Here is a 57,671-nt window from a genome sequence, read left to right on the forward strand (position 1 = left end):
CCGTAGAAGCTGAACCCGTAGAAGCTGAACCCGTAGAAGCTGAACCAGAAGAACCAGAATCAGAAGAACCAGAACCGGTAGAACCAGACTCCGCAGAACCTGAAGCCGAGGACAAGCCAGATGAAACTGTCTGAAGCCTGGGGGCAGCTGCCTCCCGTTCAGGTGCCGTTTCAGCCAGCGGCCAGTGGCCGTTTGGTGCGCATGGTTGGGCTGACGCTCGAAGCTGTGGGCATCAACGTACGCATTGGCGACCGCTGCCTGGTGCAACGCAACAGCGGACAGTCGGCCGATGACGACAGCATCGAAGCCGAAGTGGTGGGCTTTGATGGTCAGCGAGTGTTTCTGATGCCCATCGAACAGGTCGACGGCCTGCGCCCCGGTGCCCGGGTGATGCCATTGAACGGCGCTGCCGATGTGCCGGTCGGCTTTGGCTTGCTGGGCCGGGTGCTGGATGGCACTGGCAATCCACTGGATGGCAAAGGCCCGCTGGTACAGCCACAGCAAGGGCATCTGAATGGCCAGCCCATTAACCCGCTGAAACGCGACCCGATTCGGACGCCACTCGACGTTGGCATTCGGGCCATCAATACCATGCTGACGGTGGGCCGCGGCCAGCGTATCGGCTTGTTTGCCGGTTCGGGCGTGGGTAAATCCATGCTGCTTGGCATGATGACCCGCTTCACCACCGCCGACATTGTGGTGGTGGGGTTGATTGGAGAACGGGGCCGCGAGGTAAAGGAATTCATCGACGATATTCTGGGCGAAGAAGGCTTACAACGCTCGGTGGTGGTGGCTTCCCCAGCGGACGACTCGCCACTGATGCGGCTACGCGCAGCGCAGTACTGCACCTCGGTGGCGGAGTTCTACCGCGATCAGGGCTTGCAAGTGCTGCTGCTGATGGACTCACTCACCCGTTACGCTCAGGCGCAACGGGAAATTGCGCTGGCAGTGGGCGAACCGCCCGCCACCAAAGGCTATCCACCCTCGGTATTCAACAAACTGCCAAAGCTGGTGGAACGCACCGGTAACGGCGAACCCGGCGGTGGCTCCATTACCGCGTTTTACACGGTTCTGAGCGAAGGGGACGACATGCAAGACCCGATTGCCGACGCCAGTCGAGCGATTCTGGATGGCCATATCGTGCTGTCGCGCCGGTTGGCTGAAGAAGGCCATTACCCGGCCATCGACGTCGAAGCCTCGGTCAGCCGGGTTATGCCCCACATCGTGCCGCCGGACTGGCTGCAACGGGCGCAATTCGTCAAACAGCTGGTGGCGCACTACCGCCAGAATCAGGACCTGATCAGCGTGGGCGCTTACCAGAAAGGCAGCGACCCGATGCTGGAAGTGGCGATGGAACGCATGCCCAAAATCAAAGGCATGCTGCGCCAGCGGCTTGACGAAGGCGCTGACCTCAACGTCTGCGACGCTGCCCTGAAAGAGCTTATTCCGGCCTTGCCGCCGGGAAGATAGGCTCCGCCGTGATCAGCGGTGTTTCTGGGGACTTTCAATGCGCCTTGAAATGACTATTGAAAAGCGAATCGGAAGCGCGAAGCGGTGGGGGTGGTGGCCGCCGGGGAGAGAAGTTCTCCCCAAGAGGCCGTGAACTAAAATTCTGGTTTGTGGAAGGTACAATGGCCGATCTCAAGCAATACGCTCACCCCCGCGCCAAACGCCTGATCCCGGTGTGGCAGCAAAGCCAACAGGCCGAGCAAAAAGCCCTGGCCGAATGGGGCCGCCTGCAACAACAGCTGCAACAGGAAGTGAACCAAAGCCAGCAACTGCAACTGTACGCCGATGATTACCGTCAACAGCTGGCCAAGCCGGGCGGCAGCCAGCTTTCCGGAACCAACATCCAGAACCTGTTGCAGTTCCTCGGTCAGCTGGAGCAGGCCGGAAAATCGCAACAACTTCAAATCGACCAACTGCACGCAAGAATTGCGGCAGCCCACCAACAATACCTTGCCCTCAAGGCGAAAACCGATGGCCTGATGCACCTGATGGACAAGCTCGATCAGGAATTTCATCAACAACAGGCTCAAGTTGAACAGCGCCAGGCCGATGAATGGGCTAACCGTAAGGCGTTTATGTCATCCCGTGAGCCTGAATAACCCTGCATCGTTATTCCGCTTGCTCCTGCATTCTCGCTTTGTACTCGCACGCCTCCAAAACCGCTGTGGCCTCCGGCCTGTGCGGGTTGGCTGCAAAAAACATTCACAAGTTTCTAGCGCCTTGGCGAGAGCGGTCTACTCTTAAATTTAAGTTTGATCAGGAACAGGAAACGGTCATGAGCCAGTCCGTCAGTATCGATTGTGGTGCCCGACTCAGTATTGAGCGCGTTGAAGCCTTGCATCAGGAAATGGAGCAAGCCCTGCGTGATGCCCGGGATATCGAGCTTAAGGCCGACGAGGTTCAGTACTGCGACACCGCCGGTTTGCAATTGATTCTGGCGTTGTTCCGGGCCGTTGAAAGTGCAGGTCACTCGGTGTCCTGGTCGGGTGTTTCTGAAGTGGTGTCCGACACCGCTTCCATTCTTGGCATGAGTGATGCGCTGACACTGGCCCAGCCAGCAGCCTGATCTCGCAAGGTTTTAACTTCGCTCCCCTGCGGGAGCTAACAGGGTCACTCAGGCCCGAAAGCGTAAAAATGGGAGTCCAGATATGGCGAGTATCTTAGCGGTCGACGATTCTGCATCCATGCGTCAGATGGTGTCGTTCACTCTGAAAGGTGCAGGCTTTGATGTTAAGGAAGCATGTGACGGGGTGGAGGCGTTGGCCGAAGCCAAACGGGGCAAATTCGACCTGGTGCTGTCCGACGTCAACATGCCAAACATGAATGGCATCGAATTCTGTAAAGAATTACGACAGCTGCCCGATTACAAGTTTACCCCTGTGCTGATGCTGACCACCGAATCGGCTGGCGACATGAAAATGCAGGGCAAGCAGGCTGGCGCAACCGGTTGGATCGTCAAGCCGTTTAACCCAGAACAACTGTTGAGCACCATCAAGCGCGTGTTGGGGTAAGACTATGAGTATCGATCTGTCCCAGTTCCATCAGGTTTTCTTCGAAGAGAGTTTCGAAGGTCTCGATGTTATGGAAAGCGAGTTGTTAGAACTGTCGCCAGACAGTGTCGATGACGAGACAGTCAATACCATCTTCCGCGCTGCTCACAGCATCAAGGGCGGTGCAGGAACCTTTGGTTTTATGCAGATTTCGGAGTTCACCCACGAGGTTGAAACCTTGCTGGATGAAATTCGTGCGGGCCAGCGGGCGCTGGAACAACTGCATGTTGACCTGTTCCTGCAATCCGTTGATTGCCTGCGGGCGATGATGACAGCGTTGAACGAAGGCTCCGAGCCCGAAACGGCCCGCGCCGACGAGCTCAAGTTGCAACTGAAGGCCATTTTGCACGGCGAAGCCGAGGCGGCCGAGGGTGACAGCAACGATGCCTCGGAAGCAACGACTGGCGGTAGCGAGCGAGCGGGGTGGAAAGTCCGCTTTATACCGGACGCCGACGTTTTGCGTACCGGTAACGAACCGTTCCGCATGTTCCGCGAGCTGGAAGGCGTAGCGCCGAACGGCATCAAGGTCATGGTGAACGAAAGCGAATTGCCTGAATTCGCCAATTTGAATCCTGAAGAGTGTCGCCTGAGCTGGACCATCACTGTGATGGGCGACATCGAGCAGTCCGATATCCAGACCGTATTTGAGTGGGTAGAAGACGACTGCGACATTGACTACATCGCTCTCGATGCCGACGGTCAGGCATTGGAATCTGGCGCTGAGGCCAAGGCTGACGCTGCAGAGGCCAGTGCTGAAGCTGCCGTCGCCCCTGAGCCTGTCGCAGCACCTGCGGCAGTAGCAGAACCTGCCAATTCCGAAGCTGCCCAGTCCGAATCTGTCAAAGTGGAGCCTGCCAAGCCCGCAGCGGCCAAAGCGGAACCTGCGAAGGCCAAGGCCAAGCCTAACCGTGGCGGTGATCAATCCTCCATTCGGGTATCCATCGATAAGGTCGACAGCCTCATTAATATGGTCGGCGAACTGGTGATTACCCAATCGATGCTGGGCCAGCTGGGCCAGGACTTCGACATCAGCCGGATGGGCCGCTTGTTGGAAGGTCTGTCGCAGCTGGAACAGAACACCCGCGAGCTGCAAGAAAGCGTGATGAAAATCCGCATGATGCCAATCAGCTTCGCCTTCAGCCGTTTCCCACGACTGGTGCGTGACCTTGGCAACCAGCTCGGTAAAAAGGTCAATCTGGTGATGCAGGGTGAAAACACCGAACTCGATAAAACCGTGATGGAAAAGATCGGCGACCCGTTGGTTCACCTGGTTCGTAACTCCCTCGACCACGGTCTGGAAACCACCGCAAAACGCATCGAAACCGGCAAGGATGAATCCGGCACCATCACCCTGAACGCCTTCCACCAGGGCGGCAACATCGTCATTGAAGTGAAGGACGACGGCGCTGGACTGAACGAAGAGCGGATTCTGAACAAGGCCATTGAGCGTGGTCTTGTCGCGGCTAACGCCAATTTGACGCCGGAAGAAATTCACCAGCTGATTTTCCTGCCAGGTTTCTCCACCGCCGATCAGGTCAGCGATATCTCCGGCCGCGGTGTGGGTATGGACGTGGTGCGCCGGAACATCAACGAGCTTAACGGCACCATCGAGGTGAAGTCGCAGAAAGGCACAGGGTCCACCTTTGTGATCCGGCTGCCACTGACGTTGGCGATTCTGGATGGCCAGCTGGTGGAAGTGTGCAACCAGACTTACATCTTCCCGCTGGTATCGATTGTTGAGTCGATTCAGCTGCAAAAGCAAACCCTCAACAATATTTCCGGCAGTCAGCCAGTGATGAAACTGCGTGATGAATACATTCCGATCATCCGTCTGGACCAGGTGTTCAACCTGCGGCCACTGGAAGAGGAAGTCGAGGAAGCCATGCTGGTGGTGGTGGAAGGCGACAACGAAAAAATCGGCATTGTGGTCGACGACCTGCTGGGACAACAGCAGGTGGTGATCAAGAGCCTTGAACAGAATTACCAACGGGTATCCGGTGTTTCCGGCGCCACCATTCTTGGCGATGGCACGGTGGCACTGATTATCGACATATCCGGAATTGGCAAAAAAGTTGACGGCCGGGCGGCAGCCATCCCCGGTTCAGAACAGGCAGCGTAGGTGAAGACATGACAGCAACTGATACAGCAGTGGCCGAAAACCTCGATCAGGACGAACAGCAGTACCTCACCTTCATTATGGCCGGCGAAGAATACGGGGTAGATATCCTGGCGGTGCAGGAAATCCGTGGCTGGGAACAGTCCACCGTGATTCCTAACGCGCCGGACTACATCAAGGGGGTGATCAATCTGCGCGGCACCATTGTGCCGATCATGGATTTGCGGCTGCGATTCGGTTTGCCAACCGTTGAATACAGCCCGATGACGGTGGTCATCATTCTCAAGGTAGAGCAGCCGAACGAACGTGTGATGGGCATCGTGGTGGATGCGGTATCCGATGTTTACACCATTGCACAGGGGGAAACCCGCAAAGCCCCCGAACTGACGGAAGACGACAACTCGGTGTTCATCGACGGCCTCGTTAACGTCAACGACAAAATGGTTATTTTATTGGACGTTGAGTCCTTACTGAGCGTGCCAGGTCACCTGGGCACCCATCTCTGAACCGATACCTGATCCGAGAAATTCTGGAAGGACGGAAGTTATGAGCTTTTTATCCAAAATGTTTGCCGCTGACGATGGTTCCAGCGACCCAAAGAAGATCCGTGAGCTGGAAGCCAAGGTCAACGCACTGAATAAAAGCCAGGCGGTGATCGAGTTCAACATGGACGGCACCATCATCACAGCCAACGACAACTTCCTGGCTGCGGTGGGCTACCGGCTTGATGAAATTCAGGGTCGTCACCACCGTATGTTCGCCAGTGAAGAGTTTGGTCGCAGCCAGGAATACGCTGACTTCTGGGCCAAGCTGAATCGTGGTGAGTTCGAGCAAGCGGAATACCAACGCTTTGGTAAGGGCGGCAAGGAAATCTGGATTCAGGCGTCTTACAACCCGGTGTTGGATGAGCACGGCAAGCCGTACAAGGTGATCAAGTACGCCTCGGACATTACTGCGCAAAAAATGCAGCAGTTTGCCTACGAAAAATCGACCCGCGAGATGACGTCCAAAATCGACGCCCTCGACAAGAGTCAGGCCACCATTGAGTTCAACATGGATGGCACCATCATCACCGCCAACGATAACTTCCTCGGCGCCATTGGTTACCGCCTGGACGAAATTCAGGGCCAGCATCACCGCATGTTTGTTGACCCTGAGTACGCTAGCTCCCGCGAGTACGCCGACTTCTGGGCCAAATTGAACCGTGGTGAGTTTGAAGCGGCGGAATACAAGCGCTTTGCTAAAGGTGGCCGGGAAATCTGGATTCAGGCTTCCTATAACCCGGTGTGTGATGCCGATGGTAAACCGTACAAAGTGGTGAAATACGCCACTGATATCACAGCGCAGAAAAAGGCTGCCGCACTGGCTGAGAAAAACGCCAACATCGCCAATGCACTGATGCTGTGTCAGGCCAACGTGATGCTGGCCGACAACGATATGAATATCGTTTACATGAACACCGCGTTGGAAGGCATGCTCACCCATCGTGAAAAAGAGCTGCAGCAGGCATTGTCCAACTTTAAGGTCGATGCCCTGATCGGTACCCAGGTGGACATTTTCCACAAGAACCCATCGCACCAGCGCAACATGATTGCAGGCCTTAAAGAGGCTTATAAAACCACATTGGCTGTTAACGGCCTGAGCATGAACCTGACGGCGTCGCCGTGGATGGACAGCAATGGCAACCGCTTGGGCACGGTGGTGGAGTGGGATGACCGTACCGACGAAGTACGTACTGAACAAGAAATCGACGCCATCGTGGATGCCGCTTCCAACGGCGATCTGTCGCGCCGGGTCGACGCCCGTGGCAAGCAAGGCTTCCAGCTGAAACTGGCCGAAGGTCTGAACCGCCTGCTGACCATTTCCGACTCTGTCGTCAGCGACACCATTCGCGTCTTTGATGCGCTGGCACACGGTAACCTGACCCGTACCATCGACGCCGACTACAACGGCTCATTCGATAAACTGAAACAGGATGCCAACAGCACGGTTGAGCGTCTGACCGACATCATTACCCGCATCCGTGAATCGGCTTCCACCGTATCCACCGGTGCCAACGAAATCGCTCAAGGCAACGCGGACCTCAGTCGCCGTACCGAGTCACAGGCCTCCAGTCTGGAAGAAACAGCGTCTAGTATGGAAGAGATGACCAGTGCGGTTAAACAAACCAGCGAGAACTCGGTGCATGCCAATGAATTGGCGGCCGCAGCCAAACACAAAGCCACGTCCGGTGGTGCTGTGGTCGGCAAAGCTGTGACGGCGATGGATGAAATCAACGCAGCCTCGAAGAAAATCGCCGACATCATCGGAGTGATTGATGAGATTGCCTTCCAGACCAACCTGCTGGCTCTGAACGCCGCCGTAGAGGCTGCCCGAGCCGGTGAACAAGGCCGCGGTTTTGCGGTGGTGGCAGGCGAAGTTCGTAATCTGGCACAGCGCTCTGCCGGTGCGGCAAAAGAAATTAAAGACCTGATCCGCGACAGCGTCGACAAGGTGGATGCTGGCACTTCGTTAGTGAATGAATCCGGTCGCACGCTGAACGAAATCATCGAGTCGGTGGACCGCGTGTCGGAAATGATCCGTGAAATCAGCACCGCTGCCCGCGAGCAGTCATCGGGTATCGAGCAGGTTAATGCGGCGGTGGCGCAGATGGATGAGATGACCCAGCAGAACGCGGCACTGGTAGAAGAAGCCTCCGCGGCGGGTGAAGCCATGGCAGAACAGTCGCGCTCAATGATGGAAATGATGGAGTTCTTCTCCACCGCCGAAAGTGCCAGCAAACCTGCCTCCAGCGGCTTTGCACCGGCTCCGGCAGCGGCCAGACCTGCGGCCCCGGCAGCAGCACCAGTGGCTTCCCAGGATGCCTTCTCGGTGAGTGACGACGACGACTGGGCGGAGTTCTGATGTATGGCCGGATCTGCACTGCAAACCTCAGGGGTTGGCGATACCCCTGAGTTCCACATGTCGGACAGCGAATTCCAGGCAATTGCGGATCTGGCCGGTGAGCACACCGGCATCGTGCTGGGACCTCACAAGCGCAATATGGTGTACGGCCGTATTGCCCGCCGGATTCGGGCCAACGGCCTGTCCAGTTTCAAGCAGTACATCGAATTTCTGAAAAGTAACCCGGCGGATGAAATGAGCAACTTCATCAACGCCATTACCACCAACCTGACCTCTTTTTTCCGCGAGCCACATCATTTTGAGTACTTGCAAAATGAGCTGCTGCCAGAGCTGCGAGAGCTGAACAGCAGCACGCGCAAACTACGCATCTGGTCGGCGGGCAGTTCGATTGGTCAAGAGGCTTACACCATTGCCATGACCATTGTGCGGGCTAATTTCCCCGCCGGTTGGGATATCAAGATTCTGGCGACGGATCTGGATTCCAATGTGCTGGATACTGGCCGCAAGGGCATTTATCCGGTCGAACACATCGATCAGCTGGAGCCGGCCATTGTGAAGCAGTTTTTTCGCAAGAGCCCGGATGGCAAGTCGGTCCAGGTCAGCGATGAGCTGCGCCGCATGGTGTCGTTCAAGCGCCTGAATCTGCTGGAGAAGTGGCCCATGAAGGGGCCGTTCGACCTGATTTTTTGCCGCAACGTGGTGATCTATTTCAACAAGGATACGCAGCGGGTGCTGTTTGACCGCTACGCCGATTATCTTCGCTCAGATGGACGTTTGTTTATCGGTCATTCGGAGAACCTGTCCGGAGTGTGCGACCGCTTTCAGTCATTGGGCCAGACGATTTACCGGAAAACGCGATGAGACATATTGCTGAGAGACCGATTCAACCCCCGGTGAGTGCGGGGTTCGAGCACGTGAATCGCTACTGGGACGATGTACACAAGGTCTGGGCAGCGAAAATTTTACCGGGTGAGTTCTACGTTTCGACGTCGGGCGAAATGGTCGTGACTATTTTGGGCTCCTGTATCTCGGCCTGTGTGCGCGACAAGGCGCGCGGTATTGGTGGCATGAACCACTTCATGCTGCCCGAGCAAAACGAATACAGCAGCGACCAGTGGGGCGGCAACCCGGATACCACGGCATCCCGTTATGGCAACTGGGCGATGGAGTTTCTGATCAACGAAATTCTCAAGCGCGGTGGCCGCAAGGAAAATCTCGAAGTGAAGCTGTTTGGCGGTGGCCAGATGATCGCTTCGATGACCGATATTGGTCAGCGCAACATCCTGTTTGCCTACAACTACCTGGCCAGCGAAGGGCTAAAAGTGCAGGCCGCCGATGTCGGCGATGTGTTCGCCCGCAAGGTGCTGTACTTCCCCGATACCGGATCGGTCAAAGTGCGTCGAATTCGTGAAACCAAAAATCAGACGCTTATGGATCGCGAAACCCGCTATGCCAAGGAAGTCCAGAGCAACAACACCGCCAGCGCCGCTGGCAGCGTCGACCTGTTCTGACTTATCTGCCTGCCGTCGATTGCCTGTGGCAATCAATGACGGCGGCTTTCTATTCTGGAGTACCCCATGGCGAATATTCGCGTATTGATTGTTGATGACTCCGCCCTGATCCGAAAAATGCTGACTCAGGTGCTGGGTAACGCCGCAGGTATCGAAGTGGTCGGTGTTGCCAGTGATCCGATCATTGCCCGTGACAAGATCAAACAACTGAACCCGGACGTATTGACGCTGGACGTTGAAATGCCGCGTATGAATGGCATTCAGTTTCTTGGCAATCTGATGCGGTTGCGGCCCATGCCGGTGGTGATGGTGTCAACGCTGACGGCGGCTGGCGCACCGGTGACGTTGGAAGCACTGGAAATTGGTGCACTGGATTACATTGCCAAGCCGCAAATGGATAACGAAAAGTCGTTCAATGCTTTCAGTAAGGCGTTGATCGAAAAAGTGCGCATGGCGGCGGGTGCCAAGGTACGGCCACTGAAGCACGTTCACGAAGTGCGCTTTACGCCACCGCCAGAAGGCGCCTGCAGCAAGTTCAGCCGCTGGGTGGTGTTGGGGGCTTCCACCGGGGGCACCGAAGCCATCAAAACGGTGCTGGGCCAGGTGCCTGCCAACTGTCCGCCGATTCTAATTACCCAGCATATTCCTGCGGTGTTCAGTGCATCGTTTGCCAAGCGGCTTGATTCTTCATGCGCGCCAGAGGTGCTGGAGGCTTCGGAAGGTTTGGAAGTGCGTCCCGGCCGGGTAATTGTGGCGCACGGAGATCACCATCTGACGTTTCGTGCCGAAGGCAATCAGGTGCACTGCTGTTTATCGCCAGCGGCTCCGGTAAACCGCCACAGGCCGTCTGTTGAAGTGATGTTTGATTCCATTACCGCGGTTAAACCGGCGCAAGAGCTGGTGGCGGTGATGCTGACGGGTATGGGCGCTGACGGTGCAGCAGCCATGAAACGCCTGCACCAGTCAGGCAGCCGCACCATTGCCCAGGACGAAGCCTCGTCGGTGGTTTATGGCATGCCCAAAGCCGTGGTCGATTTACAGGCGGCAGATAAGGTGATGGCACTGGAAAAAATTGCTCCGCTGATGATGAAAATGGCGGAGTAAATTGGTCGGGTAGTGCGAAATTGTCAGTTTGTGCTAAACATGTAGGTAGGTTGCACCAAAGCGTGCTTTGAATACCCGGTTGAAGAGCGTATGACTTTGGCGAAAACGCTCCAGCCGTTAACCCCATCGAATGAGGGAGTATCGAATGTCGGTAGAATCCATGGTTTCCGGAGACGGCCAAGAGCTGACAATCCAGGTTTCTGGTCGTTTTGATTTCAGTGCCCATCAGGCCTTTCGTGACGCCTACGAAACCCCGGCCAGCAGCGGCGTCCGCAAGTTTGTGGTCGACCTCAGCGGCACGTCGTACCTGGACAGCTCGGCGCTGGGCATGTTGTTGCTGCTGCGTGATCACGCCGGTGGTGATACCGCCGAGGTCAGCATTGTGAACTGCAATCAGGACGTCAAAAAGATTCTGGCCATTTCCAACTTTGAGCAGTTGTTCGCGATCCAGTAAAGAGCCCTTGTTATGGCAGCCATACGGATATTGATTGCGGACGACAATCAGGTCGACCGCAAGATTCTGGGTCGAATTCTGCAAAAGCAGGGTAACGAAGTCATTGAAGCCGTCAATGGCGAAGAAGCCGTTCGGCTGTTTCATGAATGCAAACCGGAAATCGTCCTGTTGGATGTGATGATGCCGGTGATGGACGGCAAGCAAGCCGCCCTGCAAATCAAGCAGGTCGCCGGGGAAGAAATGGTCCCGGTGATCTTCCTGACCTCTCTGACCGATGCCTACGGTCTGGCCGACTGCCTCGAAAGCGGCGGCGACGATTTCCTCAACAAACCCTACAATCCTGTGGTGCTGGAAGCCAAGGTGCACTCGTTTTATCGAATGCGCGAAATGCACCAGACCTTGCAGCGCCAGCGCGACGAAATCGCCATCCACAACGAACACCTGATGCACGAGCAGGAAGCGGCCAAGGCGGTATTCGACAACGTTGCCCACCAGGGCTGTCTGTCGGCCGACAATATCCGCTATCTGGTCTCGCCGCTGGCGGTGTTCAACGGCGATGTGTTGCTGGCGGCCCGCCAGCCCAGTGGTGCCATGAACCTGTTGCTGGGGGACTTTACCGGCCATGGTTTACCCGCGGCCATTGGCGCGATGCCGCTGGCGGAAATCTTCTATGGCATGACCGCCAAGGGCTTTGGCGTGCGTGACATTATTCGTGAGGTTAACAGCAAGCTGAAAACCATCCTGCCGGTGGGCTTCTTCTGCTGCGCGGTGATGGTCGAAATGAACTTCGAGCGCAAATCGGCCAGTGTCTGGATGGGCGGTGTGCCGGATTGCTATCTGTTTCGCAAAGGCTCTGGCGAGCTGGAAGTGATGACCTCGAACCACTTGCCGCTGGGCGTGCTGGGTGACGGCAAGTTTGTTGATTCGTTGCAGGAATTCAACCTCGAGATCGGCGACCGTTTCCTGCTTTGGTCCGATGGCATTCTGGAAGCCCGTAATCCCGCCGGGGACATGTTTGGCAACGAACGCCTGCACGATGTGATCACTCAGGCCGCCGACGCTGACCGAATTTTCCACGACATCAAACACGCTGTGGATGCCTTTCAGGGCCGGGCGGAACGGGACGACGACATCACACTGGCGGAAATCGCCATGGTGGAGCCACCGCAGGTTGAAGCGCTGGCCCGCAGTCAGATTCAGGCCGCCAAATCCGGCCCGATGGACTGGTCATTCAGCTACGAGTTGGGGCCGCAAAGCCTGGGCAATTTCAACCCGTTGCCATTGGTGATGCACTTGCTGATGGAAGTGCCAGGCCTGAAAAGCATGAGCGGTCAGTTGTACACCGTGTTGGCCGAAATGTTTTCCAACGCCTTTGAACATGGGGTGCTGGGACTGGATTCAAAGCTCAAGTCCACACCCGACGGTTTTATGGAGTATTACCAGCAACGTCAGCAGCGTATCGACGCCCTGGACGATGGTTTTGTTCGTATTCGCATGAACCATGAGGGCAATGGTCTCGAAGGCCGGCTGACGGTCCATTTTGAGGACAGCGGCGCTGGCTTTGATCACGTTGCCATGTTGAACAGACGCAAAGCTGAGTTGGCTGATGTTGGAGATCAACAATACAGTGGCCGCGGCATTCCTTTAATGAATCAGATATGCGAGTCTGTAGAGTACATGGGAAAAGGCAATCAGGTGCGGGCAGTGATTCACTGGCCGCAAGAGCAAGAATAGGGACACTGCGATGGAATTGAACGACCACTTTGATACTGAATCCCTGACCATGCTCAAGGAAGTGATGGAAGAAGAATTTGGCGAGCTGATTGATCTGTTTGTTGCCGATGGCGAAGATCGCTTGCCAAAAATGCGCACGGCGCTGGAAACCAAAGACGCTGCCAACCTGATGGGCATGGCGCATAGCTTCAAGGGGGCCAGCGGCAATGTGTGTGCGGCACCGTTATCGGCGCTGAACATGCAGGTGGAAGAGGGTATTCGCGGAGTCCCGGAAACATCGGTCGACTGGCCGCGGCTGGCGGACCTGTTGAAGCAGGTTGAAGACGAATTCTCTGCAGTGAAACAGGTTATCTCCCAACACCTGTAACGACACCTCCTGACATCGGCCCATCCGGGCCGTTTTGAATTTTCTTACTTATCTCTTCAAGGCTTTAAAGCCTGTTCTGTCCGACACCCGACACCCGACACCCGACACCCGACACCCGACACCCGACTCCCGACTCCCGACTCCCGACTCCCGACTCCCGACTCCCGACTCCCGACTCCCGACTCCCGACTCCCGACTCCCGACTCTTGCACTGACATTTTCTGACAACCCTGCCGGTGTTGGCCTGCCAATTGCAAAATCCCCTGTAACCGAAAAACAACCTGTCACAGCGGGGCTCTCCATGAACCTGTCTCAAACCGGATTTGATCTTCTTTCTTTGCTGCAACCCACGAATACTGCGGCTTCTGGGGCTACCACCAACGGTGACCAGGGCTTTGGTGAACTGTTTGGCCTGACTCAGGCCGGGCTACAAACTGCCGCTGCTGACGACACCGCATTGCCGCTGGCAACAGACCTTGCCGCTTTGACGGAAGATGCCTCTGCCTTGATGCCGCAGGCAACGGACGACCTTGATGTCGCCATGAGTGGCGACGAAATGCTCGGACAGATTCAGGCCAAAGGCGACCTTGCCCAGGCGCCGCAAGTCACCATCAAACCTTTGGCGTCGCAGGCGAACAGTAGCAGCCTTGCCGAGATGGATGCTTTGGCAGCGGTTGAGGCAGATACCACTGCGGGAGAAGCCCTTAGCGCTGCGGGAGCTGAAACTGGCGACGACACCGAACAGCCGTTGTTTGGCATGGCCAACGAGGCCTTTGCAGTAAGCGATGAGGCCGTTGATCAAGACGAGGGCGATGGACTGGACGAGTTTGGTCGCCAGGGTGTTACCCGTGCCAAACCGGATACTGATGAGGATTCGACGGATGCCAATGTGGCGGCTGTGCCCTTGGTTGCTACACCACAGAATCCTGTCGTTAACGAATCCAGCAACGAAGAGGCGGTAGACCTCAGTTTGTCTGCCAATACGGGTAACCAGGCGCAGGCGGCTAATCCAGCAGCTATGAAAAGCTCCATAAAAGATGAGGCCTTGAAAGATAACCCGGCCAAACTGGCGCAAGCGGGCGACGATATCGATGAGTCTGCTTTGGACGCCAGCGGTGAATCCGCCGATGCCAGAGTGGTGGATGGCGATACGCTGGAACAGCCTCTGAACACGTTGCAAAACAAACTTCCCCGTAACGACAGCCAGCTACAACAACCTGCCCAGAATACCGCCAGCGTAGCCGCTGATACCACCGAAGCGGCAGAGTCCGAAGACAGTTTTGCCACTGACCTGAGCGAATCGCTGGAAAATACCGAACTGCAAGACATGCTACTGAACGGTGAGCGCGGACTGGCGGATGGCAATCTGGAATTTGGCAGCGACCGGGGCCAATGGGGCGCTGCGTTGGGCAGCCGTATCATTACCATGGTCGCCAATGACATTCAGGAAGCTCGCATTCAACTGGATCCACCTGAGCTGGGTGCCATGGAAATCCAGATGGAAGTAACTGCGGATGATCAGGCCCGTGTTCAAATTCAGGTACAAAACCCTCAGGTTCGTGAAGTGCTGGAATCCCAGGCTCAGCGACTGCGGGAGGCCATGAGTGAACAGGGTTTGACGCTGGCCGGGTTCGACGTCTCTGAACAAGGCGCTGGACAACAGCAAATGGGCCAGTCTGGCAGCGGTGACGGAAATGCTGAAGGCAACGCCAACGGTCAGGGAGCCAACACAGCAGACAACCTGGCTGACGGAAATTTGACTGAAGACGGTGTTGAAGCACAGGTTACCTCGGCGTCCGACCGCCTGGTAAGTACCTATGCCTGATGACTGTCGGGGCAGAGGGCGTGTTTTGACGCCCGACGCCCGACGCCCGACGCCCGACGCCCGACGCCCGACGCCCGACGCCCAACGCCCGACACCCGACACCCGACCCCAGCACCCGACCCCAGACCCCATAAATCCAGCAAGACCCTCTCCCTTAACTACACTTGTTGTATCGCTTTGACTCGTTTGTGTAACCACCTGCGGGCTGGCGGATCGGGAGCGGTTCTGTGTCGGATATTTGACGAAAATGGCTGGCACAGCAATTGCTGAATACATAACAGCAAGCCGTACAGGCAGCCTTGGCTGGCGGATACGGACGCGGAGAGGGACATGGCAGCAGATCAGGATCTGAAGCTCGACGAAGGCGAAGAGGAAAAACCGAAAAGCAAACTCAAGCTCATCATCATTATTGTGGTGGCCTTGTTGGTTCTGGGGGGCGGCGGCGCAGCGGCCTACTTCCTGCTTTTCGCCGGAGAAGATACCGAAGCTGTAGAAGGCGAGGAAGTGGTTGAAGAAGAGGAGGAGGTTCCAGAAGAACCCCCGATTCCGGCGCAATACATCATCCTCAAACCGGAATTTGTGGTGAGTTATCAGGTTGGGCCACGCCAGCGTTTTATTCAGCTGAGCATCGAAATTATGACGCGCAAGCAAACGGTGGTGGATGGTTTGACCCTGCATGAGCCCATGATTCGCAATGAAATCTTGCGGGTCCTGAGCGAGCAGGATTTCAACAAGCTGAGAACCCACGAAGGCAAGATGGCGCTCAGGCAGGCCATCCATGATCGCATAGCCCAGGCACTTTCCCGGGAGGCTTATACCCAACCGGAAGACGTTGAAGCTGTGCTGTTTACCAACTTTGTGATGCAGTAGGACGGTGGCGTGCAGGATTTACTGTCGCAGGATGAAATTGATGCCTTGCTCCATGGGGTCGACGACGGTGCAGTAGAACCGGAAGACCCGGGTGATAGCGAAGGCGTCAAAAACTACGATCTCAGTAGCAACGACCGCATTGTGCGCGGTCGCATGCCGACGCTGGAGATGATCAACGAGCGTTTCGCCCGTTACACCCGCATCAGCATGTTCAATTTCCTGCGTCGCAGTGCCGACGTGTCGTCTGGTGGCGTGCAGATTATGAAGTTTGGTGAGTACGTACATACCCTGTACGTGCCCACCAGTCTGAATCTGGTAAAAATGCGCCCGCTGCGGGGAACCGCGCTGTTTATCATGGACGCCAAGCTGGTGTTCAAGTTGGTAGATAACTTTTTCGGGGGCGACGGCCGTCACGCCAAGATCGAAGGCCGTGAATTCACCCCGACCGAAATCCGGGTAGTGCAGTTGGTATTGGCCCAGGTATTCAACGACATGATGGAAGCCTGGTCGCCAGTGCTGAAGGTCGAATATGAATACGTTGGCTCGGAAGTGAATCCGGCCATGGCCAACATCGTCAGCCCCAGCGAAGTGGTGGTGGTCAGCACCTTCCACATCGAACTGGACGGCGGCGGTGGCGACCTGCACCTGACCATCCCTTACTCCATGATTGAACCGATCCGCGAAATCCTTGATGCCGGTGTCCAGAGTGACGTCGACGATGTGGATGAACGTTGGATGCAATCGCTGCGTGAAGACATTCTGGAAGCCACGGTGCCAATTCACGGTACCCTGGCCGAACGCATGATCAGCCTGCGGGAAGTCGCCAAACTGAAAGCCGGTGACATCATCCCGATTGAGCTGCCCGAGCAATTTACCCTGCAAGCCAGTGGGGTACCGGTGTTCAAGGGCCGCATGGGCATATCAGGTGAGAACCTGGCAGTGAAAATTTCGGAACAGATCAAGACAAAACGCCGTTAACCCTGCGTCCGGCGCAGACTTACAGGTGTAAGGGAGCAGCAAATGAGCGATGAAAATACCCCGGAAAACGAAGAGCTTGATGCTCAGGCGTTGGCCGATGAAGTGGCTGCCGGTGTCAGTGATGCGGGTGGTGACGAACAGGCGTTAGCCGACGAATGGGCCGCCGCGATGGAAGAGTCCGGTGACACCCCGTCCGACGACGAGGAAGAAGAGGCCGCCCAGGCGGTTGAACTGGAAGAGCTGCAGGACGAAGGTAAGCCGGTACAAATTGATCCTAACGGGCCAGAGCTGGACGTTATTCTGGATATCCCGGTGCGCATTTCGATGGAAGTCGGCAGCACCCAGATTCCCATTCGTAACCTGTTGCAACTGAACCAGGGCTCGGTCGTCGAGCTGGATCGTCTGGCGGGGGAACCGCTGGATGTGATGGTCAACGGCACACTGATCGCCCACGGTGAAGTGGTGATGGTGAACGACAAATTCGGTATTCGCCTGACGGACGTGGTGAGCCAAAGTGAACGTATTCAACGCTTGCGCTAGCCGCTGCTTACTGGTCTTTGTGTGTGCGCTGACCGTTGTTTCGGTTTCGGCTTCGGCCAGCGCACAAGCGGTTGCGGATAACTCTGCGGCCGTTAACACAACGTCAGTTGCAGCAGTGCCAGATACCGAAGCCGTCATCGATGGCCCGGCATCGACTCAGCCCGAGTTGCAGCTGTATCAGCCAGCGGCCAGTCCCGAACACGGCGCGTCTGTAGCAGCACCATCTCAAAACCAGCCTGCCAGTGAACCCAGTAACCGTAAGACCAGTGGCACTCTGCCCGCTTCGGCATCACCGTTAGCGGCTGCGGGTAAGGTTGCGCTGTTTCTGGTGGTGGTCCTGGCACTGATTCTGGCGCTGGCATGGATGATCCAGAAGGTGCGCCTGGGTGGCGGCGTGATGATGGGCGGCAGCTTTGGCCGCACCAACCAGCCGATTCGGGTGGTTTGCAGCCAGTCGTTGGGTGCCAAGGAACGCATTGCTGTGGTGGAGGTATCCGGCAAGCAATTGGTGCTGGGCATTACACCCCAGAACATCAATCTGCTGACTGAGCTCGAACAGCCGTTGCAGACTGCGGATTCTCCAGCGCCGGCCAACTTTGCCGAGCTACTGAAAAAGGCGGTGAAAGCATGAAACCAACGAGTTGCCATACCGCCTGGTGTGTTCTTGTTGCCGTGTTTGGCCTGTGGGTGACGCCAGCAGCGCTGGCCGAAGAGGGCGGCGCCGTTACCGATGGCGGCCTGCAGTCGCTAAGTGGCCTTGGCATTCCGGCACTGGTGTATCAGGCCAGCGAAACCGGTGGCGAATACTCGGTGACGATCCAGATTCTGGCCATCATGACGGTACTGTCGGTGCTACCGGCATTGCTGATCATGATGACCTCGTTCACTCGAATCATTGTTGTGATGGCGATTTTGCGTCAGGCCATCGGCTTGCAACAAACGCCTTCCAACCAGATTTTGCTGGGGCTGTCGTTATTTCTGACGCTGTTCATCATGATGCCGGTATTCCGCATCATCAATGTCGATGCCTTGCAGCCTTATCTGAATGAAGAAATTACCTCGGTACAGGCGGTGGAGCGGGCGGTAGTGCCCATTCATGAATTCATGCTGGGCCAAACCCGCGAAAACGACCTTGACCTGTTTGTACGCATTTCCGGCCGTGAGGATATTCAAACGCCGCAAGATACGCCGCTGCACATTTTGATTCCGGCCTTTATTACCAGTGAATTGAAAACGGCCTTTCAGATCGGCTTTTTGATCTTTATTCCGTTTCTGATCATCGACCTGGTCGTCGCCAGCATTCTGATGGCCATGGGTATGATGATGTTATCGCCGGTGATTATTTCGTTACCGTTCAAAATCATGCTGTTTGTATTGATCGACGGCTGGGCCTTGATCATGGGCACGCTGGCCAATTCCTTCGGGACGATTTAGCGGGAGGTCGTGATATGACACCGACAGACATTGGCGACCTGTTCACGGCCGCGATGTACATCGTGTTGATTCTGGTGGTTGTGATTATCGTACCGAGCCTGATCATCGGCTTGATCGTCAGTACCTTTCAGGCCGCGACCCAGATTAACGAACAAACCCTGTCGTTTTTACCGCGTTTGGTGGTCACCCTGTTGGCCATTATCTTTCTTGGCCCCTGGGCAGTGGCGATGGTGATTGATTACACCCGCGAACTGTATATGAACATTCCTTTTCTGATTAGCTGATCAGCAGCCACTGTCGACGGTATGAATGCCCGGCAGCTCGCCGGCTTTGGCCGGTTGCTGGTACACCACGTGGCAGTTTTCTGCGACGACACTTTCATGGGTCCAGATCAGCTGGCCTTCCTCTCCCTGTTGATGTTGCCAGCCATTGAGCGCAATCAGCGCACTGGCAATGCCAGCGGCTGACGCCGTTGGGTAACCGGCGACCAGTTGGATTGGCTGTTGCTCCAGCACCACGGTGGCCCGGGCCTTGTGCTGCACGCCATCGGCGATTGCGCGGAAACGGCTCTGACGGGCGGCTTCCATCAAGCTGTTCGACATGCCGCTTAACAGCAGCCGAGCCCGGCTGCTGTCGGACGAATCAATTCCCATCTGGCTGAAGGCGGCAGCCGATAAGGTGCCCGTGACAGCGATCAACAGCACGGTTTCTATCAGACTGGTTCCTGTTTGTTTGGCGAAGCTGCTCAGCCGCATGGGTTCTTCCTGTTCGAGCATGGGGACAATCGACCGCGTGTCAGTCGGGTCTGTGAAACGGTTTATACCGCGAAGTGACGGAAAACCGATGCGGTGTGACAGGTTAGTCGTCAGGTTTTTGACTTTAACGGGACTATTGCCTGGGAACTTCGCGATTTTGCCGGCGCTCCAGCCGCTGGGGTTTCGGGCACAGCCATTGCAACCTCCTTGTAAATCCAAGCCGCTGTCAGCAATCCGTCAACATGTTGGAATTTACCGATCTCGAGGTTGGTCACTGGATCAGCCGTTACATCTATCCGTTCGCCCGCATCAGTGGCCTGTTTATGGTGATGCCATTGCTGGGAACACGGATGGTGCCGCAGCAAATTCGTTTGCTGCTGGCGGTTGCCGTTACGCTGGCGGTGGTGCCGATACTGCCGCCCATGCCAGCGCCGGATGCGTTGTCGCTGGCGTCCATGGTCATCATTTTGAACCAACTGCTGATCGGTATTGTGCTGGGATTTGTGGTCGAGCTGTTGTCGCAGGTGTTTGTGTTGGCCGGGCAATTGATTGCGATGCAAACCGGTCTGGGGATTGCCACCACGGTAGACCCCTCACAAGGGGCTTCGGTGGTGGTGATTTCTCAGTGGCTGTTGTTCATGGTGGGGCTGATTTTTCTGTCGCTGAATGGCCACCTGACCTTGATTGAGGTGTTGGTACAGAGCTTCTTTACCATGCCGATTGGCACCGGGGGCTGGACCGCCGACGATCTTGGCAGTCTGGTGTATTGGGCAGCCTGGATGTTTTCGGCGGCGCTGGTGATTTCGTTACCGGCACTGACCGCCTTGCTGATTGTGAACCTGGCGTTTGGTGTGATGACCCGGGCAGCGCCGCAGTTGAATATTTTTGCGCTCGGCTTTCCGGTCACCATGATCATCGGCCTGTTTATTCTCTGGCTGACCATGACGGATATGGCGCTGGTGTATCAGCAGTACATGGAGCACCTGTTCACCTTCACTCGCAAGCTGATCAAGGGGTAGCCCATGGCTGAAGAAGACAGTGGTCAGGAGAAAACCGAAGAACCCACGTCGCGAAGGCTGGATAAAGCCCGCGAAGAAGGCCAGGTTCCCCGATCAAAGGAACTGAATACCACCGCGATTCTGGCTCTTGGTGCTCTTGGACTGCTGGCGCTGGGGCCGTTTTTGTCCGAGCAAATCAGTCAGTTGGCCAAACATGGCTTCGATTTTCAGCGCGATGCTGCCTTTGATACGTCGGCCATGAGCCGCCACCTTGGGGCATCACTGGAAAGCGCTGCCTGGGGGCTGGCCCCCTGGTTGGCACTGATGCTTATTGCATCGTTTGCCGGGCCGCTGGGGCTTGGCGGCTGGCTGTTTTCGACCAAGGCTTTGGCCCCCAAACTCAATCGTATGAATCCCTTATCGGGCCTTAAACGGATGTTTTCGGCCAATTCGCTGGTGGAGCTGATCAAGGCCTGGGCCAAGGTGTTGGTGGTGGGGCTGTGTGCCTGGCTGGTACTGGGGTTTTTCTTTGAAGACACCATGAGCCTGCTGCGAATGCCGGTCAACGGCGCGATTGAAGGGGCCGTTGGCATCATTCTTTGGTCGTTCATCATGATGTGCTTGTCGACGCTGTTGATTGCACTGGCGGATGTGCCTTGGCAAATCTACTCACACACCAAAAAATTGCGTATGAGCCTGCAAGACATCAAGGACGAGTACAAGGAAACCGAAGGCAAGCCCGAGGTGAAAAGCAAGGTACGTCAGTTGCAGCGTGAAGCCGCCCAGCGCCGGATGATGGCCGATGTGCCCACTGCCGATGTGGTGATTACCAACCCGACCCACTTTGCCGTCGCGCTGAAGTATTCAGCCGGTGCCATGACCGCACCGGTGGTGGTCGCCAAGGGTGCCGATCAGGTGGCGTTCAAGATTCGTGAAATTGCCAAGGAAAACAACATACCAAGGATGGAAGCACCGCCACTGGCTCGTGCCTTGTACACCCATACGCGGGTGGGCAATGAAATTCCGGAGGGCTTGTACGTCGCCGTGGCTCAGGTACTGGCGTACGTGTATCAGATGGATATGTTTGCCAAAGGCAAGGGGCCACGCCCTGCCAAACGCCCGGATATGCCGATTCCACGGGATTTGCGTGTTGATCCAGAGCCTGAAGGCTAGCGTTGCTTTTTACGATCAGCGTTACTCTCAAGTTCTAGCGTTGCAATTCCTCAACCGTTACATAGTGCTCGATCGGGAAGACTGGCGGGCCGTACTGGTTGTAGATGGCGACGTCGGCCGCATCGCGGCCATAACCCACCGCAACGTAACCGCCCTTACGGCCGGACTGGGTCGCGTCGAAGGTGTACCACTGGCCACCCACATAGGCTTCAAACCAGGCGTGCATGTCCATCGGCTCCAGCTGGTGTAGGTAGCCAACAACAAGACGTGCAGGAATGCTTAGCGCCCGGCACAGGGCAATGCCGAGATGAGACAGGTCTCTGCATACTCCGGAGCTGCGTTGGCGCACTTCGATGGCTGAGACAGGTACCGGGCTGGTGCCCGGCTCATAACGAATGTTGGTACGTAACCAATGCTCTACGGCGGCCACTTGATCGTAGCCCGGCAAGCAATTCCAGGTGATGTCGGAGGCCAGTGCATACAACCGGTCTGATTCACAGTAACGACTGGGCAATAAATAGCTCAGCGCTTCTGTTGGCAGGTGCTGAATTTCAATAAAGGGCGCACCGGGAGCCTGGGCAATCTGGTCGGGCACCATTACTTCGGCACTGCAAAACAGCGCGAAAGGGCCGGGTTGGGCAATCAGTCGCTGGCAAACATTGCCGTAGGGGTCGGTAAATTCGGAAACCGGCACGCTGGGCAGCACGTCGTATTCTTCACGGGCCACCCATTGGTCGGGTCCGCGACGGGCACGAAGCATCAAAATGAATGGGGTGGGCACGGAAATTTCGAAGGAAAATTCACAACTGGTGCTGATCCACATGTACTTCGGTCCGTCGCAAAATGGGGACGCCACTATAGGACCAACGGACGGTTTCTGAAAAGCAATTTAGGCAGGTTTTGAGCGGATGTTTCGGTAACAAAATTGGCCTCGGCCTACACCGCCGCTCAAGTGATTGGCCGCTTCACCACCCGCACGTTAAAACCGGATTCGCTCAGCACATAAGCCGCGGCTTCGGCTCGACCTTCGCCCTCCACGACGTACATAAAACCGGGGTTCAGCGACGGCAGCTGATGGCGCAGCTGTGCCAGTGGAATATTGCGAGCGCGGGCAATGGGTTGCTGTGCGGCTTCCTGCTCGGTGCGTACATCCAGCACCACCACGCCGGTGTCGCTGTTGTCGACCAGATCTTGCAGCTTGTCTTCTTCAACGTACTCCAGCACCGGCTTTTTCAGCAGGATGTCGAAGTCTTCTTTCGACAGCACCATCACAACGCCGTCACTGGTCATGGTGATGGTGGCACTGCGAGGCAGTGAGCTGATCAGTGAATCTTCACCGAACAATGCGCCGTTGGTTAAGCCGGCCAGAGTTTGTACCTGCGCCCCTTGCTGACGGGTGACCAGGGCTTTGCCGGTTTTAATCACATAGCACTCGTTGCCTTCGTCACCCTCGGTGATCAGTACATCGCCAAGGGCGACTTCGCGCTCTTCAAAACGTGCCAGCAATTGCTGGATATTGCCCGGTGGTATGCGGTTGAACAGTTCGGAAGTCAGCAGGGTTTCCAGCCAGTCTGTTTCGTCGCTGTTGTCGGCCAGCGCCAGCTCGGTCCAGGTGCTGATCAGCTCGACGTAGCGGCGTGGAATGACGGCGAGGGTGCATTCGCTGACCGCAACCGCCGAACATTTGTGAATCCGGTGGGTCGCGTCCAGTGCCAGAATGTTGGCTTCATCGTCACCCTCAAAGCGTTGCACATCGAATTTTTCATCCACCAGATCGAGCGACCCAGACAGCAAAAAATGGCAGTTTTCATCTTGCTGGCCGCGTTTGAAGGCCAGGCTGCGGGGTTTCAGCTGTTTCAGGCTGAAGTGTGGCAGCAGTCCTTCAAGGGCATTGAGGGACAGGTCTTCAAAGGGGATGAAGTTGTGGATGCGGTCGGCGCTGATCATACCTTCTCTGCAGTTACTGGCTTGCTCAAATAAATATAGCAAAGGGCCAGATCTTTGCCGGTCGATTGGCGACGGCTTTGTCAGCATGGCCCTTGTTCAGGCCGATGCTGGGGGAGAGAGCACGGGTTTCGCGGGAGGAAGCGCTTAAAGAAACGTTAAGAAGACTAGAAAAGAAAAGAGAAGCAGGCGCTGGTCAGGCCTGCTTCTCGGTTCCTGCATCACTGACTTTTTCCGGGCTGATGCTTTTGTCAGGGCTGTCAGCGGGTGCTGCTGGTTTGCCCGCACTTTGGCTGACCCCGGCGGTCAGGGCAAAGCGCATGGCATCTTCAAAGGACCAGTCAACCTGGGTTAACTGCTCTCTTGGCAGAAACAGGGTGTAGCCGCCCACCATGTAGCTCATGGGCAAATACACCGCCACCAGGTCTTCTCCGGGCTTGGCCTGTCTTACCGGGCCGGGGATGCTCTGGTTGGTAATAAAGCCAACCACGGTGCCCATGGCTGGTAGCTCGACCAGTACCACAGGTTGCTGTTTTTCTTTTTCGCCCTTGTCGAACATGGCAGCAAAATCCTTGATCGCGCCATACAGGGTTTTAACCACCGGGAAGCGCAGAAAGGCGCTTTCCAGCTTTTCAAACAGCCAGCTGATGGGGTCAAACTGAAACAGCAGCCCCACCATAAAAAGCCCAACGACGGTAACCAGCAGACCAAACCCCGGAATCGACGATGGTGTTTCCCAGGGTTGCAGGCCAAACCAGCTCAGTAATTCCAGTCCGACGCCATCCAGCCAAACCAGTGCCGACCACACCAGCCAAAGGGTAACCACCAACGGCAATACAACGGCAGATCCTTTCAGAAAGACTTTGGCCAGATAGGGCATGGAATATCCTTGGGTTATTTATCTGTGGGCTGTTTCAGTTGTTGTACTTCCTGACGCAGGCTGTGGAGCTCTCGCATCAGGTCGTCCAGTGTGGCCTTGCCGTCTTTTTCTTCCTGCTCGGCCTTTTCACGGGCGTGCTCATCTTCCAGTACATTGACGACAATACCAATCACCATGTTCAGGAAGGCGAAGGTCGTCAGGAAAATGAACGACAGGTAGTACAGCCAGGACAGCGGGTAGGTGCCCATGGTTTCGTACATGACATCGGTCCAGTCCTCAAAGGTCATCACCCGGAACAGGGTTAACATACTGATGGAAATATCGCCCCACAGTTCCTCGTTGATGTGCGCAAAGAAGGTCGCACCGACGGCGGCGTAGATGTAAAAAATAATAAACATCAGCAGCACAACGTAGCCCAGTTGAGGCAGTGCCCGCAGCAAGCTGTTCAGCAGGGTACGCAATTCAGGAATGATAGAAACCATCCGCAGCACCCGGAAAATACGCACCATACGGCCAAGCAAGGCCATTTCGCTGTCTTCAATCGGGATCAGGCTGACGATCACCACCGCGGTATCAAAAATGTTCCAACCGCTGTGGAAGAAACGGCTTTTCTTTTCGGTTGCCATAAAGCGAATGACGATTTCAAACAGGAACAGCACGGTAATGCCGAGGTCGAGCCAGCGAATGACGGTTACCACTGAGTCCGGAACCGGATAAGTGCGGGCGCCAATCAACAGGGCTGAGATCAGGATGACGGATACGATAAACCACTCAAAGGTTTTGTTATCACGCAGTCGTTGCGATGCGATTTGCAGTTGCTGAATGTTCATTGTCAGGTTCAAAAAACGAGAAAGTGAATTGGGTTGGCTGCTTTTACCTTATTGCGTCCATTGTTGCAGCAGCTTTGTTACGGGAGCTGTGTCTGGATCGCAATCTCCGTCTGATTCATGTCCTTCCGGTCGAATTTCCCTCGTGCGGAGGGCGGTTGCGAAGCTGGCCTGCGGCGGTTAAATTCACCGCCAATGTAGCCCTCTGGCAGTGAATGGCTCACTCTTGAATCACTTTCGTCGATGAACGTCGATTTCCTCTCAGATTCTCAGTTCATTCAGTTTGTTAGCGGTTACTTATCAGAAGAAAAAAATCTATTTGGCCGCTAACTGTCACTTTTCTTAAGAACTTACTTTAACTCTGCCCTGCATCGCTCGGTTGCTCCGAAGTATTTGTTTTTACTGCCTTTATCCGCTTTGTTGAAGGTTCCCCTAAGTGCTTGTGAAGTAAGGCAAATTTCGCCTCAGCCGCGGTGTCACGGGCTTGCATTGGCATAGGGGTGTTTCTATAGTGTCGAAAAGTGTCGGGTTGTGGGAAAAAAGTGGGAAAAGTGGGAATTTAAGGGCAGATTGCCTGTCCTTCCTGTTACATGATTGCCACTCTTCTGCTCGGCGCCAGGGAATACACAAAGGAATTCGTGTCGGTGATTTTATCCACGTACTCGGCAGCCTGACGGAGCCATAACCATGTTCCGCGGCATGCACCACATCAATCTGGACGCCAAAGGCCGTCTGGCTATTCCTTCGAAAGTGAGGGAAGTGCTGGAGGGCTTTTCTGCGTCCGGGCTGGTGGTCACGGTGGATAGTCAGGATCGCTGTTTGATGGTGTATCCATTAAGTGAGTGGGAAGGCATTGAAGCGCTGTTGAACAAGCTGCCGACGCTGAATCCTGCACCCCGTCAGTTGAAGCGTTTGCTGCTGGGGTATGCCACCGAATGTGAACCCGATGGCAGCGGCCGTATTTTGATCAGTGCCGCCTGTCGTGAATACGCCAACCTCAGCAAGGAATGTGTGCTGATGGGACAGGGCAACAAACTTGAATTGTGGGACAAGGCCAGCTGGGAGGCCCGTGAAGCGGAATACCTCAGCCAGCCGGTGTCACTCGAAGATTTACCAGACGACGTACAAGGTCTTTCTCTATGAGCCTGGCTGAACTGGCACACACCACTGTGCTGTTACATGAAACCGTTGACGGATGCCTGAACGACCCTTCCGGCATTTACGTTGATGGCACCTTCGGGCGAGGTGGCCACAGTCGTTTGCTGTTGTCGAAGCTGGCGCCAGACGGTCGCCTGTTCGGCATCGACAAAGATCCGCGCGCCATTGAAACCGGCGAGCAACTGCACACCGAAGACAACCGCTTCGAGATCATTCGTGGCTCGTTTGCCGATATGAAAGCGGCGCTGGCCGAGCGCGGGATTACCAAAATCAACGGCGTGCTGCTGGACCTGGGGGTTTCCTCACCACAGCTGGACGATGCCGAGCGTGGCTTCAGCTTTATGCGTGATGGCCCGCTGGACATGCGCATGAATCCGGATGCCGGTTTGTCGGCTGCCGAGTGGGTGGCGACGACCGAAGAAAAAGAAATCGCCCGTGTACTGAAAGAGTACGGCGAAGAGCGGTTTGGCAAGCGCATGGCGCGCGCCATTGTTACTCAGCGTGCCCAGACGCCGATTGTGCGCACCCTGCAATTGGCCGAGCTGATCAAGGCGGCCAATCCAGCCTGGGAAAAACACAAGCACCCGGCGACCCGTGCGTTCCAGGCCATTCGTATTGCGGTGAACAACGAGCTGGGCGACCTCGAAACCATTCTGGATGACAGCGTCGACATGCTGTTGCCGGGCGGTCGCTTGTCGGTCATCAGCTTCCACTCGCTGGAAGACCGCATGGTGAAACGTTTTATCCGGGCACAGGAAAAGGGCCGCGAACTGCCACCGGGCTTGCCGGTGATGGAAGCCGACCTGGGTAAAACCATGAAGCGTGTGGGCAAGGCCATCATGCCGGGCGACGAAGAAGTTCAGCGGAACAGTCGTGCTCGCAGTGCCGTATTGCGTGTGGCCGAGCGTTTGGCTGACGCATGAGCAAAAGCCTCTTTCTGGTCTGGTTTGCCGTGATTGTATCGGCGCTGGTTCAGGTGGGACTCAGCCATCAGCACCGTGATCGTGTGCAGATATGGCAAAAGCTGGAAAGTCGTCGGGATGCCCTGCAAGACGAGCAAACCCGACTGGTGCTGGAACTGGGCACCTTGACCAGTTACGGCCGCGTGGATCAGCGCGCCCGAACTGAACTCAACATGAAAGAACCTGTGGACATCAGGATTTTGAAACCATGACCGAAGAACAGCAAATAGCAGCTCAGGGCATCGTGCGCTGGCGGTACCGCTTGGTACTGGCAGTCATGGGCCTGCTGCTGCTTGCGATTCTGGTGCGATTGGTGATGTTGCACACGGTCGATCAACCTTTCCTGTTTGAAGAAGGTGAAAAACGCACGGTTCGCACCCAGGTGGAACCGGCCCGTCGCGGCATGATCACCGACCGCTTTGGTGAACCGCTGGCGGTCAGTACCGCCGTGGTCGATATCAGTATGAATCCGAAACTGTTCAATGCGGAGGATGCTGCCGTTCTGGCACGCAGTCTTGGCTTGAACGCCGCCAAACTCAAACAACGCATTCAAAACGCCCAATCCCGCAATCGCGGGTTTTTGTATGTTGAGCGCCAGGTACAACCGCACCTGGCCGAACGGGTGAAGGATCTTGGTCTGACCGGCTTGCAGTTTGAACAGCGCTTCCGCCGTTATTATCCAGCCGCTGAAGTAACCGCTCATGTGGTCGGGCTGGTGAACATCGACAGCAACGGTCAGGAAGGGCTTGAACTGGCCTACAACGATTACCTGACCGGCAAGGGTGGTCGCCGCACGGTGGTCAAGGATGGTTACGGCCGTCTGATCAAACAGGTGTCAGTCGACTCCGTGGCTGAGCCGGGCAATGACCTGCGCCTGACGCTGGACCTGCGCTTGCAGTATCTGGCCTACCGCGAATTGAAATCCGCAGTACAGCAGCACCGGGCGCATTCCGGCTCTGCTGTGATGCTGGACGCCAAAACCGGCGAAGTGTTGGCGCTGGTGAATCAGCCATCCTACAACCCCAACAACCGCGCTACGCTGAAAGCAGAAAACATGCGTAACCGCGCCATTGCCGATGTGATTGAGCCGGGCTCGACGGTCAAACCGTTCACCGTGGCAACCGCACTGGAGTCCGGTAAATACACCCCGGATACCATTGTTGATACCAATCCGGGTTATTTGCGTGTGGGTCGTAAGACCGTGCGTGACCATCGTAATTATGGCGACCTCGATGTTACCGGCGTGATCACCAAATCCAGTAACGTCGGCGTTACTCTGTTGTCGGCGGACGTTGGCGCAGAGGCGCTATGGCGCACCATGACCGCCGCTGGTTTGGGTCAGGCATCCGGTTTGGGCTTCCCGGGCGAGAGCGTCGGGGTGCTGCCTTTCCCGAGCGAGATGGACCCGCTGCGCCTGGCCACGCTTTCCTACGGTTACGGACTGGCGGTATCACCGTTGCAGCTGGCCCAGTCCTACACCGCCTTTACCCAACATGGCTGTCGTGAAGAAGCGACCCTGCTGATTACCGGAGCCGGTAAGGCACCGTGCCACCCGGTGATGTCGGCCAAAACCGCCAGTCAGATTCTGGCCATGCTGGAAACCGTGATTTCGCCCGTGGGTACGGGTAAACGCGCCCATGTGGATGGCTATCGGGTGGGCGGTAAAACCGGTACGGCTCACAAGGTGGGTTCTGTGGGTTACGAAGATGCCAACTACACCGCCGTGTTTGCTGGCGTAGCGCCTATTTCTGATCCGGATCTGGTGCTGGTTGTGGTGGTGGATGACCCGCAGGGGCAGGAATATTACGGCGGCGAAGTGGCCGCACCGGTGTTTTCTCGCATCATGGGGCAGGCTCTGCGCTTGCGTCAGGTGGCACCGGATGACGAGAGCAGTGTGAAGTTACAGATGGCGGGGGGACCAAAATGAAACTCTCGCAGTTGATTCAGAACGACTTCTTTGTACCACCCGAGTGGGACCGCGAATTTGGTGACATTGCCACCGACAGTCGCGATGTGCAGTTGGGTGACTTGTTTATTGCCCGAGCGGGCAGTGCCGCTCATGGCGCCGAGTACATTCAGTCGGCAATTGAGCGGGGTGCCGCCGTTGTGCTGCAAGCGCCTGCCAATGACGAGCCCGGCCAGCCGCTGTTCCGCTGTGAATTCAACGCACAGGGAACTGCCGTGCCGGTGTTCCGGGTTGATGATCTGGCGGCCCGATTGCCACATTGGTTGCATCGTTGTTACGACGGCGTTGCCAATATGGCGGTTTTTGGCGTGACCGGAACCAACGGCAAAAGCTCCTGTGTCAGCTATCTGGCCCAGCTGTCGACGGCACTGAACAAACCCTGTGGCATGTTGGGAACGCTGGGCAATGGCTTGTGGCCACGACTGCAGCCCACCCGTAATACCACGCCGGACTTGTCGGTGGTGTTGCGCACCTTGGATAACATTGGCCGTGCTGGTGCCGATCGTTCGGCCATGGAAGTGTCTTCCCATGGTCTGGATCAGGGACGTGTTTTCGGGCTGCGCTTCAGCGGCGTGATGATGACCAACCTGACGCAGGATCACCTCGATTACCACGGCACCATGGAGGCCTACTTCGAGGCCAAGAAAACCCTGTTGACCAACTACGACGCTAACATCGCGGTGGTGAACACCGACTGCGAATACGGCCGTCAGTTGTTTGCCGACAGCGAGCTTCCGGCTTTGCCGATGGGCTATGGCAGTCGGGCGGCGATGGAAGCCAATGGCTTGCTGCCAGACTTCCGTGATCGTTTGGTCAGCTACGAGATTACCGAATTCACCGGCTCCGGTATTCGGGCCAATATCGAAAGCCCCTGGGGCAATGCTGAGCTGGTATTGCCATTGCTGGGAGAGTTCAACCTGGCCAATGCGCTGGGTGCCATGACCTTGCTGGCGTGCAGCGGAGAGTCGTTCTCTGAGTTGGTTGTTGCGGCCGCATCGCTGCAAGCCGTTGCCGGACGCATGGAAGTGTTTGTGCCTGCAGGTTCTGCTTACGGGCCGGTTGCGGTGGTGGATTACGCGCATACGCCTGACGCCATCGAAACCGTTCTGACATCGCTGCAACCGTGGCAGCGCCCGATCAATCTGGTGTTTGGTTGTGGTGGTGACCGTGACCGTAGCAAGCGCCCGCTGATGATGACGGCGGCGATGAATCACGCCAATCGCATCTGGCTGACCGACGACAATCCACGCAGTGAATCACCGGCGGCTATTTTTGCCGATGTGATGACGGCGGCAGGTGCCGACGCCTTTGGCATCGAACAGCAGCACGACCGCAAGGAGGCAATCGCCGATGCCCTGACGGTGTCGGCGGCGGAAGCGATTGTTGTGATCGCTGGCAAAGGCCATGAAGACTATCAGGAAATCAACGGCGAGCGTCGCCCATACAGCGATATCGATGTACTGAAGTCGCTGGGTTATGTCCCTGTGGGAGGTCAGCATGCTGTTTGATTTTACGCTGGCTGAGCTGGCTCAACAGCTGGGTGTGGATGTACCGCCGCAGTCTTGCCTGACGGCTAAGTCAGCCGCAGAGATTGTCTTTCGCGACGTATCAACAGACACCCGTTCGATCAAGGCGGGCGATCTGTTTGTGGCACTGAAAGGTGCCAATTTCAATGGCAATAAATTTGCCGCCCAGGCGCTGGCGTCTGGTGCGGCGGCGGTGCTGTTGGATGAAGCGCCAGCTGAACCGCTCGGTGGTCCTTACCTGCTGTGTGAAAACGCTCAGGATGCCTATGGCGATATTGCCGGTTGGCAGCGTGATGCGTTCGTAGGCCCGGTGGTTGCGATGACGGGCAGTGCAGGTAAAACCACCACCAAGCAGTTGATGGCCAGTGTGTTGTCCGAGCAGTTCAATACCTGGATGACCCAAGGCAATTTGAACAACCACATTGGCGCCCCGAAAACCTTGCTGGCACTGACGCCTGAACACACCGCTGCTGTGGTCGAGCTGGGTGCCAGTGGTTTGCAGGAAATTGCCTACACGGCAAAATGGGTGAAACCTGCGGTTGGTATTATTACCAATGCCAGCGAGGCCCACCTGGAAGGGTTTGGCTCGTTGCAGGGCATCGTGCAAACCAAAGGCGAATTGATCGATTTCACTTCAGACGCAGGCACTGTGGTGCTGAATGCCGACGATGCGGCGTTCGATACCTGGCGTCAGCGCGCTGGCGACCGTCGTGTTGTCAGCTTCGGATTTTCCGACTCAGCCGATGTATCCGCCCGTGACATTGAACTGTCGGTGGCGGGCAGTCGTTTCGTGCTGATCGATCGTCACACCTCATTCAATCAGAGTGTTCGGTTGGCATTTCCCGGCAAGCACAACATTGCCAATGCCTTGGCCGTGTATGCGGCAGCGCGTGCGGTCGGTATGGACAGTGAGTCCATCGTCGCCGGTTTGCAGGCTGCGACGCCGGTATCCGGTCGAATGAAAACCGTCGCCGGGCCACGCGGCATCACCGTATTGGATGACAGCTACAATGCTAACCCGGCGTCGATTCGGGCGGCGATTGATGTGCTGTCGCTGGCCGCTGACAGCTGGTTGGTATTGGGAGACATGGCAGAACTCGGCGAGGAAGCCGGGACCGCGCACAGCGACCTCGGTCGCTATGCCAAACAACAGGGAATAGGACATTTGCTCGCCACAGGTGAATTGAGCAAACGCACCGTAGCGTCGTTCGGAGACAACGGACTATGGCTGGCTGACCGTGATGCGGTGGCCGACTACATAAAACAACAGGCCCCGGATCACGCCGTCGTGCTGGTCAAGGGGTCGCGCAGCGCCGGTATGGAACAGGTTGTCCGGGCGCTGGATATTGCGGGGGAATAATCAATGTTGGTTTGGTTGGGCGAGTGGCTTGCCCAGTTGCATTCAGGGTTTGGTGTGGTCAGCTATTTGTCGCTGCGCGCCATTTTTGCCGTTATCACAGCGTTGCTGGTCGCGCTGGTGATGGGGCCTTTTGTGATTCGCAAATTGCGCGAATACCAGATTGGTCAGGCGATTCGTGAGGTTGGCCCGAAATCCCATTTGAGCAAAGCCGGTACGCCAACCATGGGTGGTGTACTGATTTTGCTGTCGATCGCCATCAGCACCTTGCTGTGGGGTGATCTGGAAAACCGTTACGTCTGGGTTGTGCTGCTGTTGACGCTGCTGTTTGGTGCCATCGGCTGGGTGGACGACTACCGCAAGGTGGTCGAGAAAAACTCCCGTGGTCTGCCGGGTCGTTGGAAGTACTTCTGGCAGTCGGTATTTGGTCTGGGTGCTGCGGCGTTTCTGTATTACACCGCCCAGTCTCCGGCTGAAACCCAGTTTGTGGTGCCGTTCTTCAAAGACGTAATGCCGCAATTGGGCGTGCTGTTTATCGTGCTGAGCTACTTCGTGATTGTTGGCTCCAGTAACGCGGTGAATCTTACCGATGGCCTCGATGGTCTGGCGATCATGCCAACCGTGATGGTCAGTGCCGCTTTGGGCGTTTGTGCCTACCTGGCCGGTAACTTCAATTATGCCAACTACCTGCACATTCCGTTTATTCCAGGTTCTGGCGAGTTGGTGGTGTTCTGCGCTGCGATCGTTGGTGCCGGTATTGGTTTCCTGTGGTTCAACACCTATCCGGCGCAAGTATTTATGGGCGATGTGGGCTCGCTTGCACTGGGGGCGGCGTTGGGCATCGTTGCCGTGATTGTGCGTATGGAAGTGGTGCTGTTCATCATGGGCGGCATTTTTGTGGCAGAGACCCTGTCGGTGATCCTGCAGGTGGCGTCGTTCAAGCTCACCGGCAAGCGTATTTTCCGTATGGCACCGCTGCATCACCACTTTGAACTGAAAGGTTGGCCGGAGCCGCGCGTGATCGTGCGTTTCTGGATCGTCACAATTTTGTTGGTACTGGCCGGTCTGGCCACACTGAAGATTCGTTAAGGACCCGTAAGGGAATCCGGGCTAAGGAGCATCGGCATGACGCTGGCACAAAAAGACATCAAGCGCATGATTGTTGGGCTGGGGGTATCCGGTTCGGCAACGGCACGCTTTTGTCAGCGCATGGGCTGGAATTTCGACCTCTGTGACAGCCGTGAAGGCCTGGCTAACGCGGACGCGATCCGTCAGCAATTTCCGGATGCCCGTTTGACGCTGGGGCCATTGGACGGTGAGTTGTTCTGCAACTACCACCAGTTGATCGTCAGCCCGGGCGTGGCGCTGGCGGAGCCGGCCATTCAGCACGCGCTGGGCAATCAGGTCGAAGTCGTTGGTGATGTGGAATTATTCGCCCGCGGCATTCTTGCGCCAGTGGTTGCCATTACCGGCTCCAACGGCAAAAGCACAGTGACCACCCTGGTTCGCGACATGCTGGTCGATGCCGGTTTACGTGCCGAAATGGGCGGCAACATTGGTGTGCCAGTACTCGATTTGCTGGAAGACGGTGCGGCCGACGAAGCCGATGTGTTTGTGCTGGAGTTATCGAGCTTCCAGCTGGAAACCACAACCAGTCTGAAACCGCGTGCAGCCACCATTCTTAACATCAGTGAAGACCACATGGACCGCTATAAGGGGCTGGCTGATTACTGCCTGGCCAAGCAGCGGGTCTATCGCGGTGCTCATGTTGCTGTGGTTAATCGGGATGATGACCTGACGCTACCAGAAGATGAAATCAGCGCCGAAACCGGCTTCACGCTGGGCGAACCACAAAGCGACGATTTTGGTTTGCAGGCAGGTGAGTTGAACGGTGTTGCCGGTGAGTGGATTGTTCGCGCCGGACTGAAGCTGATTCACAGCAGTGAAATGAAAGTGCGCGGTCGTCACAATTTGGCCAATGCCATGGCCGCACTGGCGCTGGTCGAAACGCTGGGCGTCAGCCCGGCCAAGGCGTGCCAGACACTGAAATCCTTCGGCGGCCTGGAGCATCGTTGCCAGTGGGTCGGTGACGCTGAAGGCATCGGCTACTTCAACGACTCCAAGGGCACCAATGTCGGTGCAACGCTGGCAGCCATTGACGGTTTGGCACAGACGCCAGCCAATATCTGGCTGCTCGCCGGTGGTGAAGGCAAGGGGCAGGATTTCAGCCCGTTGCAGGATGCCTGCTCTGCTGCGGTAAAGGGCGTGGCTTGCTTTGGCAAAGACGCTCCACGGTTACAGCAAACGCTGGCTGACGTGGCTAAAACCGCGTCGTTTGAGACCATGGATCAGGCGTTTGCCTGGGTTCAGCAACACGCCGAATCCGGCGATATTGTGTTGCTGTCGCCAGCCTGTGCCAGTCTGGATCAATTCCGTAACTACCACGTTCGCGGTGAGCATTTCTGCTCGCTGGTCGGGGAGGTGCTGAATGGCGGCTAACTGGCTGACGCGTTTGCAATGGCAAACACGCGATGCCCACTTCTTGCCCTGGCTGATTCTGATGTTGCTGGGCTGGATGATGGTGGCGTCGGCGTCGACCGGTATCGCTGAAAAGCTGACGGGCAACACCTTCTACTTCACCATTCGCCACGGTATCTATCTGCTGTTAGGCGCTATGGCTATGCTGGGGGCCAGCTGTGTGCCACTGCAACGCTGGCGCAAGTTGGAAGTCCCGATGTTGGCGATTGCTGGGCTGGGACTGGTGCTGGTGTTGATTCCCGGTGTCGGTCACGAGGTGAACGGCAGCCGACGTTGGCTGAACTTTGTGGTGATCAAGGTGCAAGCGTCGGAGTTGGCCAAGGTCGCTGCGGTGTTTTACGTCGCCGGGTATTTGCTGCGCCGCCTGCCAGAAGTGCGAGAGAGCTTCTGGGGTTTTGTGAAACCCTTGTTCATTTTGATGGCAATGGTGTTCCTGCTGCTTATGGAGCCTGACTTTGGTGCCGCCGTCGTGGTGCTGGGAGCGGCGATGATTCAGCTGTTTTTGGGCGGCGTTAAAGCTGGCCAGTATTTTTTGCTGATCATCGGTGCAGTAGTGCTGTCGGTGATTGCGGTGACTTCGGAAGAATGGCGCGTCGCCCGTTTGATGGCTTACCTCGATCCCTGGGCACCTGAACACGTGTACGGTACGGGCTATCAGCTAACCCAGTCGCTGATCGCTTTTGGTCGTGGTGACTGGTTTGGTGTGGGGCTGGGCGAAAGCATTCAGAAGCTGTTTTACCTGCCGGAAGCGCACACCGATTTTGTGTTTGCCATCTGGGCGGAAGAAACCGGTTTATTTGGCGGCGTTGTTGCCATTGGCATGTTGACCTGGCTGCTGTACCGCATCTGGCAAACGGTGTGGATTGCGCAGCGCAACGGGCATTTGTACGGCGCCTACATCGCCACTGGTATTGGCTCGATTCTGGCGCTGCAAATGGCCATTAACCTCGGCGTAAATACCGGGTTATTGCCGACCAAGGGTTTGACGCTGCCGTTTTTCAGTTACGGCGGCAGTAGCTTATTACTGGCCTGCGTGATGGTGGGCATTGTGATGCGGGTTCGCCATGAGTGCCTGAACCCGGAAAACGAAGAATCTTCCGCTCAAGATGAGGCGGCAACTGCATGATGGAGTCTGGGGTGTCGAAACAAGGGCAAGGTAAAACAGCGCTGATGATGGCGGCCGGAACCGGCGGGCATGTATTCCCGGCGTTGGCGGTTGCGCGTGCCTTGCGTGAACGCGGTTACGACGTTCATTGGTTGGGCACGCCCAATGGTATGGAGCAAAACCTGGTTCCGAAAGACAACATTCCACTGCATGCCGTTGATATCAAAGGCCTGCGTGGCAAAGGCATCGCGGGCTTGCTGGTTGCGCCATGGCGTATTTTCAAGGCGACCATGCAGTCGTTGCGCATTATCCGCTCCATCAAGGCCGACATTGTGATCGGTTTTGGCGGTTACATTGCGGGCCCGGGTGGTGTTGCTGCTCGTTTGGCCGGTTTGCCATTGGTCGTGCATGAGCAAAATGCGCTGGCTGGTATGACCAACAAACTGCTGAACCGCATTGCGCATGTCAGTTTGCAGGCGTTCCCGAACGCTTTGCCGAACGCCATTACGGTCGGTAATCCGGTGCGTCAGGACGTGGTCGATTTGCCGCAAGCGCCAGTGCCTGCGCAGCGCAAACTGAATGTTCTGGTGGTTGGCGGCAGTCTTGGTGCCAAGGCTCTGAACGATGCGGTGCTGGCCTGCTGGAAGCAGTGGCCGCAAGCGCAACGCCCAAACCTGCGCCATCAGGTTGGCAAACGAGATGAAGAACGGATGTTGGCTGAGTATGCCGAGTCCGACGTGGTGGCTGACGTATCTGCGTTCATCGATGATATGGCGGCGGCTTACGAATGGGCCGATTTGCTGGTGTGTCGTTCGGGTGCCCTGACGGTGTCCGAGATTGCGGCGGCGGGTAAGCCTTCGATTCTGGTGCCATTCCCGTTTGCGGTGGATGACCACCAAACCGCTAACGCCCGTTATCTGGCGGATGCTGGCGCGGCCATTATTCGTCAGCAAAAAGAATTAACGCCTGAATGGCTGTTGCAAACCCTGCAGTCGCTGGATAACCAGCGCGAAGCATTACAGGAGATGGCCAGTCAGAGCCGCAAGCAGGCCAAGGTGTCTGCTACCGAACTGACGGTCGAACAGATTGAGAGGTTAATCCGTGAGTAATATCCCTTCCACCCAGCCGCAGGCCAACGCCCTGATTCCGGAAATGCGCCGTATCAAAGGCATTCATTTCATCGGTATTGGCGGCACCGGCATGTGCGGTATCGCCGAGGTTCTGCTGAACCAGGGCTATGCCATCAGTGGGTCTGATATTCGCGAAACCGGAGTAACCGAGCGACTGAAATCGCTGGGCGCGACGATTTACATCGGCCATCAGGCCAGTAACGTGGATGCTGCCGATGTGGTGGTGGTTTCCAGCGCCATTGATGAAACCAACCCGGAAGTGGCCGCTGCCATTGAGCATCGTAAGCCGGTGGTTCGTCGTGCTGAAATGCTGGCCGAGCTGATGCGTTTTCGTCATGGCATTGCGGTGGCGGGCACTCATGGCAAAACCACCACCACCAGTTTGCTGACCAGTATTTTTGCCGAAGCCGATCTGGACCCAACCTTTGTGATTGGGGGCAAGCTCAATAGTGCCGGATCTAACGCCCGTTTGGGTGCCAGTCGCTACCTGATTGCGGAAGCTGACGAAAGTGATGCCAGCTTCCTGCACTTGCAGCCGATGGTGTCGATTGTGACCAACATCGATGCCGACCATATGTCGACTTATGGCGGTGACTTCGAAAAGCTGAAGCAAACCTTCATCGAATTCCTGCACAACCTGCCGTTCTACGGCTTGGCGGTTGTGTGCATCGACGATGACACCGTGCGCTCGTTGTTGCCGGAGATTTCCCGTCCATTGATCACTTACGGTTTCAGTGAAGATGCCGACTACCGTGCCATCAATGTTCGCCAGCAAGGCATGTACACCGAGTTCACTCTGGTACGTCCGGGGGATCGTCCTTCGCTGGAAATCCGCATGCGTATGCCGGGTGCCCACAATGTATTGAACGCGTTGGCAACAGTAGCCGTTGCCGATGACGAAGGGGTGCCGGACAGCGCGATTCAGTCAGCGCTGGAAAAATTCGCCGGCGTCGGACGTCGTTTCCAGGTGTGTGGCGAATTTCCACTGCTGGACGGCAACGTCATGATGGTTGACGACTACGGCCATCACCCGCGTGAGCTGGAAGTAACCATGGAAGCCATTCGCAAAGGCTTCCCGGATCGCCGTCTGGTGATGCTGTTTCAACCACACCGTTACTCCCGCACCCGTGATCTTTATGAGGACTTCGTCAAGGTTTTGTCGGGTGCTGACGTACTGTTGCTGATGGATGTGTATCCTGCCGGCGAGAAAGTCATTGCCGGTGCCGATGGTCGTTCGTTGTGCGGCAGCATTCGACAGCGTGGCGAAGTTGATCCGGTGTTTATCGAACGCGGTGAATCCCTCCAGGGTTTGCTGACCAGCGTACTGAAACCGGGCGACCTGCTGCTGACCCAAGGGGCTGGTGATGTAGGTGCCTTGTCGGTTCGCCTGGCGGAAGACATTCCGCAATGGTTGGCCAAGCGGGAGGAAAAGGCATGAGCGATATGTCCCGTTTTGGCCGCGTAGCTGTTTTGATGGGCGGCACTTCAGCCGAGCGTCCGGTGTCACTGCGCAGTGGTGATGCGGTACTCAAGGCGTTACAGGCCAAAGGCGTTAACGCGGTTGGCGTGGATGTGCAAAACGACATTGCCGCGCGCTTGTCTGCGGACTCGTTTGATATGGCGTTCATCGCTTTGCATGGTCGCGGTGGTGAAGATGGCACCATTCAGGGCTTGCTGGAGTGGCTCGATATTCCTTACACCGGCAGCGGTGTGATGGCATCGGCGCTGGGCATGGACAAGTGGCGCACCAAGTTGCTGTGGCAGGCCGCCGGTTTGCCAACACCAGCGGCGGCGCTGTTGGATGCCGACTCCGATTGGGCCGATATCATGGCGCGCATGGATGGCGAGGCCATCGTCAAGCCAGCCCATGAAGGCTCCAGCATCGGCATGTTCAAGGCCACTGATGCTGAGAGCTTGCGCAACAGCTACGAACAGGCTGCGAAGTTGGATGGTCTGGTGTTGGCCGAACGCTGGATTTCGGGACGTGAGTACACCATTGCCGTGGTCAATGATCAGGTTCTGCCGCCCATTCAGTTGAAAACCACCCATGCGTTTTACGACTACGAAGCCAAGTACGAGGCCAACGACACCCAGTACCTGCTGCCATGTGGTCTGGATGAGGACAAGGAAGCGGAACTCAAGGCCCTTTCTCGCAAGGCTTTTGATGTGGTCGGTTGTGAAGGTTGGGGCCGTGTTGATGTGATGCAGGACGAACAAGGTCAGTTCTGGTTGCTGGAAGTGAATACCAGTCCGGGCATGACGGATCACAGTCTGGTGCCAATGGCCGCTCGGGCGGTGGGTATGGAATTTGGCGATCTGGTGGTCAGTTTGCTGGATGGCGTGAAAGGTCACTGACCATGGGCCAGAAAGAAAGCCCGCGTGGCGCGACATTGGCACCCGAGCCAAAAGAGCCGGTTTTCCGACGCCTGAAAGAAAAATTGACGTTTCAGGTGCAAATACCAACGTGGTTCTGGTGGGTTTCGCTGCTGGTTGTTCTGGTTTCTGTCGCAGGATTCGCCGGTACCAAGGCCTATCAGGAATGGCCGGTCAAGGAAGTGGTGGTGGTCGGTAACCTCGACGCTGTTGATCCACAGGAAGTTGGCAAGTCGCTGCTGTGGGTGAAGAACGAAAGTTTCTTCTCGTTGGACGTCAGCAAAGTACAGCAACAAGTGGCCGCAATGCCCTTGGTTGCTGGGGTTGCGGTCCGTAAGCGCTGGCCGGGAAGCCTCGAATTACTGATTCATGAAGACGTGCCAGTGGCACTCTGGAACGACGTTGCGCTGATGACGGCGTCGGGCAAGGTAACAGAATTGCCGCAAGGCTATGAAAGTGGTGGCTTGATGCACCTTTACGGTACGGATTCTGCAAGAGAACAAGCAGTCAAATCGTTCCGTCGGGCCCAGCAAGCACTGTTAAAAACCGGTGTTAAGGTCAGCAGCCTGAACATCAATGCGATTCGTACCGTCGACATGACCTTGTCGAACGGTTGGAAGGTGCGATTCGGAAAACAATATTTTGAGGAACGGTTGCAGCGACTGGTGGTGCTGCTGGGCAACCTGGACCAGGAATCGGTCCAACAGGTTGATCTCAGATACGGAAAAGGCGCTGCCATTCGATGGAACACAAAGGGGGTAACCGGGTAATGGCCACAACACAAGCCGGACAAATGCTGGTTGGTCTGGATATCGGCACATCCAAAATCGTCGCCATCGTTGGGGAAGTCACCCCGGAAGGCGGTATTGAAATTGTTGGTTTGGGCAGCCACCCAAGCCGGGGCCTGAAGAAAGGCGTGGTGGTGAACATTGAATCCACCGTGCAATCCATTCGTCGAGCGGTTGAAGAAGCCGAATTGATGGCAGGCTGTAATATACATTCGGTATATGCCGGTATTGCTGGTAGTCATGTGCAATCACAAAATTCCAGTGGTGTGGTTGCTGCACGTGGTGCAGAAATAACCGAAGCTGATCTGGATCGTGTTATTGATGCAGCACAAGCGGTCGCAATTCCGCAGGATCGTCGGACAATTCATGTTATTCCGCAGGAATATATTGTCGATAATCAGGAAGGTATTCGTGAACCGGTTGGAATGGCTGGTGTCCGATTGGAAGCAAAAGTGCATCTGGTTACCGCAGCGGTTAATGCAGCGCAAAATATTGAGCGTTGTGTGCAACGTTGTGAACTGCGCACAGAAGACGTGATTCTGGAACAATTGGCTTCCAGTTATGCCGTATTGACCGACGATGAACGGGAGCTTGGGGTATGTATGGTCGATATTGGTGGTGGCACCACCGATATTGCCATTTTTACCGATGGCGCTATTCGCCACACGGCGGTTATTCCTATTGCCGGTGATCAGGTAACGAACGATATCGCAATGGCATTGTTGACGCCCACGCAACATGCTGAGGATATAAAGATCAAATACGCCTGCGCCTTGCGCCAGCTGGCGCGGGATGACGAGATGATCAACGTACCAAGCGTCGGTGATCGCCCGTCCCGTCAGCTCTCGCGGCAGTCTTTGGCTGAGGTTGTAGAGCCCAGATATGACGAATTATTTACCCTGATCCAGGCCGAACTTCGTCGCAGTGGTTTCGATGAATTAATACCAGCCGGCATTGTTTTGACGGGTGGAACGTCAAAAATGGAAGGGGTCGTGGAATTGGCTGAGGAAATATTCCATATGCCGGTTCGTTTGGCTCGTCCACATGGCGTATCCGGACTCACGGACGTGATTAATAATCCGATTTACAGCACGGCGGTTGGCTTGCTGCTTTATGCCGCCAAGCAACCACAAAATAAAGCGCCACAAATATTGGAAGAAAAGTCACAAACTGGCGTTTTTTCGCGCTTATCGGATTGGATAAAAGGCAATTTTTAGTATTTAATAAGTAGGTGCGTAGCAGAGGGGGGTGTGTTATGTCATTTGGAAACGAAGGCGATATGTTCGAACTTGCGGACGACGTGCTTGAAAATGCAGTAATTAAAGTCATCGGTGTTGGTGGTGGCGGCGGTAATGCCGTACAGCACATGGTAGAAAGCAATATCGATGGTGTTGAATTTATTTGTGCCAATACCGATGCCCAGGCATTGCGTAACATTGGCGCACGTTCTGTGATTCAACTGGGCTCAGGCCTGACCAAGGGGCTGGGCGCCGGTGCCAATCCGGACGTTGGTCGCCAGGCGGCCATAGAAGATCGTGAACGCATTGCCGATGCACTGAAAGGTGCAGATATGGTCTTTATCACTGCCGGTATGGGTGGTGGTACAGGTACCGGTGGTGCGCCAGTCGTGGCAGAAATTGCTCGTGAGCTGGGTATCCTGACCGTTGCTGTTGTGACTCGTCCTTTCTCTTTTGAGGGCAAGAAGCGTATGGCGATGGCTGAGATCGGCCTGAAGCAGTTGAGCGAACACGTGGATTCACTGATCACCATCCCGAACGAGAAGTTGCTCTCTGTTCTGGGTAAAGGCACCACCTTGATGGATGCCTTCCGCAGTGCCAATGATGTACTGCACGGTGCTGTTAAAGGTATCGCTGACCTGATCACCCAGCAGGGCATGATCAACGTCGACTTCGCGGACGTGCGTACCGTGATGTCTGAAATGGGTCAGGCAATGATGGGTAGCGGTTCCGCCAGTGGCGAAAACCGTGCTCGCAAGGCCGCTGAGTCTGCAGTGGGTAGCCCGCTTCTGGAAGACGTCAACTTGGCCGGTGCACGCGGTATTCTGGTGAACGTAACCGCTGGTTTCGACCTGTCTCTGGGTGAATTCTCGGAAGTGGGTGAGATCATTGGTGAGTACGCAGCCGAAGACGCTACCGTGGTTGTGGGTACCGTTATTGACCCTGAAATGAGCGATGAACTGCGTGTAACTGTGGTTGCGACTGGCCTTCGAAATGAGGCAACTGCAAACAAACCTGTTGCACCTGCGGAACAACGCCCGAAAAAAGTGGTCGATAATACACCGAAGACGCCAGACGGAAAGCCGGATTACAGTCAGCTGGAACGCCCAGCGGTAAGCCGTCAGGCCGGTGGCCAGGCAGCGAAAGCAGAGCCTCAGAATCGTCAGGACATGGAATATCTGGATATTCCTGCGTTCCTGCGTCGACAGGCTGACTAAGAAGACACGCCTCTGGCGTGTCTCTCTGCACCTGCTATAATCGGCCGCAATTTATTTTGCCCAATAGATGACCAGTATTGGCAGGAATGTCTTAATGATCCCTCAACGCACGCTCAAAAATACCATTCGCGCATCCGGCGTTGGCCTTCACTCCGGTGAAAAGGTCTACCTGACGCTGAAACCTGCGCCTGAGAATACAGGGATTGTATTCCGTCGTACCGACCTGGAACCGGTCGTAGACATTCCAGCTAACGCAACCAGTGTTGGCGAGACTACCCTGTCCACCACTCTGGTTCGTGATCATGCCAAGGTCGACACAGTAGAACACTTGCTGTCAGCCATGGCGGGCTTGGGAATTGATAATGCCATCGTAGAAGTCAGCGCTCAGGAAGTGCCTATTATGGACGGTAGCTCCGGTCCATTCGTGTTCCTGATTCAATCCGCTGGTCTGCGTGAGCAAAACGCACTGAAGAAATTCATTCGCATCAAGCGTCGTATTGAAGTGCGTGATGGCGACAAGTACGCCGCTTTCGTTCCTCACGATGGCTTCAAGGTCTCTTTCGAGATCGATTTTGACCATCCGGTACTGAAGCAGAGTGTTCAAAAAGCCAGTCTGGATTTCTCATCCACCTCTTATGTGAAAGAAGTCAGCCGTGCCCGCACGTTTGGTTTCACCAAGGATCTGGAATATATGCGTTCCAAGAACCTGGCACTGGGAGGTAGCGTTAAAAACGCCATCGTGGTGGATGACTACCGTGTTCTGAACGAAGACGGCCTGCGCTACGACGATGAGTTCGTCAAACACAAGATTCTGGACGCCGTTGGTGACCTCTACCTGCTGGGCCACAGCCTGATTGGTGAGTTCATTGGTTACAAATCCGGTCACGGCCTCAACAACCGCTTGCTGCGCGAGTTGCTGGCTCAGGAAGATGCCTGGGAATTTGTTGAATTTGACGACGAAGCTGCGCCAATCAACTACATGAAACCAGCCGCAGCCGTATAAAACCGGCAGACAGACTGGAAATAAAGAAAGGTCATAGTAATATGGCCTTTCTTTTTATGTGTAGAAAAAGGTTGGGGCGGTTGCGGTATAGCGGCCCTGGGTCAGATCTCGAACATTGTTTCTGTAGTCTTCACCAGTCCCATCTATACTCATAGCAGGCCTCTGAGAACCCTGGTTATCTATGAACATCATTATAGTTGGCGAACGTCACGGAGAATCCCGTAACTACCGACTGAGCACTCCGGCAAAAACCTTGCTGTTCGGATGTTTGGTTGCGTTGCCGTTCGCCATGGGAATGACCGGATTCTGGCTCTCGGAGTGGCTTGCCGACGAAGACTTCTCGCTTGAGCCGGTCGCTACCGAAGCCTGGGAAAACGATCTCCACCTGCAAAAGCAGGAAATTGCCCGCATCCGTGAGCAAACCGATCAGGAGCTGCAAGCCCTGACGGTGAAGCTGGCGGAACTGCAATCCCGTCTTATGCGTCTCGATGCTCTGGGCGAGCGTCTGGTTGACGTAACCGATCTTGAATCCGAAGAATTTGATTTCTCCATGGCACCGGCACTGGGTGGCCCTTCGACCATGGGAGAGGCGTATCAGGCGCCAGAGATCAACAGCGTACTGAACGAGTTATCCGAGCGGATTATTCAGCGTGAACAGCAGCTGGAAGTGCTGGACGACCTGATCGCTGCCCGCAAGCTCGATGAAGACACCTTTGTTACCGGCCGACCGATCAAGAAAGGTTGGTTGTCGTCGCGCTATGGTCGCCGTGCCGACCCGTTTACCGGGCAGTTGGCCTGGCATGCCGGGGTCGATTTTGCCGGTAAGATGGGCTCCGACATTGTGGCAGTTGCCTCCGGTGTGGTGACTTGGTCCGGTGACCGCTATGGCTACGGCAACATGGTTGAGATCAACCATGGCAATGGCTACAAAACCCGCTACGCGCATTGCAAGGAATTGCTGGTCAAGGTCGGCGACATTGTTCGCAAGGGCGATGTGGTTGCTGCCATGGGCAGCAGCGGTCGCTCCACTGGCCCACACGTGCACTTTGAGGTGTACAAGAATGGCCGCACCGTCGACCCGGCAGCCTACCTGCATCGTACCCTCCGCTAATTCCCCCGCAGGATCAGGATTTCCTTTCGGCACCCCTCAGTGCTTGATTTTGGGAAATCCGCCCGCATATCGAGCTTGTCATGTTCGTCTGATATAACAACAGATCGGCAAGGCAGCTCGGCCTCAAAGAATTCAAAGACTGGATAGACACATTCACATGATGGGTAATATTTTCCGCAAGCTTTTCGGCAGCAAAAACAGCCGTGAGCTGAAGCGTATGGGCAAGGTTGTCGCCCAAATCAACACATTGGAAGAAGCACTTCAGGCACTGTCAGATGCGGATCTGCAGGCCAAAACCCCGGAATTCAAAGAGCGTATTGCCGCAGGTGAATCTCTCGACAAGGTTCTGCCAGAAGCGTTTGCGGTTTGTCGTGAGGCCAGCCGCCGTGTGATGGGCATGCGCCACTTCGATGTACAGATGATCGGTGGTATTACCCTGCATGAAGGCCGCATTGCGGAAATGCGTACCGGTGAAGGTAAAACCCTGGTAGGTACGCTGCCGACTTATTTGAACGCACTGACGGGCAAAAGCGTTCACGTGGTGACGGTGAACGACTACCTGGCACGTCGTGACGCCGACTGGATGCGTCCACTGTATGAATTCATGGGCCTGAGCGTCGGTGTTGTGGTTCCTGGTCAGGACACTCTGACCAAGCGCGATCAGTACGCTTGTGACATCGTTTACGGTACCAACAACGAATTCGGTTTCGACTACCTGCGCGACAACATGGCGTTTTCGAAAGAAGACAAGGTTCAGCGTGACCTGTACTTCGCCATCGTCGATGAAGTGGACTCGATCCTGATTGATGAAGCCCGTACCCCGCTGATTATCTCTGGCCCAGCGCAGGACAACTCCGAGCTGTACCGCCGCATGAACGAGCTGGCGCCGAAGCTGCAACGGGCGGAGCTGGACGAAGAAGAAAATCCGATTTCCGGCCATTTCATTGTTGATGAAAAAAGCCGCTCCATCGAACTGACCGAAGAAGGTCATGAGTTCGTTGAAGACATGCTGAAAGAAGCTGGCATCCTGCCAGAAGACGACAGCCTGTACGCCACCCAGAACCTGATGCTGCTGCATCATGTTCACTCCGCCTTGCGTGCCCACGCGGTTTACCAGAAGAACGTCGACTACATCGTGCAGAACGGTCAGGTGGTCATCGTTGATGAACACACCGGACGTACCATGCCAGGCCGTCGCTGGAGCGAAGGTTTGCACCAGGCGGTGGAAGCAAAAGAAGGCGTTCGCATTCAGGCCGAAAGCCAGACGCTGGCATCCACTACCTTCCAGAACTTCTTCCGTTTGTACGAGAAGCTGGCCGGTATGACCGGTACTGCAGATACCGAAGCGTTCGAATTCCACCAGATCTATGGTCTGGACGTGGTGGTTATCCCAACCAACAAGCCGATCCAGCGTATTGACCACAACGACGTGATCTACGCCACCCAGATTGAAAAGTACAACGCGGTGGTTGAAGAGATCCGCAAGGTGATCGCTGAGCAGCGTCCGGTACTGGTGGGTACGGCATCGATTGAAGCGTCCGAATACGTTTCCACGGTTCTGACCAAGGCGAAAGTGCCGCACAACGTACTGAACGCCAAGGAAAACGAGCGCGAAGCTCAGATTATTGCTGAAGCCGGTCGTCCGGGCGCGGTTACCATTGCTACCAACATGGCCGGTCGTGGTACCGACATCATGCTGGGCGGTAACTGGGAAGCTGAAGTTGCCCAGTTGGATAATCCGTCTGATGAGCAGATTGAAGCCATCAAGACCGAATGGAAACAGCGTCACGACGCCATTCTGGAAGCCGGTGGTTTGCACATCATTGGTACCGAGCGTCACGAATCCCGTCGTATCGATAACCAGCTGCGTGGTCGTGCCGGTCGTCAGGGTGATGCCGGTTCCACCCGTTTCTTCCTGTCTCTGGAAGACAACCTGATGCGTCTGTTTATGTCCGATCGCATGCGCAACATGATGCAGGCGCTGGGCATGAAAGATGGTGAATCAATCGAACACAAGATGGTGACCAACGCCGTCGAAAAAGCCCAGCGTAAGGTAGAAGGCCGTAACTTCGATATTCGTAAGCAGCTGCTGGAATACGATGACGTTGCCAACGACCAGCGCCGCGTGGTGTACGAGCAGCGTAACGACCTGATGGAAATGGACGATATTGGCCATGTCATCAGCAGTGTACGTGCTGACGTAGTAGAAGAAGCCATCAACGACTACATTCCGCCTGCGAGTCTGGAAGAGCAGTGGGATGTGGCCGGCCTGGAGCAGCACCTGAAAGCCGAGTTCGACATCGAACTGCCGATTCAGCAGTGGCTGGACACCGAAGATAAACTGTTCGAAGAAACCCTGCGTGAGCGCATTCTGGAAGCCATCGAAGGCGCTTACAAGGCGAAAGAAGAGCAGGCTGGACGCGAAGCCCTGCGTGGTTTCGAGAAGCAGGTGATGCTGCAAATCGTCGACAACCTCTGGAAAGAACACCTGGCCACCATGGACCACCTGCGTCAGGGCATTCATTTGCGAGGCTACGGTCAGAAAAACCCGAAACAGGAATACAAGCGTGAGTCCTTTGCGTTGTTCCAGGAGTTGCTGACCAACATCAAACGCGAGACTATCCGCATCCTGTCGCACGTCAAGATTCGCCAGGACGATGACGAAGAACTGCGTCAGATGGAAGAGCGTCGCCGCGCCGAAGCAGAAGCCCAGGCTCGTGCCGCCCAGTACCAGCATGAAACGGCCAGCGCCATGGGCGAGCCAGAACAGGCTGAGGCTGCCGAAGGCCCTCAAACGGTTACCCGTGAAGAGCCAAAGGTAGGACGCAACGAACCTTGCCCATGTGGTTCCGGCAAGAAGTACAAGCACTGTCACGGTAAGCTCTCCTGAGCTTACCGCCGTTATTAAGGCATCAACAACATGGCCGTAAATCTTTCGGTATTTGAAGACTTTATTCCGGTGGCGGGCGTGCGTGTGGGGATTACCCAGGCACACGTGCGTTACGCCAACCGTGATGACATGGTGATTTTTGAACTGGCTGAAGGTAGCCGAGTGGCGGGTGTGTTTACCAAAAATGCATTCTGTGCCGCGCCGGTTCAGATCAGTCGTGTGCATTTGCAGCAAGCTGCCCCACGGTATTTCCTGATCAATACCGGTAACGCCAACGCAGGTACCGGCAAGTCCGGTTACGCCAATGCGGTTCGCAGCTGTGAACTGCTGGCGGATGCTGCAGGTGTCAGCCCGGCGGAAGTTTTGCCGTTCTCGACAGGCGTAATTGGCGAGCCGCTGAAAATGGCAGCCTTTGAAAGTGGCATTCCGGCAGCGCTGGCGGCACTGGATGAGAACAACTGGGCGCGTGCCGGTCGTGGCATCATGACCACGGACACTCAACCCAAGGGTTACTCCAAGCGCCTGACACTGTCTGCGGGCGATGCTGTGATCACGGGTATTTCCAAGGGCGCTGGCATGATCAAGCCGGACATGGCGACCATGTTGGGTTTCATTGCCACGGATGCCGCGGTAGACCAGGCCATCCTTGATGACTGGTGCAAGCGTCTGGCCAATGCCTCGTTTAACCGCATCACCATCGATGGTGATACCTCAACCAACGACTGCTGCATGCTGGTTGCGACTGGCAAGTCCAGTGTTGAAATCACCGACGCCAATTCGGCCGATGCCGCCGCCTTGTTCGATGAACTGAAACTGGCATTTCAGGAACTGGCGCAGGCCATCGTGCGTGATGGCGAAGGTGCAACCAAGTTCGTCACCGTGAAAGTGACGGAATGTGCCGCCCAGCAAGAAGCGTTGGACGTAGCCTACACCGTCGCCCATTCACCGCTGGTGAAAACCGCCATGTACGCTTCTGACGCCAACTGGGGCCGTATTCTGGCTGCGGTTGGTCGTGCTGGGGTACAGAACATGGATCTGGAAAAAATTCAGATCTGGCTGGATGACGTACAAATCGTTGAAGACGGTGGCCGTTGCGCGTCGTACACCGAAGAAGCCGGTGCTGCGATTTTTGCCCAGGCCGAGTTCACTGTGACCATTGCATTGGGTCGTGGTGAGGTTGCTGAGACCCTCTGGACCTCGGATCTGTCTCACGAATACGTGACCATCAATGCGGACTACCGCTCCTGATGGCTGAGCGTAAGCAAGTCGCCGTCGCCGTGGCGGCCATCCTTAACGATGCCAATCAGATCCTGATTGCCAAACGGCCGTCAGACAAGCATCAGGGTGGCAAGTGGGAGTTTCCGGGTGGCAAGATCGAGGCCGGTGAAACCACGCCAGAAGCGCTGGTACGAGAGCTGAAGGAAGAGCTGGGCGTTGTGTGTGCTGTTGAACAGATGACAGCGCTGATCGACATCAGCTTTGATTACCCGGACAAGTCCGTTCGACTGGATACCTGGGTGGTGAGACTGGATGCTGAGCAAGCGCAAACCGCGCACGGTGCGGAAGGTCAGCCGGTGGAGTGGGTCAGTGCGCAAGCATTGGCGGAATACGAATTCCCCCAAGCCAACGTGGCTATTGTAGACGCCTTGCTGAAACAGCTGGGCTAACGCTAATTCCCTTTGGAAGGCCAGCTTTGCTGGCCTTTTTTGTGCTGGCTCGGTTTGCTGTTGTCGCTCGGTTTGCTGTTGTCGCTTGGGAGCTCTATAGCCCCTCAAACGCGGTCATAAACGGCCACAGGGTTAACCCCAGCACAATGGCAATGGCGACGGCTGCCAGTACAACATCGACAGGGCGTTCGCGGAATTTATCTGCGAAGCGGGTGGGGACGGGTTCATGATCCGCCAGTTCGGCCTGAATGCCGTCAATCAGAGCGCGAGCCTTGGGGTAATCGTCTTCGTTGACCAGCCAGATAGCCGCCACAGAAATGCCCCAACGACCGGCGTTGGTTTCGTAACAGCTAATTTGGTGGTCATCCAGAATCTGGCGCACCGCATTGGCTTCTTCTTCGGGAACCTGATGCAGGTTAAACAACAATTTGGCCATCAGTCGTCCAGCTCCACCATGACATCGTTTTTGCGCTTGGGCCGTTGGGTCATGGTCATACCCGCAGCCATCACCAGCACGACCAGCGCAAACAGATAATGAGGGATCAAACCTGCGCGCATATAAGGTGTACTGCCGGTGCGAGTTTCAGCTCGGGCGGTCAGTGCACCTTTGACTCCGGTTGGCACGCGCTCAACGATTTGGCCACGATTGTCGACCAGTGCGGTAATGCCTGTGTTGGTGGCCCGCAACAGGTAACGGCCGGTTTCCAGAGCACGCATTTGCGCCAGTCCCATGTGTTGCTTGGGCCCAAGGGAATCGCCAAACCATGCATCGTTACTGATGGTGATCAGCAAGTCGGACTGCTGCGCCATGCGGCTGACCAGCTGTGGGTAGGCGATTTCGTAGCAAATGTAGCTGGCCACCTTATGCAGCTTGCCGTTGGCTTCAAATTCAATCAGTGGCTGATTGGCATCGCCGGCCAGAAAGCTCGACATTTCCAGGTCCAGAAAGGGAATGGCACCACGTATCCAGGCTTCAAACGGCACAAACTCACCAAACGGCACCAGCCGCTGTTTGTGGTACATACCATGACCCATACCCGTGGCGATGACGCTGTTGTGGTACTCGCCAGCCAGTGGGGAGTCCACCGGGTAGCGGTAGGCAATGCCGGTGATCACCGTCGCATCGTGGTGACGGGCTTCTTCGTTCAGTTCTTGCAGGTAGGGCAGGAAGCGATCGTACACCAGTGTCATGGCGGTTTCTGGCCAGACGATCAGGTCGCTTTCCCACAGCTTGCGGGTTTGTTTGAAGTAGAGGTTGATGGTGGGACCGACCATCTCGGGTTTCCACTTCATGTTCTGGTTAATATTGCCCTGTACCGCACTGACGATGACCTTGCCTGTTGGCTCAGTCCACGACTGCTGCTGTAACAGCAGCCCCATGGGCCACAGCAGCAAAGCAGCAAGGTAGACCGGTTTCTGGGTGCGGAAGGCCTGAATCAGGGCGCTGACGGTAAGCACCAGAATGATGGAAATACCGTAGCTGCCAATAACGGGCGCCCAGCCAGCCAGCCAGGTTTGCAAATGGGCATCGCCAGCAAACAACCATGGGAAACCGGTGAACAACCAGCTACGTACCCACTCCGACAGAAACCAGAACACCGGGATCAGTAACCACGGCATGATCTGTTTGCCGTTGGGGTGTTTCAGTAGCGGGTAGATGGCAAATACCGCTGCGGGCACCAGCGCCAGCGTGGCAGCAAACAGACCGACCAGCAGAATGGCCAGTGGCATCGAGGTGCCGCCATAGTCGTGCATGCTGACATACACCCAGGAGACACCGGCTGCGAACTGACCGAAGGAATACCACCATACGCGAGCAAAAGCCCGACGGGAGGTTTTCGGTTTCCACAGCAGTTGGCAGAAGACGGCAATACTGACAAGCCCCAGCGGCCACCAGTACAGGGGTGCCAGAGCGAGGGGGAAGATAGCCCCTGCTGCCAGCAACGAAATTCGGGAAATCCAGACTTTCATGATTTCAGCGCTCGCAGAAGGGACTGACAAGGTCAGACCGGAGTAACTTCCAGCAAATTGATTTGACGGCTGGTGCCGTTAACGACCTTGAAGCGCCAGCTATCGATGCTGATGCTTTCATTGCATTCCGGCACCCGGCCGAAGTGGTGTACGACCACGCCGCCAATGGTGTCGAAGTCGCCGCTGTCCAGTTCCGACTGGAAGAACTCGTTAAAGTCGTCCAGAGGGGTCAGGGCTTTGACCATATAGATCTTGTCTTCCACTTCCTTGATCAGGCTTTCTTCCTCATCAAAGTCGTGTTCGTCCTCGATATCGCCGACGATTTGTTCCAGCACGTCTTCGATGGTCACCAGACCGGCAATACCGCCGAACTCATCGACAACCACCGCCAGGTGGTTCCGAGTGGCACGGAACTCGCGCAGCAGCACGTTCAGACGTTTGCTTTCCGGTACAAAGGTGGTGGGACGCAGCAGGTCGCGCAGGTTGAACTCGGCACCTTGCTCAAGCAGCAGTGGCAGCAAATCCTTGGCCAGCATCACGCCGAGCACTTCGGATTCGTCTTCATCCAGCACCGGGAAACGGCTGTGAGCCGATTCGATAACCCGTGGCAGCAAGTCCTGCAAGGATTCGTCGATCTGGATGGATACCACCTGCGAGCGCGGAACCATGATGTCCCGCACCTGCATTTCAGACACCTGTAAGGCGCCTTCCAGAATATTGAGTGTGTCGCTGTCGACGATGCTGCGTTCGGCAGCTTCGCGCACGATCATTTTGATATCCTGACGACTCTGTGGGTCGTCAGAGAACAGGTCAGTCAGCTTTTCCAGCCAACTTCGGGGCTGACCCGATCGGTCTTCGCTCATGGGGCCTCATCTAGATAAGGATCAGGATAACCAAGCTGAGCCAGGATTTGCCTTTCCAGGTCTTCCATGATTTCAGCTTCGTCGTCTTTTATATGGTCGTATCCCAGCAAATGCAAGCATCCGTGAACAACCATATGCGCCCAGTGTGCTTCTGCGGTTTTGGATTGCTCATCCGCTTCCCGTGCTACCACCTGGGTGCAAATGACCAGATCGCCCAACAACGGAATGGGCACTTCTGGTGGGGCTTCGAACGGAAAGGACAACACATTTGTCGGTTTGTCCTTGCCGCGGTATTCGTGATTCAGCTCCTGACTTTCGGCTTCGTCGCACAGACGAATGGTCAGTTCCGGTTCGTCAAAGGGGGAACGATCCGACAGTGCGGCGTTGGCCCATTGCTCAAACTGCTGCTCGGAGGGCAGGCCAGTAACGCCTTCCAGTTCCTCGGCAATTTGCAGGTCCAGAAACAATTCCATCAGGCGTCTTCCTCGCTGTCTTTATAGCGGGCACGGGCTTCGTCGGCTTTTTGTTTCTTTTCCTGTTCGACTTTTTCGTCGTGGCGGTCGTAGGCGTCAACAATGCGCTGAACCAGCGGGTGACGCACCACGTCGCGGCTATCGAAGCGAGTGATGCCAATGCCTTCGACGTTCTCCAGTACTTCCAGACCATGACGCAGGCCAGAGTAGACGCCGCGTGGCAAGTCGACCTGACTCAAGTCGCCGGTAATCACCGCACGAGAACCAAAGCCGACACGGGTCAGGAACATCTTCATCTGTTCCTTGGTGGTGTTCTGGCTTTCATCCAGAATCACAAACGAGTGGCTGAGGGTACGACCACGCATGTAGGCCAGTGGAGCAACTTCGATGATGTTGCGCTCCATCAGCTTGCCAACCTGTTCGAAGCCCAGCATTTCGTAGAGGGCGTCGTACAGGGGACGCAGGTATGGGTCGATCTTCTGGGCCAGGTCGCCGGGCAGGAAGCCGAGTTTTTCACCCGCTTCAACCGCAGGACGTACCAGCAGGATGCGTTTTACTTCGTCGCGCATCAGCGCTTCAACGGCTGTGGCAACGGCCAGGAAGGTCTTACCGGTACCGGCCGGGCCAATACCAAAATTGATGTCGTACTTGCGCACCTGCTCAATGTATTCGCGCTGATGCTTGCCGCGTACCTTGACGTAGGTTTGCGGGGTTTTGATCAGCAGGGAATCCTCGCGGGCGACTTCGTTGGCAACCGGTTCGGCGGCCTGGCTGTCGTCGGCTTCGGCAGATTCTTCGGCATCGGACTGGTTCATCACGTCTTCAGACAGCAACAGGTGAATCAGGTCGGGTGTGATCGGTGTGCCGGAACCGGTTTCGAGGTACAGGCGTTCCAGCAGCTGGCTGGCGCGCTGACCACGGTCGGCGTCGCCTTCAATGGTGAAGTGCGCGCCACGGTTGTAAATGGTGAGGTCAAAGTGGGCAGCAATCTGCTTGATGTGGCTGTCCAGGTTGCCGCACAGGTTGGAGAGCCTGTGCGCTTCTTCCGGAATCAGTTCCAGCGTGATTACTGAGTTGTCGGCTTGTGATGCGGAATCAGTCAAGCAATGCTCCTGTCGGACAAGTATGAGTGGCGTTAAAAATCAGTACGCCAGCTCAGGATTCAGAACGATGCCACGCAAACTGTTCGGGTAGGCGTCTTCGATCTTCACTTTAACGAATTTACCAATCAGGTCGTGGTCATGATAGCGGAAGTTGACCACGCGATTGTTCTCGGTACGACCTTGCAGTTCACCCGGGTCTTTCCTGGACACGCCGGTAACCAGAATGGTCTCTTCACGACCCACCATGCGGCGGCTGATTTGCTGCGCGTTCTGGGTGATGCGGGTTTGCAAAATGTGCAAACGCTCTTTTTTCACCGATTCCGGGGTGTCGTCTTCCAGATCCGATGCGGGTGTGCCAGGACGGGCGCTGTAAATAAAGCTGAACGAGGTATCGAAACCAATGCGTTCGATCAGCTTCATGGTATCGAGAAAGTCTTCCTCGGTTTCACCCGGGAAGCCAATGATGAAGTCGGAAGAAATCGAGATATCCGGACGTAAGGCCTTCAGGCGTTCGATCTTGTCGATGTACATATCGATTTCGTGGCCGCGCTTCATCGCTGCCAGAATGCGGTTGGAGCCGGATTGCACAGGCAGGTGAATGTGCGATACCAGTTCCGGCACTTCGGCGTATACGTCGATCAGGCTGTCACTGAACTCAACCGGGTGAGAGGTGGTGAAACGAATGCGGTCGATGCCTTCAATGTCCGCTACCTGAGTGATCAGTTCGGCCAGATCGGCTTCTTCATCACCGTCGACGTCGCCACGGTAGGCGTTAACGTTTTGGCCCAGCAGGTTGACCTCGCGAACCCCCTGGGCGGCGATGGCTTCCACTTCTTTCAGTACGTCGGCCATCGGGCGGCTGACTTCTTCTCCACGGGTGTAAGGCACCACGCAGAAGGTACAGTACTTGGAGCAGCCTTCCATGATGGAAACAAACGCCGTGCTGCCTTCCACTTTCGGGGCTGGCAGGTGGTCGAACTTTTCGATTTCCGGGAAGGTCACGTCAACGATCTGAATGGCGTTGGCGGCCTTGTCGACCATGGTTGGCAAACGGTGCAGGGTTTGCGGGCCAAATACCATGTCAACGTGCGGTGCACGTTTGATGATGGCATCGCCTTCCTGGGAGGCGACGCAGCCACCGACACCGATTTTCAGGTTCGGGTTGGTGTCTTTCAGTTTCTTCCAGCGGCCCAGCTCGTGGAACACTTTCTCTTGTGCTTTTTCACGGATGGAGCAGGTATTCAGCAGGATTACGTCCGCTTCTTCGGGATTGTCGGTGAGCTGCATCTCATGGCTGGATTCCAGCATATCCGCCATACGAGATGAATCGTATTCATTCATCTGACAACCGTGGGTCTTGATAAACAGCTTCTTCGGTTGGGTAGGTGTGGCAGTGGTCATGGAGGTTAGCGTCTCCGGCATCGCGAAAATAAAAGGGGCGGCATTATACTGTGCGCATAGCGTACAGTCGATGGCGGCGTTGAATTGCACTGTTGCGGCTGTTTTATCAACCACTGGATTATTGTTCTATCGCTGTATGCGTCACCGTGCAGCGCCTTCGCCAGAGCCCCTGAAGTCCCAGCTGCCGGGAACCCGCCGCCGTTTTCCGCGCTCTAATTGGCTGTATTGGTATGCTTGTCACTCACAGCACGTACTGCTATGTTCAGTTGAAAGCCGGTCATTTGAGGAGGAAAAGCAGTAACCGTTACAGGTATCGCATTATCCACCCACTCAGGGAGTAGCCTCATGAGCGCAGAAATGATGCCATTGTTCTGGCGTATTGCCGGACAAGAAAGCGATAACAACGGCCTGGAAGCCGTTAGTCTGTTAATGCCAGCCAACGCTGGTGAATCCCCCGCTGAATTTCCAACGGAAGTTCGGTTCAAATCCGATCGCGAATTAAAAGCCCCTGTCGACCTGCGTTGGTCCGATGAAGATTCTGACCTGTTTATGAATCTGTTGGACAGGGTCGTCGAAGTGGATCAGAGCGAAGACATTACCCTGGATATCAATGACGGCGTGGTGCAAGGCATTGTGCAGTTGGTTGCACTGGCGCGCTTCAAGGCACCCAAGCGTTTTGAGGATTATCTGGGAGCTGATCTGAATATTTATCGGGAGGAAACAGAAATTGGTGATCTGGTATCGCTACACACGCAGTACGGCTTTATTCTGGCAATTGTGATTGCCATGGATTCGATCGATGCCACTTGCGTGCTGCTGGAGCCTCTGGTGAACGAGATGGGCCACACGGTCTGTGCTGAAAATACCCTGTGCGCGGTTGAGCGCGTTTCCCTTCTACCTGGACACTTCGCCGACTCCGATCTGGGGCAGGACGAAGTTCGCCACTAACCCTGGCTAGCCGCGGTTCTGGCAAGCAGCAAGATTACTTGCTGTTTGCCAGGCGGTTACGCTTCTGTTTCAGAACAACCTGAGTCAACGCATTGAAAAAATTGGTCTGACGATTGGCTGCAACGGCGGCTTTCGGGCTTTTGGCTGCTTTGGCTTGTTGTGGCTGAACATTGGTCTTAGCGACTGGTTCTTGAGTAGAGAGCATGGTGTTTTCCTCTGTTTCTGGTGAAAGAACGTTCATTCCTGCGGTCCTCGGTAAGTGCGCCCTAGCGCTTGATTGCATCCCAGCAAAGGCCTATTACGTCGTCGACCGAGCAGGAGCCACATGGAAACTTGTTTGGAAATTGCTGTTGCTTCTTGGCCATCAGCGACAAGGTTCCGTAAGTAACTGTGTTCAATAACGGGTTGGGAAGTTCCTTGAAAATTCCCTGTTGTTTTCCCTCATCAAGCAATTTGCCAATCAGGTTTTGCAATTCGCTTAATGACGCCTCCTTGTGTTCCTGTGGAATCGAAGGCGTTGCCAGCAGTTGGTCCATCAGGCCGCGCTGGCAGGGGTTGTTCAGAATGAAGCAGTAGTAGTTGCCCCATATCTTCTCGAATCTGACCCGTAGTGGAGCGGACTCGTCGTACCCCTCAGCACATGCCTTGGTGAGGGTTTCAATCAGATCATCAAATAACGCCGCTACCAGATCTTGCTTGGTTTCGAAGTAACGGTAGATGGTTCCGGCTCCACATTTGGCCCGCGCCGAAATTTTCGACATGGGACAGGCCTGGAGGCCGTACTCGTTAATCATCTCTGCTGTTGCTTCGAGAATTTGTTGGCGTTTATCGATCATCTTATTGTTAGGTCTGTGACTGAATGTTCATTCTCCCAGTCAGAGACTTGGTTATCAATGGGACATTAATACGCTTTTATAGTCAGATTGTTCCGAATAAATGTCATATTGACGATATTCTTACGAAAATGGCTATTTGTGGTCTATATGTGATCTTTTGATGGTGTTGATAGTTAGTGGGATGCTTTCTGAAAGCTTTTCACTATGACAAGTAGAGCGGCGTTTCGTTATGTCCTGGTGGAATGATACAGGACTCAATTTTTCAGATTGTTAACTTTTAGTCGTAGACAGGGAATGAATATTCAGTACAACTCTCCGTAACGTCAGTGATCCGTGCTGGGCAGGAGGTTCGGTCTTGGATGGTCGGCGGGTGATTGGGAGCTGTATGGACAGGATGAGAGAGATTGGGTGATCGGGTTGAGCGAAAAGCGAGGGCAATGGAAAAGTGAGGAGGGAAAAACCAGTGCAGACCTGACTGGGTTTCAGGCAATAAAACCAGCGGCACCTGCTCGACAAAGAGCAAGTGCCACAGTGGTCAGGATTAAACGTTGAAGCGGAAGTGGATCACGTCGCC

At 55.7% G+C, this 57,671-nt stretch carries 57 protein-coding genes (1 of these 57 cut by a window edge); 43 read left to right on the forward strand and 14 right to left on the reverse strand.

Going from position 1 to position 57,671, the window contains the following annotated elements:
* Positions 1-120: 120 nt before the first annotated feature.
* The 20 genes from fliI to fliQ all read left to right on the forward strand — a co-directional run bounded on the left by fliI (position 121) and on the right by fliQ (position 19,180).
* Positions 121-1,470 (forward strand): flagellar protein export ATPase FliI, encoded by a 1,350-nt coding sequence (gene fliI, locus G516_RS0117100; protein WP_028294671.1) that lies wholly within the window; start codon positions 121-123, stop codon positions 1,468-1,470.
* Between the two features lie 161 nt (positions 1,471-1,631).
* Positions 1,632-2,108 (forward strand): flagellar export protein FliJ, encoded by a 477-nt coding sequence (locus tag G516_RS24115; RefSeq protein ID WP_051219556.1) that lies wholly within the window; start codon positions 1,632-1,634, stop codon positions 2,106-2,108.
* A 176-nt stretch (positions 2,109-2,284) separates the two neighbouring features.
* On the forward strand, positions 2,285-2,575 hold the full coding sequence (locus G516_RS0117110) for an STAS domain-containing protein (RefSeq protein WP_028294672.1): 291 nt from the start codon (positions 2,285-2,287) through the stop codon (positions 2,573-2,575).
* An 82-nt stretch (positions 2,576-2,657) separates the two neighbouring features.
* Positions 2,658-3,020, forward strand: a complete 363-nt coding sequence (locus G516_RS0117115) for a response regulator (RefSeq protein ID WP_028294673.1) — start codon at positions 2,658-2,660, stop codon at positions 3,018-3,020.
* 4 nt (positions 3,021-3,024) lie between these two features.
* Positions 3,025-5,178: a chemotaxis protein CheA gene (locus tag G516_RS0117120; RefSeq protein ID WP_028294674.1), complete on the forward strand. Its 2,154-nt coding sequence runs from the start codon at positions 3,025-3,027 to the stop codon at positions 5,176-5,178.
* Positions 5,179-5,186: 8 nt separating this feature from the next.
* Positions 5,187-5,681, forward strand: a complete 495-nt coding sequence (locus G516_RS0117125; RefSeq protein ID WP_028294675.1) for a chemotaxis protein CheW — start codon at positions 5,187-5,189, stop codon at positions 5,679-5,681.
* 40 nt (positions 5,682-5,721) lie between these two features.
* Positions 5,722-8,079: a methyl-accepting chemotaxis protein gene (locus G516_RS25215; RefSeq protein ID WP_028294676.1), complete on the forward strand. Its 2,358-nt coding sequence runs from the start codon at positions 5,722-5,724 to the stop codon at positions 8,077-8,079.
* A 3-nt stretch (positions 8,080-8,082) separates the two neighbouring features.
* On the forward strand, positions 8,083-8,940 hold the full coding sequence (locus G516_RS0117135; RefSeq protein ID WP_051219557.1) for a CheR family methyltransferase: 858 nt from the start codon (positions 8,083-8,085) through the stop codon (positions 8,938-8,940).
* Positions 8,941-8,993: 53 nt separating this feature from the next.
* Positions 8,994-9,590, forward strand: coding sequence for a chemoreceptor glutamine deamidase CheD (cheD, locus tag G516_RS0117140; RefSeq protein WP_245582690.1), 597 nt, complete (start codon positions 8,994-8,996; stop codon positions 9,588-9,590).
* Positions 9,591-9,656: 66 nt separating this feature from the next.
* Positions 9,657-10,694, forward strand: coding sequence for a protein-glutamate methylesterase/protein-glutamine glutaminase (locus tag G516_RS0117145; protein ID WP_028294679.1), 1,038 nt, complete (start codon positions 9,657-9,659; stop codon positions 10,692-10,694).
* A gap of 145 nt (positions 10,695-10,839) precedes the next feature.
* Positions 10,840-11,148, forward strand: coding sequence for an STAS domain-containing protein (locus tag G516_RS0117150; protein WP_028294680.1), 309 nt, complete (start codon positions 10,840-10,842; stop codon positions 11,146-11,148).
* A gap of 12 nt (positions 11,149-11,160) precedes the next feature.
* Positions 11,161-12,882, forward strand: coding sequence for a SpoIIE family protein phosphatase (locus G516_RS0117155; protein WP_028294681.1), 1,722 nt, complete (start codon positions 11,161-11,163; stop codon positions 12,880-12,882).
* 10 nt (positions 12,883-12,892) lie between these two features.
* Positions 12,893-13,249, forward strand: a complete 357-nt coding sequence (locus G516_RS0117160; protein ID WP_084645172.1) for an Hpt domain-containing protein — start codon at positions 12,893-12,895, stop codon at positions 13,247-13,249.
* 301 nt (positions 13,250-13,550) lie between these two features.
* Positions 13,551-15,074, forward strand: coding sequence for a flagellar hook-length control protein FliK (locus G516_RS24120; protein ID WP_028294683.1), 1,524 nt, complete (start codon positions 13,551-13,553; stop codon positions 15,072-15,074).
* A gap of 330 nt (positions 15,075-15,404) precedes the next feature.
* Entirely contained in the window at positions 15,405-15,944 is a 540-nt protein-coding gene (locus G516_RS0117170; RefSeq protein WP_028294684.1) for a flagellar basal body-associated FliL family protein, read from the forward strand.
* A 9-nt stretch (positions 15,945-15,953) separates the two neighbouring features.
* Positions 15,954-16,922, forward strand: a complete 969-nt coding sequence (gene fliM, locus G516_RS0117175) for a flagellar motor switch protein FliM (protein WP_028294685.1) — start codon at positions 15,954-15,956, stop codon at positions 16,920-16,922.
* 42 nt (positions 16,923-16,964) lie between these two features.
* Positions 16,965-17,462, forward strand: a complete 498-nt coding sequence (fliN, locus tag G516_RS0117180; RefSeq protein ID WP_028294686.1) for a flagellar motor switch protein FliN — start codon at positions 16,965-16,967, stop codon at positions 17,460-17,462.
* Positions 17,437-18,093 (forward strand): flagellar biosynthetic protein FliO, encoded by a 657-nt coding sequence (gene fliO, locus G516_RS24520; protein ID WP_156879089.1) that lies wholly within the window; start codon positions 17,437-17,439, stop codon positions 18,091-18,093. Before fliN ends, fliO begins: the two co-directional genes overlap by 26 nt.
* Positions 18,090-18,896 carry a flagellar type III secretion system pore protein FliP gene (gene fliP, locus G516_RS0117190; protein ID WP_028294687.1) on the forward strand — a complete coding sequence of 269 codons (807 nt, stop codon included), beginning with the start codon at positions 18,090-18,092 and terminating at the stop codon, positions 18,894-18,896. The genes fliO and fliP overlap by 4 nt, the downstream gene beginning before the upstream one ends.
* A 14-nt stretch (positions 18,897-18,910) precedes the next feature.
* Positions 18,911-19,180, forward strand: a complete 270-nt coding sequence (gene fliQ / locus G516_RS0117195) for a flagellar biosynthesis protein FliQ (protein ID WP_028294688.1) — start codon at positions 18,911-18,913, stop codon at positions 19,178-19,180.
* Here fliQ and G516_RS0117200 read toward each other — a convergent pair whose 3' ends face one another.
* Positions 19,181-19,672, reverse strand: a complete 492-nt coding sequence (locus G516_RS0117200) for a hypothetical protein (RefSeq protein ID WP_156879090.1) — start codon at positions 19,670-19,672, stop codon at positions 19,181-19,183.
* A gap of 221 nt (positions 19,673-19,893) precedes the next feature.
* On the opposite strand from G516_RS0117200, the gene fliR reads away from it, so the two are divergent.
* Entirely contained in the window at positions 19,894-20,670 is a 777-nt protein-coding gene (fliR, locus tag G516_RS23110) for a flagellar biosynthetic protein FliR (protein WP_036537237.1), read from the forward strand.
* Between the two features lie 3 nt (positions 20,671-20,673).
* Positions 20,674-21,822 (forward strand): flagellar biosynthesis protein FlhB, encoded by a 1,149-nt coding sequence (flhB, locus tag G516_RS0117210; RefSeq protein WP_028294690.1) that lies wholly within the window; start codon positions 20,674-20,676, stop codon positions 21,820-21,822.
* A gap of 34 nt (positions 21,823-21,856) precedes the next feature.
* Here the strand turns inward: flhB and G516_RS0117215 are convergent, their stop codons facing one another.
* From G516_RS0117215 to G516_RS0117230, 4 genes are all read right to left on the reverse strand, one after another.
* On the reverse strand, positions 21,857-22,603 hold the full coding sequence (locus G516_RS0117215) for a transglutaminase-like domain-containing protein (RefSeq protein ID WP_322785999.1): 747 nt from the start codon (positions 22,601-22,603) through the stop codon (positions 21,857-21,859).
* A 167-nt stretch (positions 22,604-22,770) separates the two neighbouring features.
* Positions 22,771-23,769, reverse strand: a complete 999-nt coding sequence (locus tag G516_RS0117220) for a cyclic nucleotide-binding domain-containing protein (protein WP_028294692.1) — start codon at positions 23,767-23,769, stop codon at positions 22,771-22,773.
* A 193-nt stretch (positions 23,770-23,962) separates the two neighbouring features.
* Entirely contained in the window at positions 23,963-24,646 is a 684-nt protein-coding gene (locus G516_RS23115) for a DUF502 domain-containing protein (RefSeq protein ID WP_051219558.1), read from the reverse strand.
* Between the two features lie 14 nt (positions 24,647-24,660).
* Positions 24,661-25,476, reverse strand: a complete 816-nt coding sequence (locus G516_RS0117230) for an ion transporter (protein ID WP_036537240.1) — start codon at positions 25,474-25,476, stop codon at positions 24,661-24,663.
* Between the two features lie 684 nt (positions 25,477-26,160).
* On the opposite strand from G516_RS0117230, the gene mraZ reads away from it, so the two are divergent.
* From mraZ to mutT, 20 genes are all read left to right on the forward strand, one after another.
* The gene (gene mraZ, locus G516_RS0117235; RefSeq protein WP_028294694.1) at positions 26,161-26,616 is read left to right on the forward strand and encodes a division/cell wall cluster transcriptional repressor MraZ; all 456 of its coding nucleotides are present in this window, start codon (positions 26,161-26,163) and stop codon (positions 26,614-26,616) included.
* Positions 26,613-27,554: a 16S rRNA (cytosine(1402)-N(4))-methyltransferase RsmH gene (gene rsmH, locus G516_RS0117240; protein WP_028294695.1), complete on the forward strand. Its 942-nt coding sequence runs from the start codon at positions 26,613-26,615 to the stop codon at positions 27,552-27,554. Before mraZ ends, rsmH begins: the two co-directional genes overlap by 4 nt.
* On the forward strand, positions 27,551-27,805 hold the full coding sequence (ftsL, locus tag G516_RS0117245) for a cell division protein FtsL (RefSeq protein ID WP_028294696.1): 255 nt from the start codon (positions 27,551-27,553) through the stop codon (positions 27,803-27,805). Before rsmH ends, ftsL begins: the two co-directional genes overlap by 4 nt.
* Positions 27,802-29,520: a peptidoglycan D,D-transpeptidase FtsI family protein gene (locus G516_RS0117250; RefSeq protein ID WP_028294697.1), complete on the forward strand. Its 1,719-nt coding sequence runs from the start codon at positions 27,802-27,804 to the stop codon at positions 29,518-29,520. Before ftsL ends, G516_RS0117250 begins: the two co-directional genes overlap by 4 nt.
* On the forward strand, positions 29,517-31,067 hold the full coding sequence (locus tag G516_RS23120; RefSeq protein WP_051219559.1) for a UDP-N-acetylmuramoyl-L-alanyl-D-glutamate--2,6-diaminopimelate ligase: 1,551 nt from the start codon (positions 29,517-29,519) through the stop codon (positions 31,065-31,067). The genes G516_RS0117250 and G516_RS23120 overlap by 4 nt, the downstream gene beginning before the upstream one ends.
* Positions 31,057-32,445, forward strand: coding sequence for a UDP-N-acetylmuramoyl-tripeptide--D-alanyl-D-alanine ligase (locus tag G516_RS0117260; RefSeq protein ID WP_028294698.1), 1,389 nt, complete (start codon positions 31,057-31,059; stop codon positions 32,443-32,445). Before G516_RS23120 ends, G516_RS0117260 begins: the two co-directional genes overlap by 11 nt.
* Before the next feature lie 3 nt (positions 32,446-32,448).
* On the forward strand, positions 32,449-33,531 hold the full coding sequence (gene mraY / locus G516_RS0117265) for a phospho-N-acetylmuramoyl-pentapeptide-transferase (protein ID WP_028294699.1): 1,083 nt from the start codon (positions 32,449-32,451) through the stop codon (positions 33,529-33,531).
* A gap of 36 nt (positions 33,532-33,567) precedes the next feature.
* On the forward strand, positions 33,568-34,941 hold the full coding sequence (murD, locus tag G516_RS0117270) for a UDP-N-acetylmuramoyl-L-alanine--D-glutamate ligase (RefSeq protein ID WP_028294700.1): 1,374 nt from the start codon (positions 33,568-33,570) through the stop codon (positions 34,939-34,941).
* Positions 34,931-36,106, forward strand: coding sequence for a putative lipid II flippase FtsW (gene ftsW / locus G516_RS23125; protein WP_051219561.1), 1,176 nt, complete (start codon positions 34,931-34,933; stop codon positions 36,104-36,106). The genes murD and ftsW overlap by 11 nt, the downstream gene beginning before the upstream one ends.
* Entirely contained in the window at positions 36,103-37,194 is a 1,092-nt protein-coding gene (gene murG, locus G516_RS0117280; RefSeq protein ID WP_028294701.1) for an undecaprenyldiphospho-muramoylpentapeptide beta-N-acetylglucosaminyltransferase, read from the forward strand. The genes ftsW and murG overlap by 4 nt, the downstream gene beginning before the upstream one ends.
* A 43-nt stretch (positions 37,195-37,237) precedes the next feature.
* Positions 37,238-38,653, forward strand: coding sequence for a UDP-N-acetylmuramate--L-alanine ligase (gene murC / locus G516_RS0117285; RefSeq protein WP_051219584.1), 1,416 nt, complete (start codon positions 37,238-37,240; stop codon positions 38,651-38,653).
* A complete protein-coding gene (locus tag G516_RS0117290; RefSeq protein WP_028294703.1) occupies positions 38,650-39,570 on the forward strand; it encodes a D-alanine--D-alanine ligase in 921 nt (306 codons plus the stop codon). The genes murC and G516_RS0117290 overlap by 4 nt, the downstream gene beginning before the upstream one ends.
* A 2-nt stretch (positions 39,571-39,572) precedes the next feature.
* Complete coding sequence (locus tag G516_RS0117295) at positions 39,573-40,358, forward strand: cell division protein FtsQ/DivIB (RefSeq protein WP_028294704.1); 786 nt, start codon at positions 39,573-39,575, stop codon at positions 40,356-40,358.
* Positions 40,358-41,593, forward strand: a complete 1,236-nt coding sequence (gene ftsA / locus G516_RS0117300; protein ID WP_028294705.1) for a cell division protein FtsA — start codon at positions 40,358-40,360, stop codon at positions 41,591-41,593. The genes G516_RS0117295 and ftsA overlap by 1 nt, the downstream gene beginning before the upstream one ends.
* 62 nt (positions 41,594-41,655) lie before the next feature.
* Positions 41,656-42,831, forward strand: coding sequence for a cell division protein FtsZ (gene ftsZ, locus G516_RS0117305; protein ID WP_028294706.1), 1,176 nt, complete (start codon positions 41,656-41,658; stop codon positions 42,829-42,831).
* A 94-nt stretch (positions 42,832-42,925) separates the two neighbouring features.
* The gene (gene lpxC, locus G516_RS0117310; protein ID WP_028294707.1) at positions 42,926-43,834 is read left to right on the forward strand and encodes a UDP-3-O-acyl-N-acetylglucosamine deacetylase; all 909 of its coding nucleotides are present in this window, start codon (positions 42,926-42,928) and stop codon (positions 43,832-43,834) included.
* A 181-nt stretch (positions 43,835-44,015) separates the two neighbouring features.
* Positions 44,016-44,945: a M23 family metallopeptidase gene (locus G516_RS0117315; protein ID WP_028294708.1), complete on the forward strand. Its 930-nt coding sequence runs from the start codon at positions 44,016-44,018 to the stop codon at positions 44,943-44,945.
* Positions 44,946-45,102: 157 nt separating this feature from the next.
* Entirely contained in the window at positions 45,103-47,835 is a 2,733-nt protein-coding gene (gene secA / locus G516_RS0117320; RefSeq protein ID WP_028294709.1) for a preprotein translocase subunit SecA, read from the forward strand.
* Between the two features lie 30 nt (positions 47,836-47,865).
* Entirely contained in the window at positions 47,866-49,083 is a 1,218-nt protein-coding gene (argJ, locus tag G516_RS0117325) for a bifunctional glutamate N-acetyltransferase/amino-acid acetyltransferase ArgJ (RefSeq protein ID WP_028294710.1), read from the forward strand.
* Positions 49,083-49,502 carry an 8-oxo-dGTP diphosphatase MutT gene (gene mutT / locus G516_RS0117330; protein WP_036537243.1) on the forward strand — a complete coding sequence of 140 codons (420 nt, stop codon included), beginning with the start codon at positions 49,083-49,085 and terminating at the stop codon, positions 49,500-49,502. Before argJ ends, mutT begins: the two co-directional genes overlap by 1 nt.
* 94 nt (positions 49,503-49,596) lie before the next feature.
* Here the strand turns inward: mutT and G516_RS0117335 are convergent, their stop codons facing one another.
* Genes G516_RS0117335 through miaB form a run of 6 tightly spaced genes read right to left on the reverse strand, consistent with a single transcriptional unit; the run spans position 49,597 to position 55,313 of the window.
* Positions 49,597-49,938: a DUF6164 family protein gene (locus G516_RS0117335; RefSeq protein WP_028294712.1), complete on the reverse strand. Its 342-nt coding sequence runs from the start codon at positions 49,936-49,938 to the stop codon at positions 49,597-49,599.
* Positions 49,938-51,473 carry an apolipoprotein N-acyltransferase gene (lnt, locus tag G516_RS23130; protein ID WP_051219562.1) on the reverse strand — a complete coding sequence of 512 codons (1,536 nt, stop codon included), beginning with the start codon at positions 51,471-51,473 and terminating at the stop codon, positions 49,938-49,940. The genes G516_RS0117335 and lnt overlap by 1 nt, the downstream gene beginning before the upstream one ends.
* A 32-nt stretch (positions 51,474-51,505) precedes the next feature.
* Positions 51,506-52,336, reverse strand: a complete 831-nt coding sequence (locus G516_RS0117345; RefSeq protein ID WP_028294713.1) for an HlyC/CorC family transporter — start codon at positions 52,334-52,336, stop codon at positions 51,506-51,508.
* Entirely contained in the window at positions 52,333-52,809 is a 477-nt protein-coding gene (ybeY, locus tag G516_RS0117350; protein ID WP_211225141.1) for an rRNA maturation RNase YbeY, read from the reverse strand. The genes G516_RS0117345 and ybeY overlap by 4 nt, the downstream gene beginning before the upstream one ends.
* The gene (locus G516_RS0117355) at positions 52,809-53,912 is read right to left on the reverse strand and encodes a PhoH family protein (protein ID WP_036537246.1); all 1,104 of its coding nucleotides are present in this window, start codon (positions 53,910-53,912) and stop codon (positions 52,809-52,811) included. Before G516_RS0117355 ends, ybeY begins: the two co-directional genes overlap by 1 nt.
* A 39-nt stretch (positions 53,913-53,951) precedes the next feature.
* Entirely contained in the window at positions 53,952-55,313 is a 1,362-nt protein-coding gene (miaB, locus tag G516_RS0117360) for a tRNA (N6-isopentenyl adenosine(37)-C2)-methylthiotransferase MiaB (protein ID WP_028294716.1), read from the reverse strand.
* Positions 55,314-55,658: 345 nt separating this feature from the next.
* On the opposite strand from miaB, the gene G516_RS0117365 reads away from it, so the two are divergent.
* Positions 55,659-56,261, forward strand: a complete 603-nt coding sequence (locus tag G516_RS0117365; protein ID WP_028294717.1) for a hypothetical protein — start codon at positions 55,659-55,661, stop codon at positions 56,259-56,261.
* A 34-nt stretch (positions 56,262-56,295) separates the two neighbouring features.
* Here G516_RS0117365 and G516_RS24795 read toward each other — a convergent pair whose 3' ends face one another.
* The 3 genes from G516_RS24795 to ychF all read right to left on the reverse strand — a co-directional run.
* Positions 56,296-56,502 (reverse strand): hypothetical protein, encoded by a 207-nt coding sequence (locus tag G516_RS24795; RefSeq protein WP_028294718.1) that lies wholly within the window; start codon positions 56,500-56,502, stop codon positions 56,296-56,298.
* Between the two features lie 25 nt (positions 56,503-56,527).
* Positions 56,528-57,097: a TetR/AcrR family transcriptional regulator gene (locus tag G516_RS0117375; RefSeq protein WP_028294719.1), complete on the reverse strand. Its 570-nt coding sequence runs from the start codon at positions 57,095-57,097 to the stop codon at positions 56,528-56,530.
* A gap of 541 nt (positions 57,098-57,638) precedes the next feature.
* A protein-coding gene (gene ychF, locus G516_RS0117380) for a redox-regulated ATPase YchF (RefSeq protein ID WP_028294720.1) crosses the window boundary here: on the reverse strand, positions 57,639-57,671 show its end. Its footprint extends 1,059 nt past the window's final position; the window shows 33 of its 1,092 coding nt (coding positions 1,060-1,092); its start codon lies beyond the right edge, outside the window; it ends in the stop codon at positions 57,639-57,641.

It is taken from the genome of Oceanobacter kriegii DSM 6294 (assembly GCF_000422845.1).
Lineage (GTDB): Bacteria > Pseudomonadota > Gammaproteobacteria > Pseudomonadales > Oceanobacteraceae > Oceanobacter > Oceanobacter kriegii.

Bases quoted from the DNA above. Each gene is read 5' to 3' on its own strand.
- G516_RS0117170 (WP_028294684.1), top strand. From the start codon at position 15,405: ATGGCAGCAGATCAGGATCTGAAGCTCGACGAAGGCGAAGAGGAAAAA.
- G516_RS0117290 (WP_028294703.1), top strand. From the start codon at position 38,650: ATGAGCGATATGTCCCGTTTTGGCCGCGTAGCTGTTTTGATGGGCGGC.
- G516_RS0117375 (WP_028294719.1), bottom strand. From the start codon at position 57,097: ATGATCGATAAACGCCAACAAATTCTCGAAGCAACAGCAGAGATGATT.
- G516_RS24115 (WP_051219556.1), top strand. From the start codon at position 1,632: ATGGCCGATCTCAAGCAATACGCTCACCCCCGCGCCAAACGCCTGATC.
- mraY (WP_028294699.1), top strand. From the start codon at position 32,449: ATGTTGGTTTGGTTGGGCGAGTGGCTTGCCCAGTTGCATTCAGGGTTT.
- G516_RS0117145 (WP_028294679.1), top strand. From the start codon at position 9,657: ATGGCGAATATTCGCGTATTGATTGTTGATGACTCCGCCCTGATCCGA.
- mutT (WP_036537243.1), top strand. From the start codon at position 49,083: ATGGCTGAGCGTAAGCAAGTCGCCGTCGCCGTGGCGGCCATCCTTAAC.
- G516_RS23115 (WP_051219558.1), bottom strand. From the start codon at position 24,646: ATGCCCTATCTGGCCAAAGTCTTTCTGAAAGGATCTGCCGTTGTATTG.
- miaB (WP_028294716.1), bottom strand. From the start codon at position 55,313: ATGACCACTGCCACACCTACCCAACCGAAGAAGCTGTTTATCAAGACC.
- fliN (WP_028294686.1), top strand. From the start codon at position 16,965: ATGAGCGATGAAAATACCCCGGAAAACGAAGAGCTTGATGCTCAGGCG.
- G516_RS24795 (WP_028294718.1), bottom strand. From the start codon at position 56,502: ATGAACGTTCTTTCACCAGAAACAGAGGAAAACACCATGCTCTCTACT.
- flhB (WP_028294690.1), top strand. From the start codon at position 20,674: ATGGCTGAAGAAGACAGTGGTCAGGAGAAAACCGAAGAACCCACGTCG.
- G516_RS0117115 (WP_028294673.1), top strand. From the start codon at position 2,658: ATGGCGAGTATCTTAGCGGTCGACGATTCTGCATCCATGCGTCAGATG.
- G516_RS0117220 (WP_028294692.1), bottom strand. From the start codon at position 23,769: ATGATCAGCGCCGACCGCATCCACAACTTCATCCCCTTTGAAGACCTG.
- G516_RS0117160 (WP_084645172.1), top strand. From the start codon at position 12,893: ATGGAATTGAACGACCACTTTGATACTGAATCCCTGACCATGCTCAAG.
- G516_RS0117315 (WP_028294708.1), top strand. From the start codon at position 44,016: ATGAACATCATTATAGTTGGCGAACGTCACGGAGAATCCCGTAACTAC.
- G516_RS0117260 (WP_028294698.1), top strand. From the start codon at position 31,057: ATGCTGTTTGATTTTACGCTGGCTGAGCTGGCTCAACAGCTGGGTGTG.
- G516_RS25215 (WP_028294676.1), top strand. From the start codon at position 5,722: ATGAGCTTTTTATCCAAAATGTTTGCCGCTGACGATGGTTCCAGCGAC.
- G516_RS0117335 (WP_028294712.1), bottom strand. From the start codon at position 49,938: ATGGCCAAATTGTTGTTTAACCTGCATCAGGTTCCCGAAGAAGAAGCC.
- G516_RS0117200 (WP_156879090.1), bottom strand. From the start codon at position 19,672: ATGCTCGAACAGGAAGAACCCATGCGGCTGAGCAGCTTCGCCAAACAA.
- argJ (WP_028294710.1), top strand. From the start codon at position 47,866: ATGGCCGTAAATCTTTCGGTATTTGAAGACTTTATTCCGGTGGCGGGC.
- G516_RS24120 (WP_028294683.1), top strand. From the start codon at position 13,551: ATGAACCTGTCTCAAACCGGATTTGATCTTCTTTCTTTGCTGCAACCC.
- fliP (WP_028294687.1), top strand. From the start codon at position 18,090: ATGAAACCAACGAGTTGCCATACCGCCTGGTGTGTTCTTGTTGCCGTG.
- G516_RS0117250 (WP_028294697.1), top strand. From the start codon at position 27,802: ATGACCGAAGAACAGCAAATAGCAGCTCAGGGCATCGTGCGCTGGCGG.
- ftsA (WP_028294705.1), top strand. From the start codon at position 40,358: ATGGCCACAACACAAGCCGGACAAATGCTGGTTGGTCTGGATATCGGC.
- G516_RS0117345 (WP_028294713.1), bottom strand. From the start codon at position 52,336: ATGAGCGAAGACCGATCGGGTCAGCCCCGAAGTTGGCTGGAAAAGCTG.
- ftsZ (WP_028294706.1), top strand. From the start codon at position 41,656: ATGTTCGAACTTGCGGACGACGTGCTTGAAAATGCAGTAATTAAAGTC.
- fliQ (WP_028294688.1), top strand. From the start codon at position 18,911: ATGACACCGACAGACATTGGCGACCTGTTCACGGCCGCGATGTACATC.
- G516_RS0117110 (WP_028294672.1), top strand. From the start codon at position 2,285: ATGAGCCAGTCCGTCAGTATCGATTGTGGTGCCCGACTCAGTATTGAG.
- lpxC (WP_028294707.1), top strand. From the start codon at position 42,926: ATGATCCCTCAACGCACGCTCAAAAATACCATTCGCGCATCCGGCGTT.
- lnt (WP_051219562.1), bottom strand. From the start codon at position 51,473: ATGAAAGTCTGGATTTCCCGAATTTCGTTGCTGGCAGCAGGGGCTATC.
- ftsW (WP_051219561.1), top strand. From the start codon at position 34,931: ATGGCGGCTAACTGGCTGACGCGTTTGCAATGGCAAACACGCGATGCC.
- murC (WP_051219584.1), top strand. From the start codon at position 37,238: ATGCGCCGTATCAAAGGCATTCATTTCATCGGTATTGGCGGCACCGGC.
- G516_RS0117295 (WP_028294704.1), top strand. From the start codon at position 39,573: ATGGGCCAGAAAGAAAGCCCGCGTGGCGCGACATTGGCACCCGAGCCA.
- ybeY (WP_211225141.1), bottom strand. From the start codon at position 52,809: ATGGAATTGTTTCTGGACCTGCAAATTGCCGAGGAACTGGAAGGCGTT.
- G516_RS0117120 (WP_028294674.1), top strand. From the start codon at position 3,025: ATGAGTATCGATCTGTCCCAGTTCCATCAGGTTTTCTTCGAAGAGAGT.
- murG (WP_028294701.1), top strand. From the start codon at position 36,103: ATGATGGAGTCTGGGGTGTCGAAACAAGGGCAAGGTAAAACAGCGCTG.
- ftsL (WP_028294696.1), top strand. From the start codon at position 27,551: ATGAGCAAAAGCCTCTTTCTGGTCTGGTTTGCCGTGATTGTATCGGCG.
- mraZ (WP_028294694.1), top strand. From the start codon at position 26,161: ATGTTCCGCGGCATGCACCACATCAATCTGGACGCCAAAGGCCGTCTG.
- fliR (WP_036537237.1), top strand. From the start codon at position 19,894: ATGTTGGAATTTACCGATCTCGAGGTTGGTCACTGGATCAGCCGTTAC.
- fliI (WP_028294671.1), top strand. From the start codon at position 121: ATGAAACTGTCTGAAGCCTGGGGGCAGCTGCCTCCCGTTCAGGTGCCG.
- G516_RS0117150 (WP_028294680.1), top strand. From the start codon at position 10,840: ATGTCGGTAGAATCCATGGTTTCCGGAGACGGCCAAGAGCTGACAATC.
- rsmH (WP_028294695.1), top strand. From the start codon at position 26,613: ATGAGCCTGGCTGAACTGGCACACACCACTGTGCTGTTACATGAAACC.
- G516_RS0117155 (WP_028294681.1), top strand. From the start codon at position 11,161: ATGGCAGCCATACGGATATTGATTGCGGACGACAATCAGGTCGACCGC.
- G516_RS0117365 (WP_028294717.1), top strand. From the start codon at position 55,659: ATGAGCGCAGAAATGATGCCATTGTTCTGGCGTATTGCCGGACAAGAA.
- G516_RS0117125 (WP_028294675.1), top strand. From the start codon at position 5,187: ATGACAGCAACTGATACAGCAGTGGCCGAAAACCTCGATCAGGACGAA.
- G516_RS0117230 (WP_036537240.1), bottom strand. From the start codon at position 25,476: ATGAACATTCAGCAACTGCAAATCGCATCGCAACGACTGCGTGATAAC.
- G516_RS23120 (WP_051219559.1), top strand. From the start codon at position 29,517: ATGAAACTCTCGCAGTTGATTCAGAACGACTTCTTTGTACCACCCGAG.
- G516_RS0117135 (WP_051219557.1), top strand. From the start codon at position 8,083: ATGGCCGGATCTGCACTGCAAACCTCAGGGGTTGGCGATACCCCTGAG.
- secA (WP_028294709.1), top strand. From the start codon at position 45,103: ATGATGGGTAATATTTTCCGCAAGCTTTTCGGCAGCAAAAACAGCCGT.
- murD (WP_028294700.1), top strand. From the start codon at position 33,568: ATGACGCTGGCACAAAAAGACATCAAGCGCATGATTGTTGGGCTGGGG.